Origin of the sequence: Janthinobacterium fluminis (genome assembly GCF_028595325.1) — a bacterium.
Taxonomy (GTDB): domain Bacteria; phylum Pseudomonadota; class Gammaproteobacteria; order Burkholderiales; family Burkholderiaceae_D; genus Janthinobacterium; species Janthinobacterium fluminis.
This window is the reverse complement of the sequence record NZ_JAQQXR010000009.1, coordinates 1-57,671: the sequence shown is the minus strand read 5'-3', so window position 1 is coordinate 57,671 and position 57,671 is coordinate 1. Positions and strand designations below refer to the sequence as shown.

Sequence of the window (57,671 nt, the reverse complement as noted above, 5' to 3'; positions counted from 1 at the left end):
CACCTGGATCGCCTATTTCTATGTGCTGACCTTCATCATCGGCTTCGGCGCCATCGTGCTGGTGAGCACCAATCCGGAGTTCAAGGACGCGGCCGGCAAACTGCTGGGCGGTAACAACATGGCGGCCATCCACCTGGCCAAGGCCGTCGGCGGCGACGTCTTCCTCGGCTTTATCTCGGCCGTCGCCTTCGCCACCATCCTGGCCGTGGTGGCCGGCCTGACGCTGTCCGGCGCCTCGGCCGTGTCGCACGACCTGTACGCCACCGTCTTCAAGAAGGGCAAGGCGAGCAGCGCCAGCGAACTGCGCGTCTCGCGCCTGACGACCGTCGCGCTGGGCGTCATCGCCGTGGCCCTGGGCATCCTGTTCGAGAAGCAAAACATCGCCTTCATGGTGTCGCTGGCCTTCGCCATCGCCGCCTCGGCCAACTTCCCGGTCCTGTTCATGTCGGTGCTGTGGAAGGATTGCACCACGCGCGGCGCCACCATCGGCGGCTTCCTGGGCCTGGGGACGGCGGTCGGCCTGACCCTGGTGTCGAAGTCGGTGTGGGTCGACGTTCTGGGCCACACGGATGCCTTGTTCCCGTACGCGTCACCGGCGCTGTTCTCGATGACGGCCGGTTTCGTCGGCATCTGGTTGTTCTCCATCCTCGACAAGAGCCCGCGCGCGCGCCTGGACCGGGCAGGATACGAGTCGCAGCAGATGCGCTCGGAGACGGGCATAGGCGCGGCCACGGCCGCCGCCCATTAGCAGCGGATTTTTCCGCCACCGCAAGCCACCCCGGGCAGCCCTGCCTGGGGTTTTTTTTGCGCCGGTTGCGCCTCAGCCCTGCGGCGCGCCGAGCATCTGCTCGAACGCCGACAGGCTGAGGGGTTCGCTGAAGTAATTGCCCTGCATTTCGTCGCAATCGTTCGCCTTCAGGAAATTCAGCTGGCTGCGCGTTTCCACCCCTTCCGCGATCACATTGATGTTCATATTGTGGCCGATGCCGATCATGGTTTTCGCCATCACGCCGTCCGTGTTCTGGTCGCTGATGCTCTCGATGAAGGATTTCGGTATCTTCAGGTGGTTGATCGTCAGCGTTTGCAGGCTGCTCAGGCTGGACATGCCGGCGCCGAACTCGTCTATCGTCAGCTTGATGCCCATGCGCTTGATCTGGCTGAATACGTCGCGCGTCAGTTGCGGGTTGCGCAGCAGGCAGGCTTCCTTGACCTCCAGCTCGAACAGTTCGGGCGACAGGTGGAAGTCGTTGAGCTTCTTGCCGATCAAGTCGATGTAATTCTTTTGGTTCAGCTCGCGGAACGAGACGTTCATCGACAGCGCCAGTTGGCGGAAGCCCAGCGCGCTCAGGCGCTGCAGGATGGCGCAAATCGAATCGATGACCCATTCGCCGAGCGGGACGATGAGGCCGTTTTCCTCGGCCTCGCCGATGAAGGCGGCCGGCAGCAGCACGCCTTGCTCCGGGTGGCGCCAGCGCAGCAGCGCCTCGGCGCCGACGATCTTGCCCGTTTTCAGGCAGATGCGCGGCTGAAAGACGAGGAACATCTCATTGTTGTCGATGGCGTTGCGCATGCTCGTTTCCAGCTTGTTCTTCGCCTCCGTCGTCAGCTTCATATCGGGCGAAAAGAAATGCACATCGTTGCGGCCGGCCGCCTTGGCGTGGTACATGGCCACGTCGGCCGCCTGTATCAGTTCGAGGACGCTGGCACCGTCGTGCGGGAAGATGCTGACGCCCATGCTGGTGCTGATGTCGATCTCCTTGCCGCCGACCACGGCCGTCTTGGCCATGTCGTGGCGCAGGCGCTCGATCATGCGCAAGGTGAAGCGTAGCGAGGGCTGGTTGTCGAGCACGAGGACGAACTCGTCGCCGCCCAGGCGCGCCACCGTGTCCGTGTCGCGCACCGACGATTGCAGGCGCCGCGCCACCACGCGCAGCACTTCGTCGCCGCTGTCGTGGCCGAGGGTGTCGTTGATGTCCTTGAAATTGTCCAGGTCGATCAACACGGTCGCCACCAGCGTCTTGTTGCGTTGCGCCAGGTGCAGCGCCTGGTCGAGCCGGTCCCACAGCAGGCTGCGCGTGGCCAGGCCCGTCAGCACGTCGTGGTTCAGCGCGTGTTCGAGGTGGGAGGTGCGGTGTATGCTGGCCGTGACGTCGTTGATGACGCCGATGAAATGCGTGGCCTGACCTTTTTCGTTGAGCACGGGGGTGATCGTCAAGTCGTTCCAGAACACCTCGCCGTCCTTGCGCAGGTTGCGGAAGATGACATGGCTTTCCTGGCGCGCATGGATGGCCACGCGCAGCTTGCTGCGCTCGGCCTCGTCGAGGCCGGGGGCGGCCATGAAGCGCGAGTCGCGGCCGAGCACCTCGGCCGCGCGGTAGCCGGTGATGCGCTCGAACGCCAGGTTCACGTATTCGATCAGGTTTTCCGCGCCGGCGCAGCGGGTGATGACGATGCCGTTGCCGCTGGCGTGCAGCGCCCGTTCGCGCAGGCGCAGCTGTTCCTGCTGCTTGCGCAATTTGGAGATGTCCAGCCCCATGCCGCACACATAGTAAACATGGTCGATCTGGAAGCGCGCCCCGGAAAAGAGATAGGGCGCGCTGCTGCCGTCCTTGGCCAGCAGATTCGCCTCCACCACCTGTTCGCCGTCGTGCTCGAAGACGGCCCTGATCTTGCTGCCGACGGCGCCGCGCTCCTCGTCGCTGAACATGTCGAGCACATTGTAGCGCAGCAGCTCCTCGCCGCTCAGTTGCGTCGCCTGCTCGACCCGCTTGTTCCACATGACGATGTGGCCGGCCGGATTGATCACGTAGAAGGTGCCGGCGAGGAAATCCACCATTTCCTTGAGCGGCATGCGGCCGACCAGCTCGTGCTCGGACATTTCGCCGCAGGGCGCCGCCGGCGCCAGGACGACGTTGTAGTGGAAGAAACGCCCGGCCTTGCCGAACTGCGGCATGAAGGCCAGCTTGAACGGGCAGAGTTGGCCATCGGCCATGAGCAGCTCGGCCGTCATGCTGGCGCCGTCGTCGTCGTCGCGCGCCTGCCGCAGGCGATCCTCGTAGGTTTTGCGGAGCGGCTCGGGCAGCAGGCTGGCGAAGGGGCGCAGCAGTATCTCTCTGTCGGTATAGCCGAGCAAGCGCTGGCAGGCAGCGTTCCATCCCGTGACGTTGCCTGCCGCATTCAGTGAAAATGCGGCGGATGGAAAATCTATTGTCGTCATCATGTTTCCTCGTTGGGGGGCACGAACCAGGACGTCGCGTGTGCGCCAAAACGATAGACCTGCGATACGGCAGCGGCGTTCCCGGTGGCGCACGTTTGACGGGGGCGCGCTGAGTTAAATCAGCAAGCCGGTAGCGCGGGGTAGGCAAGGGCGGCGGCGCGACTGGGCCGATGCCGGGGGCGCGGGGAAAAAATCCTAAACGGCGGAACTTGTTCCCCGTTCCGCCGGTCAAATGTCGTTCTCGGCGCCAACCAGTCGCGGCGCTGCCGACTTCACACCTTTTCCAATTGTGGGAGCACGCTATGCAGAACAAGGAATTTCAACGAACCGGGCCGCTGATGGATTTGCACAGCTACCCCGCGTGGGCGCAGGACATGATGCAGGCCACGGTGGCCGCAAAAGAAAAAGTTGTCGGCCACGAGCTGTTCGCGATGATGCGCGAGGCCAGTCTGCCCGCCGGCGCCACCTACCAATTCCTCGTCGGCGGCTGGCCCGTCATCGAGCAGTTCCCGCAATACATGGCCGTCAACCTGTGCAAAATACAATATGGCCGCTCGCCCGGCGAGAACATGGCGCGCCGCTATTTGATGCGCAACATCCGCGTTGAGCAAAACCATGCCGACCATTGGGTCGAATGGGCCAAGGCTTGCGGTATCGGCATGCGCGACCTGTTCGACAGCCAGGCGCCGGTGGAAAGCCAGGCGCTCAACCACTGGTGCTGGCACAGTTGCGAACGGGCGTCGCTGGCCACCAGCATGGCCGTCACCAATCTGGCCATCGAAGGCTCGACCGGCGAGTGGGCGACGCAGATCTGCTCGACTGACACCTACGAACAATCGTTCAGCGCCGAGCTGCGCCGGGCGGCGACGCGCTGGCTGCGTTTGCACGCCCAGTACGACGACACCCATCCGTGGGAGGCGCTGGAGATTATCTGCATGCTGATCGGCCGCCAGGCCGAGTCGAAATACGTCGACATTCTCGTGCACGGCATCTCGAATAGTTACCAATACATGAAGCTGTCGCTGGACCGCTCGCTGGCGCTGGCCGGCTGAGCGGGGTGGGGCGCCGTAGTCCGGCGGCGGAACCAACAAACGCCGGCCTTCCTCTAATGGCAGTAATGCGGGGGCGCGCGGCGCGCCGGCATCCTGTTTTCCTGTCAGATAGGAGGCATGCTATGAAAACCAATCTGCTTCTTCCGTCGCTACTGGCCCTGGCGCTGGCGGCCGCCGGCACGGCCCGGGCGGCGGTGCGCACCGACCTGATCGGTGAACCGGCGCCCTTGTCGGCCGCCACGCGCACGGTCTGGATCCAGCCGGGCACCCGCTGGGTCAACGTGACTGGCGGCGAGGTCGTCAAGTTTGTCGTCGGCGACCGGGCGTTTGCGTGGAATTTCAACGGCGCCGATCTGGTGCGCGGGTTCGACCTGAGCCAGATCGCGCCGCGCGGCATGCTGAGCCAGCCGGTGAGGGGCTATGTGGCGGCCAATCCCCTGTACGTGGATTGACGGGCGCGGCGCCAAGCGCTGACGGATACTTGAGTTCGCGCAGCTGTTTGGCGATCCGGGCGGCGGTCAACACTGCGCCGGCCGGAAAGTCGCGCAGGAAGTCAGGTGTCCCGTCTTCGAGTACGCAGCCGCGACTCAAATACGACGCCCGCTTGTCTGGTTGAGCTGGATTTTCAGGCGGTGACGGCATGGACAAGCTGGTGACCGTCTACGCGCTGGGACCGCAGATGATCACACTGCTCGGCATGCCAAACGAGCTGTTCCGGGCTGGCAAGCTGACGTCGCGTGACCTTGTTGACATGCGCAGCTGATGAAGACCGATTAAGCTCGACGCGCTGTGGGGCAGTACAATGGGGAAATGCGCACTTTTAACCAACCGCAGGGCAAGTTTACTATCTATGACCCTGGCTATGTGCGTGTCGCGGCTGACGTGTCAACGCCAGCGCGTGCTGCAGCGGTAACGTTTGAAGAGACAATTCGACGCGATAGCAACGAGACAGGTGCTTTCTTTCGGCCAAACGGGGCGATGATAACGAAACGCTCGGGCCAGCCAGATCAGGTCAGGTTTCCGTCCGCCGATCTTGTTGGCACGGCGGGCGGACTGTTTACGCATAACCACCCATCAGGTTTGTCATTTTCATCTGCCGACGTCGAGAGTGCTGCCGGGCTCGGACTATCTGAAGTCCGCGCGGTATCCCCGGGGTACAGGCACATCATGACGCCTGTTGGAAATTGGCCCACTGAATCCGCAATACAACGGGCTTATCATATTGAAATACAGGCCGCCCAAGCGGATGTTGATAAAATGGTGAGGGCTGGCGAGTTGTCGGTTAGCTACGCAACAGTCGAAATCCATCATCGCGTGTGGGAATTGGTTTCCGCAAAGCTTGGTTTGAATTACATCCGAGAGGCATCGTAGAAAATGATCATCGATATGAAAATGCCGTCTCTTGAGGAGATATTGGCACGCTCTACCGTGCCAGAAAAACATACCACGGATGTGATTGTTGGCGTTGGCAGCTTGGTGTTTTGGAAGCGCCGCGCCGACCTCGACGGATCGGAGGGTGTGACATTTTTCGATGGTGACATGCGCGACGTGCTGGAGTCTGATGATCCGCGCATCATTGCCGCGTTGGAGCGTGAGCACGCGCATGGCTGATTTGTACTAGCTCAGACTTTACCTGACACGAACTGTCAGATGAGTTAGAGTTTTGAAGCGTCGCTATCGGCCAGAATCAGCCGCTCGACGATGTCCGCTCTGCCGCGTCTTAATCTGGTGAGCATCAAGTCCGTAACGGTTGTGTGATAATCCACGCAAAAGCCAACCAAGTGAGCGCATGACCGACCAGCAGACCAGGAACAACCATTATGTCCCGCAGTGGTATCAGCGCGGTTTCCTCGCTCCCGGTCAATCCCGACTCTTTCATCTCAACCTAGCTCCGGATCGCAATACGCTGCCTGGCGGTCGACAAGTGCCGCATCATGCGCTTCGTGAGTCGGTCACCAAGAAATGTTTCGTCGAGTACGACCTATACACTACGCATTTCGGTCCGATCATCAACGACGATGTCGAGAAGTACTTGTTTGGTGCCATCGACGACCAGGGGGCGATAGCACTCCGGGCCTTCGCGCTTGGAGATCACGCCGATGTGCACGAATCTTTCCAGGACTTCTTCGAGCACATGGCAGCGCAGAAGCTGCGCACGCCCAAGGGTTTGGACTGGATTCGCTCGTGCTACGGCGCTCTGGACCAAGTCGATCTGATGGTCGAGATGCAGGCTTTGCGCTGGATGCATTGCACTATGTGGGTCGAGGGTGTGCGGGAGATCGTCTCGGCACACGACTCGGATGTGAAGTTCATCCTGACGGACCACCCAGTGACGGTCTACAACGCGGCGGTCGATGCTACGTCTGAGCAGTGCGCCTACCCGCATGATCCGATGGTAGCGGCCGTTGGATCTCAAACAGTGTTCGCGTTGGATGCCAACACCTGCCTGATTCTCACTCACCTGGAATATGCTAAGGAGCCAGATCAACCAGACCTGACGCGGCTACGCACGAACGCCCGACACCTGGGCGTCGGCATGACGCGCACCGACGCCTTCATCCGAGACCGACGACTGAGCCGGGAAGAGGTGATCGCAATTAACCACTTGCTCAAGTCGCGGGCGAAGCGCTACATCGCAGCCGCCGACAAGACCTGGCTCTACCCGGAGCTGGAGTTCAAGGGGGCATGGGCCCAGATTGCCAAGGTGCTGCTACCTAAGGACAACCTGTGGCACTTTGGCGGGGAAATCTACGTCGGCTACAAGGACGGAACGTCTGGCTATTGGGACGAACATGGCCGTACGTCCAAGGCCCATGAATTCCTTACGCGCGAGTCCCCCCGCAAGAACATCGGGGCCAACGACTTCTGCGGATGCGGCAGTGCCTACGCGTTCAAGGACTGCTGCCAGCGGCTGCCAGCCCCAGAGCGCCCGTCGTGGGAGGTCTACGGCCTGCGCGAGCGCAACCTGATGTTCTGCAACGAGGTTAAGGGTATCCTGGGGCTGTCTGACGGAGCGTCCTGGGTGGACCTGCGCCGCAACTTGAGCGACGAGCAGGTCAAGCGTATCCATCGCGCGTTTGCGAGCTTGTGGCCCGAAGACACCGATCTGGCCTCCCTGCTACCGAAGCCTAACCCGAAAGTCCTGCGCTCGGTCTACATGGGCTTCAGCGATCCGCGCACCGTCGAGGCGACGGTGCTGGGCTGGCTGCCGTTTGTCGATGAGATTGTGCTCGTGAATCCATTCTTCCTGGGCACGCGCATGAAGCCCGAGTTCAGCCCCATCGAGTCGCCCACCGGCCACAAGATGCAGACGCTCAAGAACGTCGTGCTGCTCCTGGTGCTGGAGCCGTTTATCCGCGCCGGCCTCGTGCATCTGGTGCCCGATCCCGGCGAGGTCAGTGCCCCTCTCGGCCATCATGTCCGGGAAGTGCTCACGCGACGTACCGACGGATGGAAGCCCCCTAAGGGCGGCGGCCTGCACCGCTTCCTGAAACTCGCGGAAGAGGAAAAGCAGCGCGTCGTCTGGATGCTGCCAGAGGCGTATCAGCGGCGCTTCATTGCCGACCACATGCCAGAGGCAGACGCCGATATGACGGATCGGCTAATCGCGTACTTCAAGCGCCAAGCCGAGGCCGATCCCTACACGCTGCTGCAACCGCTTCCCGCAGGCAAGGACGGTGCGCAGAACCAGATCTTCAAGGGGCTGAGTATGGACGCGGCTCTGTATGTGGCGTCGCTGACCGGTTCGATTATCCACGTTGACACGGAGGCGCACTGGGCGCAGCTTCTGAAGGACGCTCAACCTGGTGGCGCACCGTCGCAGTCCACATGGGAGCCCGTGCGACGGGCCTTGGGCGAGATCTCGTTCCCGGTGGAACTCAACTCGCAGCGGGTGGCGGAAGGCATCGCTAGCGGCAGCCGCCTGCCGATCGGGTCGCTGCTGCGGCGGCTGGCCGAATCGGTCTCTGCCCCGGGAGGCAGGTCCGACCCCAGCGTGCTGGCCAAGCATATGCGCCAAGCGCGCGGCAAGGTCGAGCGGACGGGGAAACGCACGGGCGACAGTACCCTGATTCCCGCACGTCTTGAGCTGCACGTGCCACCGGCGGGATTTGCCCGTCACGAGGTGCAGCGATTGCTCGTAATGTTTGCCGGCGCGACCCGACCTCGGTCGATTCCGTACGCGCTGCGCTTGGTGTTCGACGAGCCTGAGGATGACAGCGGAGATACTTCAGAACAGAACGTTGCGGCTGGTGGAGCCGCCCGTTCACGCACCCGATCGCGTCGCTAAAGTCCATGCCACACCGGCAGACAACAAGACGATGGGAGGCAACCTTTTGCCTAGTTGATCGCATGACCGCTTTGAGGCAACAAGGCTGGCAACCGAACTTCCGCTTGGGGCGGAAGCTGCCGATAATACGACGCCGCGTGTCCAATCAAGTCTGAGCTAGTACAGCTGATTGCGACGCCAAGTTGTTGCTGCGTGCGCCATTGGTCTCGTCGATATGATCGGGGATAGCTATGGTGATATTCCAGCAAGCTGTGCTAGAATCTCGCCTCGCTGCCCGGATGGTGAAACTGGTAGACACCCGAGACTTAAAATCTCGTGCTCGCAAGGGCGTGCCGGTTCGATTCCGGCTCCGGGCACCAGCGAAAATAAGGCTTCCAACGATAGTATTCACTATCGCTTTAGAAATTTCAGTTCCGCAAAAACCGATTCGTTCCGCAAAATTTAAATTTGCGCATCCTATTGCTCGTCAAAATACATCTCCAGAAGCCACGATATCGTGGGTATTTAATATTGGAGTAGTGATATGAGCAATAAAAATTCTCCCTACCTCCGTTTCCATATGTCGAGTCACGGTTAGTCGTGCCAGTGTGCCGGCGTTTTGCCGGCCACACGTTTCCTCTCCAGCGGTGTTAAATGGTACGGAGCAGGCCGTCAAGAAGGCATACAAAAGTGCCGCCAAGCCCGGCTGCCGATATCTTGGCCAGCTTGGGGACGAGGTCGTTAACTGTCAGAGGCTTGAGTGCTACGGCACGGTGAATGGCGGCGGCGCCGTTGCGCCGTGCTCGCTTATCTCCTACAATGAGAATTATTCGCATTTGACCAGGTCGATGCCTTCATCGCCGTTTAACCAGCCAGGTTGCCGCCTCCCAGCCAGTAACGGAACACTTATTGCCGGAGCCGCCGCATGCCACCCCCTATCTCTTCCTCCGTCCGCTCGACGGGCAAACTGACGTTGCGTCCCGCGCTGGTCGTGCTGCACCGCTGGTTCGGGCTGGCCGCCGCGATCTTCCTGTTCATTGCCGGCGCCACCGGCGCCGTCATCTCCTGGGACCACGAGCTGGACGCCTGGCTCAATCCGCAGTTGTTCGAGGCCCGCAGCGGCCACGACGGTAAGGCGCAGATCGGCGGCCTGGAACTGGCGCGCCGCGTCGAGGCGGCCGACGCCCGCGTGCGCGTCGGCTATGTGCTGACGGCGGCCGAGCCCGGCCACACCTCGCAGTTGCAGGTCGAGGCGCGCATCGACCCGGCCACCGGCAAGCCCTATGTGCTGGGCTTTAATCAGTTGGCGCTCGACCCCGCCACCGGCCAGGTGCAGGGCCGGCGCGAGTGGGGGGCGGTATCGTTGCAGCGGGAAAACCTGCTGCCCTTCCTGTACAAGCTGCACTACACCATGCATATCCCCGATGGTTGGGGCATTGAGTTCGGCATATGGTTGATGGGGATGATCGCCGTCGTCTGGGTCGCCGATTGTGTGATCGCGCTGTACTTGTCCTTCCCCAACTGGCGCAGCTGGCGCAAGTCCTTCGCTTTTCGGTGGCGCCAGGGCGGGCACAAGCTTAATTTCGACCTGCACCGCTCCGGCGCCGTCTGGGTGTGGGGCTTGCTGTTGCTGTTGGCCGTGACGTCGGTGTCGATGAACTTGAATCGCCAGGTGATGCGCCCCGTCGTCGAGGCATTTTCCACGCTGACGCCAAACGCTTTCGACAGCCGCACGCCGCGCCCGGAGGACAAGCCGATCGAGCCGCTGCTCGGCCGCGAGCGGGTGATGCTGCTGGCCCAGGCGGAGGCGCGCCGGCGCGGCTGGACGGCGCCGGCCGGCGGCATCTTCTATTCGTCGGCGTTCGGCCTGTACGGCGTCGGCTTTTTCGAGCCGGGCAAGGACCACGGCGACGGCGGCCTGGGCAACGCCTGGCTGTATATCGACGGCATCGACGGCAGTCCGGCGGGCGCCAGCGTGCCCGGCACCGGCAGCGCCGGCGATATCTTCCTGCAGGCGCAGTTCCCGCTGCATTCGGGCCGCATCATCGGCCTGCCGGGGCGCGTGATGATTTCCGCGATGGGCGCGCTGGTGGCCATGCTCAGCGTGACCGGCGTGGTGATCTGGCTGCGCAAGCGGCGCGCGCGGATGGCGGCGGCGCAGCAGCCGGCGAGGACGCCCGCGCAGCGCGCGGCGGCCTGACGCCGGCCGCAAACCGGCGGGCTTGGCGTGGATGGGCGCGGCGCCGGCAGTGTGGCGGCGTCCGAATATGGTGTAGCATGCTGGCGGCGCGGCAGCGGCTGCCGTCCGCGCCCGTTTACCAAGGACAATCATGGATATCACAATCAACGAGGTGCTGCGCTCCTACATCGACCCGCTCACCACCAGCGAATACACGGCGCTGGAACGCAGTCTGCTGGCCGAGGGCTGCCGCGACGCGCTGGTGCTGTGGAACGATGTGCTGATCGACGGCCATAACCGCTATGCGATTTGCCGCAAGCACAATATTCCCTTCAAGACGGTGCAGAACACGGGCTTCGAGTCGCTCGACGACGTGATGCTGTGGATGATAGACAACCACCTGGCGCGGCGCAGCGTGTCCGATTTCCAGCGTGGCGTGCTGGCGTTGCGCAAGAAGGAGATCGTCGCGGCGAAGGGCGTCGCGCCGGCAGCGGCCGAGGATGGCGCCGAGCCGGCCCGCGCCGGCGTGCAGCCCCTGAGCACCCGCGAGGATATCGCCAAGGCGGCGCGCCTGAGCAGCAACCAGATCGGCCAGATCGAAAAAATCCAGAAGGCGGCCACCCCGGAGTTGGTCGAGGCGGTGCGCTCGGGGACGATTTCGATTAACGCGGCGGCCACCGTCGCCTCGCTGCCGCAGGCGGAACAGGTCGCCGCCGTGGCTGGCGGCAGGAAGCAGTTGCAGCAGGCGGCCAAGGAAATCCGCGAGCAGCGCGCGGCGACGCGCCCGCCCAGGGAGCCGAAGGAGGCGAAGGAGGGCGCCGCCCCCGACCAGGCCGCCGAGCCGAGCGAGGCCGAGCGGCTGCGCGCCGAGGTGGCGCAGTTGCGCGGGCGCGTCGCCGCGCTGCAGACGGAGAACGCCGTGCTCAACGAGCGTATTGCGGTGCTGCTCGACGGGTCCTGAATGCGCCCAAGGTCAGTGCGGCGTTATCGCCGGCAGCGAGAAGTGCAGTTGCACGCCCTCGCCGCTGTCGCTTTCCAGGCGCAGGCGCCCCTTGAAGATGGCTTGCACGAGGTTGTGCACGATCGACAGCCCCAGCCCGGAGCCGCCTTGCCCCAGTTTGGTGGTGTAGAAGGGCTCGAATACCTTGTGGTGCAGCGCGCGGGCGATGCCGTGGCCGTCGTCGCTGTAGTGTAGTTCGACGATGCCGTCCTGCAGGGCCGCGTCGAGGACGATGCGCCCGCCGCTCTTGCTGTCGAAGCCGTGGGTGATCGAGTTCATGATGATGTTGTTGATGATCTGTTCCAGGTGGCCGGGAAAGCTGTCCATCTCGATGCCTTCCGGGATGCGCAAGTCCACCGTCGCCTTGGCCCGCCGCGTCACGGCGCCCAGCGCGTTCAGGCTGTCCTGCACCGTGGCGCGCAGGTCGAAGCGGCGCCGGCGCTGGCTGGTCTGGTCGACCGACACCCGCTTGAAGCTGTCGATCAGGTCGCTGGCGCGGTTGCCGTTGCGGACGATGATGTCGCTGGCGTCGCGGCATTCGGCCAGCAGCTGGACCATGCCGGAGCGGGTCAGCCTGCCGGCGTCGACGCCGTCGGCGATGGCGCGCAACTGGTCGCCCAGCGCCGACGCGGCCAGCACCATGTTGCCGATCGGCGTGTTCAATTCGTGCGACACGCCCGCCACCAGCGCCCCCAGCGAGGCCAGCTTTTCCGATTCGATGATTTGCGCCATCGCCTGGCGCAGTTCGCGGGTGCGTTCGTCGACGCGGCTTTCCAGTTGCTCGTTGAGCTCGCGCAGCGCGTCCTCGGCGCGCTTGCGCTCGGACAGGTCGACGTGGGTGCAGATCATGCGCAGCGGCCGGCCGGCGGCGTCGCGGCTGACGATCATGCCGTTGTCGAGCACCCATTTCCAGCTGCCATCCTTGCACAGCGCGCGGTGCTCGTTCTTGTAGCGCTGCATCGCGCCGCCGAAGTAGTCGCGCATCGCCGCCTGCACGCGCGGCAGGTCGTCCGGGTGGATCAGGCGCTCGCGTCCGCTCATCGTCTGCTCGACCTCGCCGGCGGCGTAGCCGTGCATCGCCGTCCAGCATGCCGAGTACAGCACCTGGCCGCTGGGGATGTCCCAGTCCCAGACGCCGTAGCCGGCCCCTTCGAGGGCGAAGTTCCAGCGCTCCTCGCTGGCGCGCAGGGCTTCGGCGGCGCGGCGGTGCTGGCGGCGCTGCTCGGCCTCGTTGATCTCGCGCTTGACGGCCGGCGCCAGCCGCGCCAGGTCGGCCTTCATCACGTAGTCGTGCGCGCCGGCCTTCATCAGCGCCACCGCCGTCTCCTCGCCGATGTTGGCCGAGACGACGATGAAGGGCAGGTCGGCGCCGACGTCGCGCAGGTAGGCCAGCGCCGCGTTGGCGCTGAAGCCGGGCAGGTTGAAGTCGGACAGCACGACGTCCCAGGCGCGCCGCGCCAGCGCCGAGCGCAGCGCGGTTTCGCAGTCGACGCGCTCGGCGTCGACGTCGAAGTCGGCGCGGCGCAGGCAGCGCAGGATCAGTTCGGCGTCGCTGACGCAGTCTTCGACCAGCAGCACGGCAAGGGGGGTGCTCATCGCCTCACGCTCCGTTCGGGCTTTCGTTGATCACCAGCCAGTATAGGCCGAGCCGGCCGATCACGTCGGCAAACTGGTGGAAGTCGACGGGTTTGCGGATGTAGCTGTTGACGCCCAGGTCGTAGCCGGCGGCGATGTCCTGCTCCTCGCGCGAGGAGGTCAGGATCACCACCGGCACGCGGTGGCTGCGCGGGTCGGCGCGGATGCGGCGCAGCACGTCGAGTCCGCTCAAGCCGGGCAGTTTCAGGTCCAGCAGCACCAGCACGGGCAGCGTGCCGTCGCGGCCGGCGTGGACGCCCTCGGCGTACAGGTAGTCGAGGCCCTCCTGGCCGTCGTTGGCCACCACCAGCGCGTTGGTGATGTTGCTCTTCTTGAGGGCGCGCTCGGTCAGGCCGACGTCGCTGGGATTGTCCTCGATCAGCAGGATCGCTTTGGCACTCATGGCTGGTCCTTCAGGGTGAAGTAAAAGGTGGCGCCGCTGCCGATGGCGGCCTCGCCCCAGACGGCGCCGCCGTGGCGCTGGACGATGCGCTGCACCGTCGCCAGGCCGATGCCGCTGCCGGGGAATTCGCTGGCCTTGTGCAGGCGCTGGAACACGCCGAACAGTTTTTGCGCGTACAGCATGTCGAAACCGGCGCCGTTGTCGCGCACGAAGAAGGCGCGCGCGGCGGGCTGGGCGCCCGCGTCGGCGGCGCCGGCGCGGCCGACGGCGATACGCGCCGGCGCGCGCCCGGCGCTGAATTTGGCGGCGTTTTGCAGCAGGTTTTCCAGCGCCACCTCCAGCAGGCGGCAGTCGCCGCTGGCCGCCAGCCCCTCCTCGATGTCGAAGACGAAGGCGCGCTCCGGCTCGCGCTCGGCGATGCGCGCGGCGATCTGCCGCGCCATCGCCGTCAGGTCGACTTCGCGCAGTGTCATGGCCGCGCGTCCCAGGCGCGAGAAGTGCAGCATGTCGTCGATCAGCCGGCCCATGCGCTGCGATTCGCCGCGCACCCGGTCCAGGTACTGGCGGCCGGTGGCGTCGAGCCGCTCGCCGTAGTCTTCCTGCAGGGCCAGGCTCCAGCCGTCGATGCCGCGCAGCGGGCTGCGCAGGTCGTGCGAGACGGAGTACGAGAACGCCTCCAACTCCTTGTTGGCCAGCTCCAGCTGGGCGGTGCGCTCGCGCACCTGGGCTTCCATGCCGGCGTTGGCGGCGCGCAGCGCCGCGCGCGCCTGCTCGGTCTGCGCCAGCATGGTTTGCACGGCGTCCTCGGCGTTGCGGCGGGCGCTGACGTCGGTGTGCGTGCCGATCATGCGGAGGGCGCGGCCGCCGGCGTCCTTGGCCACGACCATGCCGCGCGCCATCACCCACTTCCAGCTGCCGTCCTTGCAGCGCATGCGCTGCTCGATGCTGTAGGTGTCGGTCAAGCCGGCGAAATTGGCGTCCAGCAGCACCTGCGCGCGGCGCAGGTCGTCCGGGTGGCACAGCGTCGTGTAGGTGTCGAGGTGGTTGGCCAGTTCCTCGTCGCGGTAGCCGAGCATCTCCTTCCAGCGCGGCGAGTAGATGACGGCGCCGCTGGGGATGTCGAAGTCCCAGACGCCGTCGCCGGCGCCCTCGAGCGCGAACTTCCAGCGGAACTCGCTTTCCTGCAGGCCGCGCAGGGTCTGGTCGAGGCGCGCGCGCATGCCGTTCAGCGCCGCCACCATATGGTCCAGCTCGTCGCCGGCGCCGCCGCGCCGCCGCAGCGCCAGCGCGTCCTCGGCCGGCCCGGCGAACAGCCGGTCCGAATACGCGGCGATGCGTTTCAGGTGGCGCCCCAGCAGGTACTGGAACAGCACCAGGATGAACAGCGAGACGAGGAAGGTTTTGGCGGTTTGCGTGACGAGGATGACGATCACCTTCTCGCGCAGGCGCCGGTAGACGCCGTCCAGGCTGGCGACCAGGCGCACCTTGCCGATGTAGACGGCTTGCCCGCGGTGCGTGAAGCGCAGCGGGAATTCGCGGCTGAGGATGGCGCCGGCGCCCGGCTGGCCCGCTTTGGCGACGAGCTGGCCCACCTCCGAGCGCACTTCGGCGTATTGCAGGTCGGGCAGGCGCATCACGCCCTGCAGTTGCAGCTGCAAGTCGTTGTTGCTGGTAATCCACAAACTCGATGCCAGGCTGGCCGCGTAACTGGCTTCGACCTGGCCGAGCTGGGCCGCGATGTCCCTGACGTCGCGGCGGTATTCGAGGGCCAGTTGGAAGGCCGTCGACAGCAGGGTCACAAGCGAACTGAACAAAAGAATCAGGATGGCGAAGCGGCGCCCCAGGTGGCTGCGCGCCAGTTCGCCTAACCACGGGGGCGGCAGCGCGCGCACGGCCCGCCCCTATTGCGCGTAGCGGCGCATCACGGCGGCGACGATGCGCCCGTGCGTGCCGTCGCGCTTCATGGCGCGCAGCGCCTCGGCCAGCCGCGGCGCCAGCGCGGCGTGGCGTTTGTGCAGGTAGAGGAACCAGTCGCCTTCGACCAGGGCCGGCTGCATCATGGCGATGCCCTGCAAGTCCATACTCTTGATGAAGTGCAGGCCCTCGAATTTTTCGATGACGGCGACATCGATGCGGCCCAGGTCGAGCATGGCGAAGAGCTGGCGCCCCGTTTCCAGCTTGAGCAGCGAGCGGCTGCCGACGATCGTGCGTTCGAGGATTTTCCAGCCGGTCAGGATGCCGACGTCGTAGGGGCGCAGACTGGCCGTCCCGGCCACGGCGAACGGCGCCTTGCGGCTGAAGGCCACCATCTGGTAATACAACACCGGCTCCGGCACGCGCACCAGGTTGGGGTAGGCTTGCTCGATGCCGAACACGCGCGAGACGTCGCCGTCGTCGATGCCGCTGTTGGCGTTGAGCAGGCCGCGCTCGGCCGAGGCGCTCTGGATTTCGACTGCGACGCCGACGCGCCGGAACAGCTCGGCGTACAGCAGGTCCAGCAGGCCGTCGCCGGCGGGCGCCGTGATGGGGGCGGTGAAGGCGGAGTTGAGCACCAGCGGCGGCGCGGACCGGGCCGGCGCCGCCGCCAGCAGCACGCTCAACAGGAAGAGTAAGGTTTTCATGGTCCGCCCCCGACATGCAACAAATCTTGCATTACAACACCCACTCTCCACTGATTTGCGGAGCGTGTCAACAGCGGAAAACGGCGCGGACGGGAAGGTGAATCAAACGCTCAGATTGCCATATCGTTACATTTGCAAGGCCGGAAACGGCCGGCGTAGGCCGGCCTTTGCCTCAGATCGCCGCCAGCGCCGTCGCCAGATCGTGGCGCAGGTCGTCGAGGTCCTCGATGCCGACCGACAGGCGCACCAGCGCGTCGCCGATGCCCAGCGCGGCCCGCTGCGGCGCCGGGATCGAGGCGTGCGTCATCAGGGCCGGGTGCTCGATCAGGCTTTCGACGCCGCCCAGGCTTTCGGCCAGCGCGAACACCTCGCAGCGTTCCAGGAAGCGGCGCGCGCCCGCCAGGTCGGTGGCCAGTTCGACGGAGATGATGCCGCCGAAGCCGTCCATCTGGCGCCTGGCCAGCGCGTGCTGCGGGTGCGAGGCCAGGCCGGGGTAGTGCACGCGCTTGACCAGCGGCTGGCTTTCCAGCCACTGCGCCAGCGCCAGCGCGCTGGCGCAATGGCGTTGCATGCGGATCGCCAGCGTCTTCACGCCGCGCAGCGCGAGGAAGCTGTCGAAGGGGCCGGCGATGGCGCCCACCGAGTTCTGCAGGAAGGCCAGTTGCTCGCGCCAGTCGGCCTGGCGGGTTTCGGCGCCGACGACGGCGATGCCGCCGATGATGTCGGAGTGGCCGTTCAGGTACTTGGTGGTCGAGTGGACGACGATGTCGAAGCCCGCCTCCAGCGGCCGCTGCACGATCGGGCTGGCGAAGGTGTTGTCGGCCACGGCGATGATGCCGCGCTCGCGGCAGATGGCGGCGATGGCGCGCAGGTCGGCCAGTTTCAGCATCGGGTTGGTCGGCGTTTCCACCCAGACCATGCGCGTCTCCGGGCGGATCGCCGCCAGCAGGCTCTCCGGCTTGGTCAAGTCGACATAGCTGAAGTCGAGCCCGGCGCTGCGCCGGCGCACGCGCTCGAACAGGCGGTAGCTGCCGCCATACATGTCGTCGCCGGCGATGATGTGGGCGCCGGCGTCGGCCAGTTCCAGCACCGTCGCGATGGCCGCCAGGCCGGAGGCGAAGGCGAAGCCCTGGGCGCCGCCTTCGAGGTCGGCGACGCAGCGCTCCAGCGCCCAGCGCGTCGGGTTGTGCGAGCGGCCGTAGTCGAGGCCCTTGTGCACGCCGGGGCTGTCCTGCACATAGGTCGAGGTGGCGTAGATCGGCGGCATGATGGCGCCGGTCGTCGGGTCGGGCGACTGGCCGGCGTGGATCACGCGGGTGGCCAGATGGGCCTTGCGGGCGGCGGGGGTGTTTTTCTGGCTCAAGATAATGTCCTGCGTAAGTGGTTGAGAAGGTCGAAGCGGGTGATCAGGCCGTAGAAGCGCCAGTCGTCGGCGACGACGGCCGTCAGGCCGCGCGCCAGCGTCGCCCGCAGGGCCGCCAGGCCGGCGTCCGGGCGCAGCGTTTCCAGCTGGCGCGTCATCGTCTCGCCGACCAGGCCGGTGAAGCGTTCGGGCTGCTGCGCCACCTGCAGCAGCAGGTCGGACTCGTCGATGATGCCGGCCAGGCGGGCGCCGTCGAGCACGGGCAGTTGCGCCAGGTCGGCGCCGCGCATGCGGTTGAAGGCCGTCAGCAGCGTGTCGGACGGCGCCACGCTGACGACGTCGCCGGCGTCGAAGCGGCGGCCGATCAGGTCGCGCAGGTCGCCCAGCGGCGGGCGCTGCAGCAGGCCCTGGTCGAACATCCAGCCGTCGTTGTAGACCTTGGACAGGTAGCGCGCGCCGGTGTCGCAGACGAAGGTGACGACGCGCTTCGGCGTGGTTTGCTCGCGGCAGTAGCGCAGCGCCGCCGCCAGCAGCGTGCCGCTCGACGAGCCGCCCAGGATGCCCTCGGCGCGCAGCAGGGCGCGGGCGCTGTCGAAGCTGTCCTGGTCGCTGACCGTGTAGGTCTTGCGCACGCCGCTGAAGTCGGCGATGGCCGGGATGAAGTCCTCGCCTATGCCTTCGACGGCCCAGGCGCCGCTGGTGGCGGCAAGCCGGCCCGTGTCGACGTATTCGCTGAGGATGGAGCCTTGCGGGTCGGCCAGCACGAATTCCAGGGCCGGCTGGACCTGGCGGAAGTAGTTGCTCAGGCCGGTCAGCGTGCCGGACGAGCCGACGCCGACGACGATGGCGTCGACGGCGTGGCCGCTTTGCCGCCAGATTTCCGGCGCCGTCGTCGTTTCGTGGGCGCGCGGATTGGCCGGGTTGTTAAACTGGTCGGCGAGGAAGGCGTCCGGCAGTTCGCGCGCCAGGCGCGCCGCGTAGTCCTGGTAGTACTCGGGGTGGCCCTTGGCGACGTCGGAGCGGGTGCTGCGCACCTCGGCGCCGAGCGCCTTCAGGTGCAGCACTTTTTCCGCCGACATCTTGTCGGGCACCACCAGCAGCACGCGGTAGCCCTTCAGGCGGCCCACCAGCGCCAGGCCGAGGCCGGTGTTGCCGGCCGTCGCCTCGACGATGATGCCGCCCGGGCGCAGCCGGCCGTCGGCCTCGGCCGCCTCGATGATGGACAGGCCGACGCGGTCCTTGATCGAGCCGCCGGGGTTCTGCGACTCCAGTTTCAGGAACAATTGGCACAGGCCGGTGTCTATCCTGGTGACCTCGACCAGCGGCGTGTTGCCGATGAGGCCGAATAGGGCCGGGGTGGGGGGTGTGTTCATACGGATTGCTCCTGAAGCGGAAAGGGCGCATGGTAGGCCGGGCGGCGCGGCGGCGGAAGGAATGTTTCCGCGCTTGCATATGCGGATTTTGCAAGGGGCCGGGATGGGACCGCCGCGCCGGCAACCGGTTTTTTGGCGGCGGCGGCGCGCCGGGATTTATAATCGCCGTCTTTGGGATTTACTGGCAGAAGGTCGGCAGTGGCAAAACTATATTTCAGGTATTCGGCGATGAACGCCGGCAAATCGACGGCTTTGTTGCAGGTCGCCCACAACTACGAGGAGCAGGGCCAGACGGTGCTGCTGTACACGGCGGCCATCGACAGCCGTTACGGCGTCGGCCAGGTGACGTCGCGCCTGGGGCCGCAGCGCGAGGTGGCCGTGTTCGACGCCGCCACCGATTTCCTCGCCGCCATCCCGAAGGTGGCCTGCGTGCTGGTGGACGAGGCGCAGTTCCTCAGCGCGGCGCAGGTGCGGCAGTTGCACCAACTGGCCCAGGTCAAGGGCGTGCCCGTCATTTGCTACGGCTTGCGCAGCGACTTCATGGGCGAGCCTTTCCCCGGTTCGGCCTATCTGCTGGCGCTGGCCGACGACCTGGAGGAACTCAAGAACATCTGCAGCTGCGGCAAGAAGGCGACGATGAACATCCGCGTCGACGCGGACGGCAAGCGCCTCAGGCAGGGCGAGCAGATCAGCATCGGCGGCAACGAGCGCTACCGCCAGGCTTGCGGACGCTGCTTCTACACCGGCTAGGCGATGCCGGCGCCAACCGCCATGCTGTCCGCCTGTACGGCGCTGGCGCCAGCCTGGGTTTGCCAGCAGCGCGAGATGCTGCTCTACCTGGCGCCGTCGCTGCTGCTGGCGCTGCTGATCCGCGCGCTGTCGGCGCGCCACCCGTTTTTCTTCCTGTTCACGCTGGCCGGCACGCTGTGCCACGAACTGGCGCATTTCGGCGTCGGCTTGCTGACGCTGGCCCGGCCGACCGCGTTCACCGTCGTGCCGCGCCGCGTCGGCCAAGGCTGGGAGCTCGGCTCGGTGCTGCTGACCCGCGTCCGCTGGTACAACGCGGCGCCGGCGGCGCTGGCGCCGTTCCTGGTACTGGCGCTGCCGTTTTGGGTGGCGGCCTGGCGCACCCGGCCCGGCTGGTCCTTCGAAACGCTGGACCTGATGCTGGCTTTTGCCGTGGCGCCGCAATTCCTGGCCTGCTGGCCGTCGGCGGCGGACTGGCGCATCGCCGCGCGCTCCTGGCCCTGTCTGCTCATCGCCGGGCTGGCCGGCGCGGCCCTGCGCCATGTCCGGCCGGAGCTGTTGCCGGCGCTGTGGCGTTTCTGAGCGCGGCGGCGCCCGCTCAGGCGTTTTCGGTGGCGCGCTTGCGCAGCGGCTGGGCGGCGGCGCTGGGCCGGCCCTTGGGCTGGTAGCTCACCATGCCGCCGGCCCAGTCGCGCGCATAGGTCCGCAGCGGATGCGCCGAGCGCGCCGGGGCGGGGCGCCGCAGCGAGGCGAACTCTGCAGTAATGCCCGCCGCATCGGCGTCGAAGTCGGCCAGGCGCACGAATCCCTGGGTGCCGTCGTCGCGATGCTCGAGCGTGAACCAGGCCAGCGCCGTCACCTCATAGACATTGATGGAGCCGCTGGGCATGCCCGGACAGGGCTTCATCGGCAGCGCCGCCTTGTGCATCGAGACGATGGCGGCGTTGCCGACGAGCTCGGCAAGCTGGGCGCGCATCGCCGCCACGCTGCTCGGCCGGGATTCCGGGTAGCCCTGGATGGCGCCGTCGAACTTGAATATCTTGATGTTGGACATGTTCTGTCCCCCTTCATAGAACGCATGCGTGTAGAGCGAAATATTCGCTATTGAGCCACTATTCTGCGCGCATTTTCGCCTTATATTCTCTCCAAAACGCACAGTATTTCACTGCGGCGGCGCCTCTCCGGACGGGGCGAAAAAAAAGCGGGTTCAGTGTAGGAACTGAACCCGCCCGGATTGGTCTAAAGCCGCTTAGCTGCCGATGCGGCCGCCGTCGTTTTTAGTGATGACGATGGTGGCCGAGCGCGGCCGCTTGCCGGCGCCGTAACCGGCGTTGCTTGGCCACTGGCTCAGGTATTTGCTCGGGTCGGCGATGTTGGCCTGGTTCGTGCCCTCGCCCGGGTGCTGGATGTTGACGAACAGCGCCTTGCCGTCCGGCGTTTCGCAAATGCCCGTGATTTCGCTGTCGATGGGGCCGACCAGGAAGCGTTTCAGCGTGTCCGGCGTGGCGGCCTTGCCGACGAAGGTGTCGACCACCAGCGGGGCGCCGGCGTTGGTCGGATAGCTCAGCGTCACTTTCTTGCCGTCGCCGACCTGGCCCGGCAGGCCGGCCAGCATCATGCAATTGGTGACGTCGGTGTAGGCGCCGTCGTCGGTCTGGATCCAGCAGATGCCGGTCGACGGGCTGAACGCCAGGCCGTCCGGGCTGGAGAAGTCCTGGTCCGAGGTCAGGCTCGACAGGTTGACCTTGCCGGCGTCGGCGCCCGACTCGGCGCCGAACAGGTAGACGTCCCAGCTGAAGACGAGGGCGGCGGCGCCGCCGCTGCCTTCCTTGACGCGCAGGATGTGGCCGTTTGGATTGCCGTTCTGCGCGCTGTTGCCCTTCATGTCCGTGTAGGCGCGCGGGTTGGCGCTGTCCGGCGCCAGTTGCGAGGAGCCGCTGGCGTTGACGTTGCGGTTGCTGTTATTGGTCAGCGAGAAGTAGACCTCGCCGTTGGCCGGGTTCACCGAGCACCATTCCGGGCGGTCCATCTTGGTGGCGCCGACGGCGTCGCCGGCGAGGCGGGCGTTGACCAGCACGTCGGCCTGGTCGGCGAAGGTGTAGCCGGCGTAGGCGGCGATCAGCGGGTTGCCGATCGACAGCTCAATCCAGGAACCGCTGCCGTCGGCGGTGAACTTGGCAACGTAGAGCTTGCCCTTGTCGAGGTATTTGTCGCCGGTGGCCAGCATGTCGGCCGGATTGGCGTCGGCGGCGTTCCACAAGGCCGTCGAGACGAATTTGTAGATGTACTCGTTGCGCGAGTCGTCGCCCATGTAGACGGCCAGCGGCTGGCCGGCGACCAGTTTGCCGAAGGCGGCGCTTTCGTGGGCGTAGCGGCCCAGCGCGGTGCGCTTCTTGGCGGCCTTGCCCTTGTTGTAGGGATCGGCTTCGAGGATGTAACCCATGCCGTTCATTTCATTGCGGTAGTCGTCGCTGCCGTCCGTCGAGGCGCCCAGCTTGCTGTTATTCCAGCGCGCGTACTTGTCGTCGCTGCCGCCGCTTTCCCAGCCGTGGCGCGATGCGGCGCCCTGGCTGCGGCCATAGCGTTTCAGCGAGGCGACGCTCTTGTCGTTGCCGCGCGCCGCATCGTCGGTCTTGGCGCGGGTGAAGTAGCCGGACCAGTTTTCTTCGCCGCTGACGAAGCTGCCCCATGGCGTCTTGCCCGTGCCGCAGTTGTTCAGCGTGCCGCGGGTGGTCGTGCCCGTCTTCGAGAACTTGGTCACCAGCAAGGCGTTGCCGCTGACCGGGCCGGAAATTTCGCAGGGGGTCAGGCAGGTCAGGCGGCGGTTGAAGGCGGAATCCTTGACGTATTCCCATTTGCCGCCAGTCTTGCGCACTTCGACGAAGGAGACGCCGTGCAGCGCCGTTTCCTTGTCGATTTCGGCGGCCGGGCGCGGCAACGTGTTGCTGCCGCCGTCGGTGTGGATGAAGAACGAGGACAGGGCCTGGTTCGTCGTCGCTTCGTGGTTCACGCCCAGCAGGCCGCGCTCGACGCTGGTGGTGGATGGCTTGCCGTCGGCGCTCAGGCCGAAGAATTCCATGCCGTCATGGTGGTCGCCGGCGCGGTTTTCGTAGTCGCTGTCGCTGCCGTCGTTCTTGAAGGCCGGGGTCGCGGCCGACAGCGGATCGCCCAGCGCGTAGAGGATGCTGGCGGTGTAGCCGGCCGGCACGGTGACGACGTCGCTGAGGTTTTTCGCCACGGCCGTGAAGCCCAGCAGTTTTTCCGGAGGCTGCGGGACGACCACGGGCGGCGTCGGGCTGACCGGGCTGTCGCTGCTGCTGCCGCCGCAGGCGCTCAGGCCAAGCGAGCCGAGCATGACGCTGGCGGCCGACGCCGCGCCGCCGCGCAGCAGGTTGCGCCGGCTGACGCGCTGGTCGAGGATCGCGCTGAAATGGTCGTTCGGGGTGTCGTTGTAGCCAATGTCGTCTGGGTCGATGCTGGCTGGTGCGCGGTCTTTGTTGTTCATGAGCTTTTCTGTTGAAGGGTGGGGGAACGAACCGGCGCCATTCTAGCGAGCAAAAATGACAGGATTATGACTTGGGCAAGGGCTGCGGCCAGCCGGCTTCGCGCCCATCCAACAGGCAGGCAATGTTTCATTTTGTAAGTGTTGCGACGCGCATCTTCAGCGGCGCTTAAGCTTGTTCGATGAAACTGCTGGGCGGGGGGCTTGCGCCCTGCTGTATCCTGTAGAATATTATGTCCACGTCTCAATTGCGGGCACTGTTTTCATGGCGGCCGCGGCGATGCCGCGCCGCCGGTAAATCGCATATCACTTTTCGGAGAAGCCGATGAAGAAACAAATCATGCTGGTCGTCCTGGCGGTGGCAATGTCAGCGCAAGCCGGCGCGGCCCAGTCGGAAAAGATCGCGGCGCCGCAGATGAAACCGCTGGCGCAGCAAACCCAGGCCGCGCTGTGGGCCTCGCGCGTGCTGTCGCGCTACCACTACAAAACCACGCCGCTCGACGATGCGATGTCGGAAAAGATCTTCGACCGCTACTTCAAGTCGCTCGACGCTGAAAAATTGTTCTTCGTGCAGGCCGACATCGACCAGTTCGCCGCCGTGCGCGGCAAGCTCGACGACGCCATCGCCGGCGAAAACCTGGGCGCGCCGTTCGCCATCTACAATATGTACCAGCAGCGCTTCGACGAGCGCATCGGTTATGCGCGCGAGCTGCTCAAGAGTAAATTCGACTTCAGCGCCGACGAAAGCTACCAGTACGACCGCGAAAAGGCCGCCTGGCCGAAGAGCGACGACGAGGTGCGCGAACTGTGGCGCAAGCGCGTCAAGAACGACTGGCTGCGCCTGAAGCTGGCCGGCAAGGAAGACAAGGCGATCCGCGACACGCTCGACAAGCGCTATGAAAATTACCTGAGCCGCTCGCGCAAGCTCAACAGCGAAGACGTGTTCCAGATTTTCATGAACGCCTACGCGATGTCGATCGAGCCGCACACCAACTACCTGGGACCGCGGGCGTCGGAGAATTTCGACATCGCCATGCGCCTGTCGCTCGAAGGCATAGGCGCCGTGCTGCAAACGCGCGACGAATACACGGTGATCCGCGAAATCGTGCCGGGCAGCCCGGCCGGCCTGTCGGGCAAGCTCAAGGTGGGCGACCGCATCGTCGGTGTCGGCCAGGGCGAGCATGGGCCGTTTACCGAAGTGCTGGGTTGGCGCATAGACGACGTTGTCACGCAAATCCGCGGCGCCAAGGATTCCGTGGTGCGGCTCGACGTGTTGCCGGCCGACGCAGGCCCGGACGCCAAGCACGCGACCGTCTCGCTGGTGCGCAAGAAAATCAGCATGGAAGAGCAGGCGGCGAAGAAATCCGTCATCGAAGTCAAGGACAACGGCGTCAAGCGCCGCGTCGGCGTGATTTCCCTGCCGACCTTCTACCAGGACTTCGAGGCGCGCCGGCGTGGCGACAAGGACTTCAAGAGCGCCGCGCGCGACGTCGCGCGCTTGCTCGGCGAGCTGAAAAAGGACAAGGTCGAGAATGTGCTGATCGACTTGCGCAACAACGGCGGCGGCTCGCTGAACGAGGCCGTCGAGCTGACCGGCCTGTTCATCGACCGCGGTCCGGTGGTGCAGCAGCGCAACGCCACCGGCAAGGTCGACATTGAAAGCGACACCAACCCCGGCCTGGTCTGGGACGGCCCCGTCGGGGTGCTGATCAACCGCGGTTCGGCATCGGCGTCGGAAATCTTCGCCGCCGCGCTGCAAGACTACGGCCGCGGCCTGATCATCGGCGAGGCCAGCTTCGGCAAGGGCACGGTGCAGCAACTGATCAATCTGGACACCTTCGGCGGTGGCGACAAGGCCCGCTACGGCGAGCTGAAGATGACGATCGCGCAATTTTTCCGCATCAACGGCGGCACCACCCAGTTGCGCGGCGTCACGCCCGACATCAAGCTGCCGGCCATGTCCGACAGCGACAGCTTCGGCGAGTCCAGCTACGACAATGCGCTGCCGTGGACGTCGATCAAACCGGCGCTGTTCGTGCCGGCCGGCGACCTGAAGGACATCGTGACGCTGCTCGACCGCAAGCACGAGGCGCGCGTGGCCAAGGACAAGGACTTCCAGTACCTGCAGGAAGACATCGCCCTGGTGAGCAAACAGCGCAAGGAAAACCTGATCTCGCTCAACGAAACCGTGCGCCGCAAGGAGCGCGACAGCCAGGAAGCGCGCGCCAAGCTGCGCGAAAAGCGCCTGCTGGTGGCCGCCGCCGGCAACGGCAGCGACGACCTGGTCGTGCTGCCCGATCCGAAAGAGGCGCTGAACAAGGCGCTGGGCAAGAAAACCGCGTCGAAGGCGGCTAGGCAGGTTGCGGCGGTGCGGGGCGCGCTGCGCACCGACGACGGGCTGCAGGGCGACGAACGGGCGCTGACGGCCGAACTGGATGCGGAAAAAGCGGCGAAGAACGCCAAGGACGTGCTGCTCAACGAAGCCGTGCGCATCCTCGCGGACGAAGTCGGCCTGATCAAGACCGACACCCGGCTGGCGTCGCGCGTGCTGCCCTACATGCCGGAGCCGGCGAAATAAGCGTGCCGCAAGGCCAAAAAAGCTGCCCTCGCAAGAAGGCAGCTTTTTTTTCGCCGCCACTATGTTGCCCCCTAGGGGGGAGGTCTAGACATGGCGGTTTAGCAACAATGGGGTCAGGTCTAGACATGGCGGTTTACCGCCTCGCAAGTGCTTAGCGACACTGCTGTGGGGCATGAAACCGCCATGTCTAGACCTGACCCCATTGTTGGGGATTGTCATTTTCGCCGTTTGCCTTTAGGATGGGGCAGGCGCGCTCATCGCGCCACGTCGCTCGGACGGTTCCGGGCGCTTACGTAGAGATATTTGATGACTCCATCCCCAACTCCGCGCCGCTTTTCGCGCATCGATCGCTTGCCCCCTTATGTGTTTAATATCACCGCCGAATTGAAGATGGCGGCGCGCCGCCGCGGCGAAGATATTATCGATATGTCGATGGGTAATCCGGACGGCGCCACGCCGGCACATATCGTCGATAAGCTCGTCGAGACGGCTAAACGCCCCGATACCCACGGTTATTCGGCGTCGAAGGGTATTCCGCGCCTGCGCCGCGCCATCGCGCACTGGTATAAGAAGCGTTATGACGTGGATTTCGATCCGGACGCCGAGGCCATCGTCACGATAGGCTCGAAGGAGGGCCTGGCCCATCTGATGCTGGCCACGCTGGACCGCGGCGATACGGTGCTGGTGCCGAACCCCAGTTATCCTATCCATATCTGGGGCGCGGTGATCGCCGGCGCCGATATCCGCTCGGTGCGCATGGGCCCCGGCGTGGATTTTTTCGCCGAGCTGGAGCGGGCCATCCGCGAGAGTTATCCTAAGCCGAAGATGATGGTGCTGGGCTTTCCGTCGAATCCGACGGCGCAGTGCGTCGAGTTGGAGTTCTTCGAGCGCGTCGTCGCGCTGGCGAAGCAGCACGATATCCTCGTCGTCCATGATTTGGCCTACGCCGATATTACTTTCGATGGCTGGCAGGCGCCGTCCATCATGCAGGTGCCGGGCGCGCGCGATGTCGCCGTCGAGTTCTTTACGCTGTCGAAGAGCTATAACATGGCCGGCTGGCGCATCGGTTTCATGGTCGGTAACCGCGAGCTGGTGGCGGCGCTGGCGCGCATTAAGAGTTACCACGATTACGGCAGTTTCACGCCGGTGCAGGTGGCGGCGATCGCCGCGCTGGAGGGCGATCAGGCTTGCGTCAGCGATATTTGCGCGCAGTACCAGAGCCGCCGCGATGTGCTCGTCAAAGGTTTGCTGGAGGCCGGCTGGCCCGTCGAGAAGCCGAAGGCGTCGATGTATATCTGGGCGCATATTCCCGAGGCGTACCGCCATCTCGGTTCCTTGGAGTTTTCCAAGCGCCTGCTGGCCGAGGCCAAGGTGTGCGTGTCGCCCGGCATCGGTTTTGGCGAGTATGGCGATGAGTATGTGCGTTTCGCCTTGATCGAGAACGAGGCGCGCATCCGCCAGGGCTTGCGCGGTATTAAGGCGATGTTGCGCGACAAGACGCCCGCCAAGCCGGCCGACGCCTAAATTGGCAGGATTCGGCATATCTTTGTCATTTGCGCCAGTGCCCGGCTAGCCTAGAATGGCTGGGTGCTGGCGCCATTCGGCGGCCGCGCGCAAACCAGGAGATGGAGCATGCTGGAATTGAGGCCGAACTGTGAACATTGCAATAAGGATTTGCCGCCCGCCGCGCCGGATGCGCGCATTTGCACGTATGAGTGCACGTTTTGCGCGTCCTGCGTCGACGGTTTGTTGCAGAATGTATGCCCGAATTGCGGCGGCGGTTTTGTCGCGCGGCCGGTCCGGCCGGCACGCAACTGGAAGGGCGACAATTATCTGGGAAACGATCCGGCTTCCGCCCAACGCAAGCATAGGCCCGTGGATGCCGCCGCCCATGCGCAATTTGCCGCCCAATTGCGTGCGATAGCGCCCGAGCGGCGTTAAGGGCCTCGCCTGCGCTGGGCGCATCGATCGTCCGTAAACCATGCTGCACGGCAACAGTTATAAGCTGTAGTGATTCCGGACATCATATATATAAAGTGGATTTGTATTCGGGGCGGCGGCATAATTCTCCTGTCTCCTCTATTCTCCTCCAAGAAAATAGATTCAGCCCGCTCCCGCAGCGGGCTTTTTTTTGTCCGGAATTTGGCGCCGCAATAGGGATTAAAAGTTTATTCTCAATTGTTGCATTGCGTATAACTGTATTTTTGCGCGCGGATAAAATGGATCGCGGCCGGCTCAACACATCCAGGCATCTGCGCTTTTAAAAAAGAGCATGTCAAGATTGTTTTGCGTCGCCGGCAGCTTTTGTAGAGATATGCGATTTCCCTATTGCTGTCATCATAGATATAAAGTGGATTTGCAGGTGGCGGCGCGGCATACTGCGTCTGTCTCCTCTATTCTCCTCCAAGAAAATAGATTCAACCCGCCTCCTTGGCGGGTTTTTTTTGCCTTGCCTGATGTTGTTTAACCAATGTTTATCGGTTAAGCTGCCGTTTCTTTAAATTAACAGCAAGGCTAGCCCCCATGTCTCTCACTTCCACCCGGCTGGCGCTGGTCGCCGTGGCCCTACTTGGCGCCGGCGCCGGTTTTGTCTATCTGCAGTCTGGTTCCAGCCATGCCTTGGCCGTGCCGGGGGGCAAGCCGGTCGGGCCGGCCACGGTGGTTGACTGGCCGGCGCGCGTGTCCACGCTGGCCGGTGACGGCGTCGTCGGCGCGCAGGACGGGCCGGCGGGCCAGGCTCGCTTTGCCGATCCCTTCGGGCTGGCCATCGACGCGGCGGGCAACGCCTATGTTGCCGAGGGCGGCGACAACAACCGCATCCGCAAGCTGGGTGCCGACGGCGTCGTGGCGACGCTGGCTGGCGGGCGCGAGGGTTATGCCGACGGCGTGGGCGCGGCGGCGGCCTTCCATACACCGTCCGGCGTCGCGCTCGACGCCGCCGGCAATCTGTATGTGGCCGACACCGGCAACCACGCGATCCGCAAAGTGGCGCCGGACGGCACGGTGACGACGCTGGCGGGCGGCGGCGGCGCCGGTTTCCGCGACGGCAGGGGGCGCGCGGCGCAGTTCAACGGCCCCCTCGGCGTCGCCGTCGGTCCGGACGGCGCCGTGTATGTGGCCGACGCCTACAATGACAGCATACGGCGCGTGGCGCCGGACGGCCAGGTCAGCACGGTGGCCGGCAACGGCCAGCCGGGGGAGGGCGATGGCGCGGCCCTGGCTGCCCAGTTCGATACGCCGTGCGCGCTGGCCGTGGACGCGGCCGGCCAGATATTTATTGCCGACACGGGTAATGATGCGATTCGCAAGCTGGGGCGGGATGGCTTGGTGAGCACGCTGGTGCGGGCGACGCCGGGCGAGCGTGACGGGGTGCCGCGCCGGCCGATGGGGCTGGCGCTGGCGCACGACGGTTTCTTGTATGTGAGCAGCGGGGTGTACGGGCGCGTGCTGCAGTTGTCGCCGGAGGGGCAGTTGCTGGCGCTGAAGGACATCGACCGGCCCGCGTCGCCGGGCAATGGCGACGGCTCGGTGCGCTTGTCGCAGGCGCGCGGCATCGCCTTGGCCCGCGACGGCGCGCTGTATGTCGCCGACGCCGGCACGGCGCAGTTGCGGCGTCTGGCCGCCGCCGCGCCCGGCACGGCGGCGCCGGCGCTCAAGCCGCGGGCCGTGGCGCCAGCGCCGGCGACGCCAATGCTGTGGCCGCTCAAGCCGCAGGACCGGCCGCACGAGGTGGTCGGTTTGATGGGCGAGGTGCGCGGCAATTTCAGCGGCGAGAGCCGCGACCATTTTCACAGCGGCCTGGATATTCAGGCCGGCGTCGGCACGCCGGTGCTGGCGATTGCCGCGGGCAAGGTCAGCCATCCGCTGGCGAACTGGGGCTATGGTGAATTGAACGAGGGCTTCAGCATCGACGGCCTGTCCTATATCCATATGCGGGTGGGCCGCGGCGCGCAGGACCGGCCGTTCGACGCCCGCTTCTGTGTGCTCAACGACGCCGCCGGCAAGCCGGAGCGGGTGCGGGTGCAGCGCGGCGCCCGTTTCAAGGTCGGCGACACCGTCGGCAGCGTCAACCGCATGGCCCATGTCCACCTCGATTACCGGCGCGACGGCGGCGAGGTGAATCCCCTGAGCCTGTCTTTCGCCGGCCTGCGCGACACGGTGGCGCCGCACATCGCCGACATCGCGCTGTACGACGCGGCCGGGCAGAAGTTGGTGGCGCGGCGCGGCGCGCCATTGCGGCTGGCGCGCGCGCTGCAGCAGGTGCGCATCGTCGTCGACGCCTACGACCAGATGGACGGCAACCAGGCGCGCCGCCGCCTCGGCCTGTACAAGCTGGGCTACCAGTTGCTGCGCGCCGACGGCAGCCCGGCGCCCGGCTTCGAGCAACCCGTCGTCACCCAGGTCTACGACCGCCTGCCGGCCAGCCGCGACGCCGTCAAGCTGGTCTACGCGGCCAGCAGCGGCATCACCGTGCACGGCAACGCGACGACGCGCTTCCTGTATGACGTCAACAACACCTTGGCGGACGGCCGGGTCGGCCCCGGCGCGTGGCACATCGCCGCGCTGGCGCCGGGCCGGTATGTGCTGCGGATTCTGGCGGCCGACTACGCCGGCAACGTGGCGCTGGCCGGGCGCGACCTGGCGTTGGCCATCGAGTAAGCTTCTCGGCCCGGTCCACGACGTTGCGATGCGACAACCGTTAGTCAAAAAAACTTGACTACCGGCAACGTCTCAACAATACTGGACCCGGGCAATCTTGCTGAAAGGCAAGGACGCAAAGCCTCCGGCCTAACATCCATCGCGGATCATGGTAGCGGGGTTACCGATGCCGGAGCAAGACGCTCCGCAGCGACCGCGCAGCCCTTTGTTTACGAAGCGACAAAGGAGATCCAATATGCACACAACGCACCCCCTCGCCCCTTTCTCCGCCGCCTGAAGCGCCGCCGCGCTTGAGTTGTCTATTCCTATCAATCGAGCAGTGGAGAAACCGCGATGAACAAGCATCACCCGCATCAACCTTCCAATGACAAACGCGGCGGCCGCGCCGGCGTCTATGTTCTTGCCGGCGCCGTGGCTGTTCTTGCCGGCGCAGGCGTGCTGGCGCTGGCCGGCCCGGCCGAGCCGGCGGGCGCCGCCGCGCCGCTGGCTGCGGCGCCAACCGCGCCGGCCGCCGCGCCGCCGCGCGCCGGCCTTGCAGCGACGCAGGCACTGTCGCCATTTGCCGCGCCGGACGCCGCCGCGCCGGCCCGGCAAGAGGCGCAGGCCGGCGTGGAATCGGCGCAGGCGCTGGCGCTGCGCAAGGCGACCCTGGCCGTCTATGAAAAAATGGAAATGCCGGCCGACTTCGTGCCAGTCAGCGCCGCAGGCTCAACCGACAACGCGCCGTTCGCGCGCATCCAGCTGGCCGAGTTCTCGTCCGGCCAGCGTGCCATCGACCTGCTGGGCGCCGACCTGGCTCCCGTCGCCAGCTGGTATGGCATGACGACGCAGGCGCTGAGCCAATTGCTGCTCACGGACCCCAGCGTGCATCTGGACCGCAAAGGCCGCATCGTCCACATCGACGAAGGCAGCGGCGCGACGGCCGCCGGCGCCATCGCCGGCGCGACGGCCACGGGCACGACGACGGCGACGCCGTTTCCGCTCGATCAGACCTTCAAGCTGCACACCAGGCCCGACTCCACCCGCGTGCTCTTCCTGGACTTCAACGGCCAAGGCAACTACCCCGCGTTCTCGCTCGACGGCGTGCCCGCGACCTTCAGCGACGCCGAGCGCCTGCTGATCCAGAAAGTGTGGCAGCGCGTGGCCGAAGACTACGCGGCGTTCGACGTCGACGTCACCACCGAGGCGCCGGCCGTCACGTTGGGCAAGATCGGCGCGACCGTGCTGATCACGCCGCAATCGAGCGGGGCGGGCGGCTATGCCTACCTGAATTCCTTCGCCAAATTCGCCGCCAACGCGGCGCCGGCGTTTTGCTTCCCGAATAACCTGGCCAATAGTGAAAAGCCGATCGGCGAATGCGTCGCCCACGAGGCCGGCCACACGCTGGGCCTGCAGCACCAGGGCAGCGCCGCCGGCGCCTATTACGGCGGGCAGGGCGACGGCGTCACCGGCTGGGCGCCCATCATGGGCGTGAGCTACTACAAGAACCTGACGCAGTGGTCGAAGGGTGAGTACAGCGGCGCCAACAACAAGGAAGATGCCTATGCGGTGATGGCGCGTCAAGGTCTCAAGCCGCGCGCCGACGACCACGGCAACACCCTGGCAACGGCGACGGCGCTGCTGGGCAAGAGCGCCAATGGCCTGTCCAATCTGAGCGCCGCCGGCGTCATCGAGGCGCCGGGCGACACCGATATGTTCAGCTTCGTGGCCGGCGCCGGCGCGCTGAATCTGAAGGCGACTGCGGCCGCGCTGGGCGCCAACGTCGATATCGCGCTGCAACTGTTCGACGCCAGCGGCAAACTGCTGGCCAGCGCGAACCCGACGGCCGAGCTGAACGCCAGCCTCAGCGTCAATCTGGCGCAGGCCGGCACCTATTACCTGAGCGTCAAAGGGGCCGGCTACGGCGAGCCGCTGAAGACCGGTTACAGCAACTATGGCAGCATTGGCCAGTACAGCATCGCCGGCACGGCGGCGCTGGTGGTCTTCGCGCCGCCGGTGGCCGCACCCAAGGCCAGCGTCAGCGCCGGTAAGGCGGCCTTGGCGGTGAGCTTCAGCGGCGCCGCCTCGACGGCCAGCGGCGCGCAGATCGCGTCCTACCAGTGGAGCTTCGGCGACGGCACGGCGGGCGCCAGCGGCGTCAACGCCAGCCACAGTTACACGAAAGTGGGCACCTTCGAGGCCGTGCTGAAGGTGACCGATTCACGCGGGCAGAGCGCCAGCAAGGGCATGAACATCGTCGTGACCGCCAAGTAGGAAGGTTCCGGCGCATCGCCGCATCGGGGTCGGCCCCGGTCTGTTGCCCGCTTCAGGGAACAGACCGGGGCCGACCCCGATGTTTTTTTGTTTACGTCATTCGCGCGGTTTTTTTTGCGGTACAATCCTTGTGAACGGTCGTGCTTTTTTGGATGGCAATAAAAAAAGGAGACAGCATGGATTTGAACTATACCGCCGAGGATGCGGCGTTCCGCGATACGGTGCGCGCCTTCCTCGATGCCAATTTGCCGGCGCAGTTGCAGCAAAAGGTGCGCCGGCATTTGCGTTTGTCGAAAGACGATATCGTGCGCTGGCACCGGATTGTCGCCGGCCAGGGTTGGGCCGCGCCAGGCTGGCCGGTCGAGTACGGCGGCACCGGCTGGAACGCGGTGCAGCGGCATATATGGGAAGATGAATGCGCCCGCGCCGGCACGCCGCCCATCCTGCCCTTCGGCATCAATATGGTGGCGCCGGTCATCATGGCGTTCGGCAACGACGCGCAGAAGGCGTATTATTTGCCGCGCATTCTCAGTTGCGAGGATTGGTGGTGCCAGGGTTACTCCGAGCCGGGCGCCGGCTCCGACCTGGCCTCGCTGAAGACGACGGCCGAGCGCGACGGCGACGTCTATGTCGTCAACGGCCAGAAGACCTGGACCACGCTGGGCCAGCACGCCGACATGATTTTCTGCCTGGTGCGCACCGATGGCGGCGTGCGCAAGCAGGAGGGCATCTCTTTCCTGTTGATCGATATGCGCACGCCGGGCATCACCGTGCGGCCGATCATCATGCTCGACGAGGACCATGAGGTCAATGAGGTGTTCTTCGATAATGTCAGGGTGCCGGTGCAGAATCTGGTGGGCCAGGAGAACCGCGGCTGGACTTACGCCAAGTATTTGCTCGGACACGAGCGCACCGGCATCGCCGCCGTCGGCCGCTCGCGCCGCGAGCTGCTGTTGTTGAAGGAGCTGGCGATGGCGCGGCCGAAGCACGGCAAGCCGCTGCTCGACGATCCGCTGTTCGCCGCCAAGGTGGCCACGCTGGAAATCGAGTTGATGGCGCTGGAGATGACGGTGTTGCGCGTGATCGCCGGGGAGGACAAGGGGCCGGGGCCGCAGGCGTCGATGCTGAAGGTGCGCGGCTCGGAGATCCAGCAGCAGCTCACCGAGCTGATGCTGGAGGCGGCCGGCCCGCAGGGGCTGCCTTTCGATCCGGCGTATCTGCACGGCGCCGCCGCGCACAGCGCCGCCGGCGACGATGCCGCCGCGCCGCTGGCCGCCTATTACTTCAATTACCGCAAGACCTCGATTTACGGCGGCTCGAACGAGATTCAGAAAAATATCATTACCCAGATGATTCTGGGCCTGTGAGGGGACGACATGGATTTCACTTTCACGCAAGAGCAACAGCAATTCGCCGACGCGCTGCGCCGCTGGGTCGATAAGGATTACGCCTTCGAGGCGCGCCGGCAGATCATCCATTCCGCCGCCGGCGTCAGCGAGGCCGCCTGGGCCACGCTGGCCGAGCTGGGCATGACGGCGCTGCCGGTGCCGGAGGCGCAGGGCGGCTTCAGCGGCAGCGCCGTCGACATGCTGCTGGTGATGCAGGAGCTGGGCCGCGGCCTCGTCGTCGAGCCCTACCTGGCGACGGTGCTGGGCGCCGAGTTCCTGCGCCTGGCCGGCGGCCACGCGGCCTTGCTGGAGCGGGTCGCCGGCGGCACGCTGAAGCTGGCCTGCGCGCTGGGCGAGCGCCAGGCCGGCCACGAGCTGTTCGACATCGCCACCCGCGCCACGCCGGACGGCGCCGGCTATCGCCTCGACGGCACGAAGAGCGTCGTCGTCCACGGCGCCCAGGCCGGCGCCCTGATCGTCTCGGCGCGCAGCGGCGGCGGCCAGCGCGACACGGCCGGCATTTCGCTGTTCGTCGTGCCGGCCGACGCGCCCGGCGTCGGCGTGCGCGACTACCGCACGATCGACGGCCAGCGCGCCGCCACCGTGACGTTCTCCGGCGTGGCGCTGCCGGCGGCCAGCCTGCTCGGCGGCGCCGGCGCCGGCTGGGACATCCTCGACGCGGCGGCCGACTACGGCGCCACGCTGCTGTGCGCCGAGGCCGTCGGCGCGATGGATGCGCTGTTCGCCGTGACGCTGGAGTACCTGAAGACGCGCACGCAGTTCGGCGCGCCGATCGGCAAGTTCCAGGCGCTGCAGCACCGCATGGCCGACATGTTCATCCACCTGGAGCAGGCCCGTTCGATGGCGCTGCTGGCCGCCGTCAAGGTGGCCTCGGACGATGCGGTGGAGCGCCGCCGCGTCGTGTCGGCGGCCAAGGCGCGCGTCGGCCAGGCGCTGAAGTTCGTCGGCCAGCAGGCCGTGCAGCTGCACGGCGGCATGGGCGTGACCGACGAGCTGCCAGCCGCCCACCACTTCAAGCGCCTGACGGCGATCGAGCTGACCCTGGGCGACGCCGACCACCATCTGCAGCGTTTCATCGCCCAGCCGGGCTTTCAACAGGGCGCCTGAAGGCGCGGAAAACCACACATGACCAGTCAACGCCACATGTATTTCGAGGATTTCTTTGTCGGCCAGCAGATCGACGTCGGCAGCCGCCTCGTGACGGAGGAGGAGATCATCGCCTTCGCCAGCCAGTTCGACCCGCAGCCTTTCCACATCGACCACGAGGCGGCGGCGCAGTCGATCTTCGGCGGCGTCATCGCCAGCGGCTGGCACACCTGCAGCATGATGATGCGCATGGTCGTTGACGGCGTGCTGGGGGCGTCGTCGAGCATGGGTTCGCCCGGCCTCGACTGCGTGCGCTGGATCAAGCCGGTGCGCGCCGGCGACACCCTCAGCGTCGCCTACATCACCAAGGAAGTGCGGCCGTCGACGTCCAAGCCGGACCGCGGCGTCGTCGTCTCGCTGTGGCAGGCCAGCAACCAGCACGGCGAAGTGGTCGCCACGGTCGAGGGCATGGGCATGTTCCGCCGCCGTCCCGAGGCGGAGGCCGGCCGTGCGTGAGATCGCCGACCTGGCTGAAACCAGGGCCCTGGTCGGGCAGGAGGTGGCCTTGTCGGACTGGGTCGAGATCACGCAACAGCGCATCGACACCTTCGCCGACGCCACCAACGACCACCAGTGGATACACGTCGACGCGGAACGCTGCCGGCGCGAATCGCCTTACGGCACGACGGTCGCGCACGGCTTCCTGACGCTGGCAATGGTGCCGGCGATGTTGCAGAACGCGCTGCGCCTGGTCGACGTCGGCATGGCCATCAACTACGGCTTGAACAAGGTGCGCTTTCCGGCGCCGGTGCCGGTCGGCAGCCGCCTGCGCGCGCGCCTGACGATACTGGCGGTGCAGGACCTGGCCGACGGCGCGCAAATCGACTGGGGCGTGGCGATCGAGCGCGAGGGCGGCGACAAGCCCGTTTGCGTGGCCGAATTCCTGATGCGCCGCTATCCCTGAGCAAGGCCGGCGGCGCCGGGCATGCCTTGACTTCCGCCGCCTTGGCTTTGCGCCAGTCGGCGGCGCCGCCCGGCCGTCTTGCTACACTGGGCCATGGCCACGCCCCGCGACGATTACGACACGCCCTGGAAAGATGCCGTGACGCGGTATTTCCCCGCGTTCATGGCATTCTATTTTCCGCAGGCCCACGCGGAGATCGACTGGTCCCGCGGCCATGTTTTTCTTGAGCAGGAACTGGCCCAGGTGGCGCGCGACGCCGCGCTGGGCAAGCGCCTGGCCGACAAACTGGTGCGGCTGACCTTGCGCGACGGCAGTGCGCAATGGCTGTTGCTGCATCTGGAGGTGCAGGGGCGGCGCGACCCGGGCTTCGCCGAGCGCATGTTCGTCTACAACTACCGCATTTTCGACCACTACCGCCAGCCCGTCGCCAGTCTGGCGCTGCTGGCCGACGACAGCGCCGGCTGGCGGCCCGATGGCTACGCCTACCAGCGGCTCGGCTGCCGGATGGGCATCACGTTTCCCGTCGTCAAACTGAGCGACTTCGCCGGCCGCCTCGAACAGTTGCCGGACGACCCCAATCCCTTCGCGCTGCTCACCGCGGCCCACCTGTCGGCGCGCCAAACCAAAGGCGATACGCAGCGGCGCGCCGCCGAGAAGTGGCGCTTGCTCACACTACTGCTTCAGCGCCAATGGGACAGGCAGGCTATCATTGATTTGTTGATGGTGATCGACTGGATGATGCGCCTGCCCATGCCGCTGGAGCGGCAGCTCAGGCAGCGCATCGGGGAAATGGAAAGGAGCCGCGTTATGCCTTACATCTCATCGTTTGAACGCATTGCCCGGGACGACGGCCGCAAGCAAGGACGTCAGGAGGGGCGCCAGGAAGGACATCGGGAAGGGCATCAGGAAGGCTTGCGCGAAGGGCAATTGCTGCTCTTGACGCAGTTGTTGAAGCGGCGCTTCGGCGCCTTGCCGGCGCCGATAGAGCAACGCCTTGCGCAAGGTACGGCGGCGCAGTTGCTTGCATGGTCCGACGCCTTTGTCGGCGCCGCGACGCTGGAAGAGGTGTTCAAGGCTTGAGCGGTTTTACTCGGCGATAGGGTGGCGGATCACGGTTTTCCAGTTCTTCGGGTCGGCTCTGCGGATGTCGCTCAGGTAGATTTCGTGGTGTTTGCCGGAACGTTGGCGGCCGCCGTCGGCGATGAACTGGTGCAGCCGCTCTATGGTCGGCCCTTCCTCGGAAAACGGCCCGATGTGCATGGTTTGCGCCACCTTGCCTTCGTTCAGCGCTGCGAAACGCACCTCGACCAGGGCGGCGGGATTTTTCTTCTTTTTCAGCGCGGCGCTGGCTTCCTCGACCAGCGCGGCGCTGATGAAGGGCGGCTGCATGATCATCAATGTCCACTTCCAGTTGCTTTTGTCGAGCGTGGTGAAGCTGGCCATGTCATCGGCCCACCACAGCCCCTCCAGCGGCATGACGGCGTAGTCGATCGCCTGCGGCCCTTTTTTCAGCATGAATTTCAGTGTGTAGGAAAGCCCGTACAGGGCCTCGACCGCCGGCGCGTAGCCGGGCGAGGTGTTGGGGTCGCCCGCGCCGTCGATCATCAGATAGGACAATTCGGGCACGTCGACCTCGACGATTTGCCCCACCGGCGGCTGGTACAGATGTTTAAGCTGCTTCTTGAAGTCAATTTTTTGCATGGTGTTCCTGTGGGTGGCAAGATGGAAACGGTTCTTGATTGTTCATTCGTTCAGCAGCCTGGCCAGCACCTTTTCCATGTCAACGCCGTAGAACTCCCGGTTCGCCAGATAGGGTGTGGAGCAGGGAACGGCCAGGGTGTCGCCGTTTTTCATGCCGAGCCTGACTTCATGGCGTGCGGCGCAGGCTGCGGCCATCGCGGGCAGCGCCTGCGCGTCGCCAAATACGGGCAGCGTTTCGATCCGCCGCACGTCGGCGTCGCTGCGCATGGTTTTGCAGACACTCATGCCATCGAGCAGGACGCCATCGCGCATCGGGGTCATGCTGCTGCGGCCGGCGCAATCTTCCGCCATCAGCTTGCCCAGGGCCTTGAGCATCATCGCGTCGCGCTGCTCCCCGGTGGCCGGGCGCGCCGTCGCCAGGCCGCTGGTTCGCAGCAGCGCGCGCCACTGCGCATCCATCGGTGCATCCGCGCCCAGCAATTGCGGCAACCAGCGGGCCTGGCATTGCGGGGCGCCGGCGCATTCGAGCGCGTGGCCGAAGTCCGGTGTCTTGCCCTGCCTGAGCGCCTTGTAGAAGTCGTTGACGCGCGCCAGCGCGCTGCCTTTGCCCTGGCGCGCGGCCAGGGCGTACACGTAGGCGGGCAGGCCGCAATGGTATTCGAGGCGGTTGGCGCCGATGGCGCGGGGCGACAGGGCACGCCAGCTTTTCCCTTCGGTGTAGAGCATGCACTGAGCCAGCGCGTTGTCGAGGTCCCCGGCCGCCTGCTCGGGCGTCAACCAGCCCTGTTGCAGCGAGCTTATCCAGCGCAGGAATTCGCCGCCGCCCTCGTGGATCAGGCGGCTGTCGGGATAGCCGTCGACGGCGTCGCGCATCTGGAAACGGTGGCTGAATTCATGCGCCGTCAGCAGCGTCAGTTGGCGCCGTTCGTCCGGACCGGGCTGGTCCGGCCAGTTGTAGAGGGTCAGCAGCAGCACGTCGCTGGCGCTGCCGCCCACCCGCGGGCCACCCGGCTCGCTGGCCCAGGTGGCGGCCAGAATGGGCGGGCGGTACACGGCGTCCGGCATGGCCGCGCGCAGAAAGGACACGGTGCCGTCCGCCACTGTGCGGATCTGGGCGACGGTCTCGGCGGAGAGGCGGGCATCGAAGTGGCGCAGGGGGCCGGACCCCGGCGCCAGCGGCACGCGCAGCAGCAGGGCCGCCGTATCGCCGCCCGCCTCGGCGGCTGCGGCGCCCTGGTGGGCGCGGCCGGCGCTGGCGATGCCTGGCGCCAGGAAGCGGTAGGCGACCTCACCGCAGCCGTCGCCGAGCGCGTAGTTGCTGGTGTGGACGTAGATGCCGCCGTCGATAGGCAGGGCGCCGGGGTAGCCGGTGAAGGCGGCGCTGGCCGGCACGCGGAAGCGCAGCGCCGGGCAGGCGTCCCCGCTGCGGCTGAGCGTGTCGCCGCTAGCCGCGCCGCAGTCGTCGAGCGCCTGCCAACTGGCGCGCCATTGGCCGTCCCTGCCGTTTTTCAGGAAGGGCAGTTCGCGGCACTGTGGCGGCAGCGTGTAACTGATCTCCAGCGCGTCGGGCGCCGACAGGCGAATCCGCACGTCAACGGCCGCCGCGTGCGCCGCCAGGGGCAACAAGGCCAGGCCGGCGGTTTGCCAGAGTGTGGGGATGAGGCGCATGCGGCTGACTTGTTCTGACTTGTTAAATTGCGAAGCATGTGATGCTAGCATAAATGCAAACATTCCGACCGCCGCGAACGGCCTTTTATTCGCCGTCGCGGGCGCAGTAGCGGTCGCGCCCGCCGGCTTTGGCGCGGTACAGGCGCGCGTCGGCGGCGCGTATCAGCGCGGCCGCCTCGCCGTCGGCTTCCGGCAGCATGGCGGCCACGCCGAGGCTGACCGTGACATGGGCCGCGGCCGTCGAGTTGGCGTGGGCGACGCCCAGCCGGCGCACGGCGTCGAGCATGCGTCCGGCCACGACGGCGGCGCCGTCGGCGTCGATCTGCGGCAGCAGAATGATGAATTCCTCGCCGCCGTAGCGCGCCAGCAGGTCGGGCGGACGGGCCAGGCAGGCGTTCAGCGCCGCGCCTACCTGTTGCAGGCAGAGGTCGCCGGCCAGGTGGCCGTAGCGGTCGTTGTATTCCTTGAAATGGTCGATGTCGACCATGATGACGGCCAGCGGCTGGCCGGTGCGCTGGCAGCGCCGCCATTCGCTGTCGAGGCTGGCGTTGAAGCTGCGCCGGTTCGCCACGCCGGTCAGGGCGTCGGTCAGCGACAGCGCGCGCAGGGCGTCGGCCTGGCGTTTGATGGTCAGCTGGCTGCGCACGCGCGCCCGCACCACCGCCGCGTTGAACGGTTTGCTGATGAAGTCGACGGCGCCGGCCTCCAGCGCGCGGGTTTCGTCTTCCGGGGCGTTGAGCGCGGTGACGAAGATGACGGGGATGCCGCACAGTTCGGGCGCGCCGCGCAGGGCCGCGCAGACGGCGTAACCGTCCATGCCGGGCATGACGGCGTCCAGCAGGATCAGGTCGGGCCGTTGCGCGCGGGCCAGGGCGAGGGCCTTGGCGCCGTCGAGCGCGAACAGCAGTTCGTGGTCGTCGCACAGCAGCTGCTGCAGCACCCGCACGTTTTCCATCGCGTCGTCGACGATGAGGATGCGGCCATTTTCGGCCAGGTCGGTCCAGCTCATGTGCTTTCCTTGCGTTGCAACAGTGCCAGCAGCAGCGTTTCCGCGCCGGCGAAGTCGAGTGTGTCGATGGCCTCGGCCAAGGCCGCCGCGGCGTTGCGGTCGGCCCGTTCCAGCGCCGGCTGAAGGGCATGGCATTGCGCCAGCGCCTTCAGATTGTGTTGCTGCACCAGGACCAGCAGTGCGGCCAGCGCCGCCTTCAAGTCGTCCGCCCCGGTCGCGGCGCGCGGCGGCGGCAGTGGCGCCGCGCGGGCCGCCGCGGTCACCACGGCCAGCGCCTGTTCGAGGGTGTCGAGCGTCGCCGCCAGCGCGGCCGTGTCGCCGCCGCGCAGGGCGGCCTCGGCGCGCGCGCTGTGCGCGGCCACGGCGTGCGCCCCCAGGTTGGCGGCGACGCCGCGCACGCGGTGCAGCAACTGGGCCGCCAGTTCGGGCTGGCCGTCGGCCAGCAGGCCGCGCACCTTGGCCGGCGCGTCGCCCTGCGCCTGTGCGAAGCGCTTGAGCAGGGCGACCAGGGCGGCGGCGTCGCCGCCGAAGCGCGGCAGGGCGGTGTCGAGGTCGATGCCGGCGATGGCCGGCGCGGCGCGCGGCGCCAGCGCCGTCAGCGTGGCGATCAGTTCGTCGACGTCGATCGGCTTGGCGAGGTGGGCGTCCATGCCGATGGCCAGCGCGCGGCGGCGGTCCTCGGCCATCGCGTTGGCGCTCATCGCCACCACCGGCAGCGCGACTAGCCCCATGGCGCGGATCGCCACGGTGGCGTCGTAGCCGTTCATGACGGGCATTTGCAGGTCCATCAGCACGACGTCGAACTGCCCGGCCGCGCGCGCCAGCAGGTCGACGGCGAGGCTGCCGTTGGCGGCGATGGTGACGCTGGCGCCGCATTGCCGCAGGATGAAGTGGGCCACTTCCTGGTTGATTTCGTGATCCTCGACCAGCAGCACGCGCAGCCCGGCCAGGCGGCCGGCCAGCGGCTTGGGCGGGGCGGCCGGCGCCGGCACGGCCCGGCCGACGGCGGCCTCGACGGCGGCCCGGAGCGGCGTCGGCAGCACCGGTTTGCCCAGCACGCCGGCCAGGCCGAGGCTGGCGGCGGACTGCTCCAGCGCGGCGCCGGCGTGCCCGGGCGCCAGCAGCAGCACCGGCGGCAGCGGCAGTTGCGGCGCGGCGCGCGCCGCCGCCAGCATCGCCGCGCCGTCCATGCCGGGCATGGCGCCGTCGAGCAGCAGCAGGTCGGGGCGGCGCCCCTCGCGGGCGCAGCGCCGCAGCAGCGCCAGGCCGGCGGCGCCGCCGTCGGCCGTCCACACTTGCCAGCCGAAGGCGGCGCAAGCCTCGGCCAGCGCGGCGCGGGCGCTGGCGTTGTCGTCGACGACGAGGACGAACAGCGGCACCGCGGCGGCGGGCGCGGCGGCGCCGCTGGGCAGGCCGAAGGGGCAGGAGAAACGGAAGTCGGAACCTTTGCCCGGCGCGCTGTCGACGACGATCGCGCCACCCATCAGGCCGGCCACGCGGCGGCAGATCGCCAGGCCCAGGCCGGTGCCGCCGTATTTGCGGCTGGTGCTGTTGTCGCCCTGCGTGAAGGCGTCGAAGATGCGCGCCTGCTGCTCGGCGCTGATGCCGATGCCGCTGTCGCGCACGGAAAATGCCAGGGCCACGCCGGCGCCGTCGCGGCGCGCCAGGCGCACCGACAGCAGCACCTCGCCGCGCTCGGTGAACTTGACGGCGTTGCCGACCAGGTTCAGCAGGATTTGCTGCAGGCGCATGGCGTCGCCGAGCAGTTGCGCCGGCACGTCGGCGGCGATGGCGAAGACCGGCTCCACGCCCTTGGCCCAGGCGTTGCCGGCGGCCAGCACGGCGACGCTGTTGAGCACCTGTTCGAGGCTGAACGGCGCCGTTTCCAGCGTCAACTGGCCCGCCTCGATCTTCGAGAAGTCGAGCACGTCGTTGACGACGGCCAGCAGGGCCTGCGTGGCCATCTGGATCTTCGCCACGTGGCCGCGTTCGCGGCGCGCCAGCGGCGCCTCCTCCAGCAGCCGCGCCAGGCCGATGATGGCGTTCATCGGCGTGCGGATTTCATGGCTCATATTGGCCAGGAAGGCGCCCTTGGCGTCGCTGGCCGCCTCGGCCTTGTCGCGCGCCCGCACCAGTTCTTCGTTGAGTTCGCGCAGGCGCTGGCCGCTGCGCTTGAGCTCGGACACGTCGGAGGCCAGCACAAAGAAGCCGCGCACCGCGCCATGTTCGTCGAGGTCGGGGATGAAATTGGTCCAGACGTGGCGCAGCGCGCCGTCGCGCCACAGCAGGTCTTGCTCGAAGCGCTGGGCGCGCCCGGCCAGCACGCCGTCGACCTGGGCGGCGCAGGCGGCGAAGCGCTCGGCGCCCAGCAGCTCGGGCAGGGCGCGCCCGTCCAGCGCGGCGCTGTCGCTGCCCAGCCAGTCGGCGTAGAGGCGGTTGGCGAAGCGGCAGCGCAGCGCCGCGTCCCAGTAGGACACCATGCCGGGCAGCTTGTCCGTGACGGCGCGGATGAAGCGCTCGCTCTGCCGCAGGCGCTCGGTGGTGGCGCGCAAGACTTCCTCGGCGCGCTTGCGCTCGGTTAAGTCGATCGACACGCCCAGCACATGGGTGGCGGCGCCGCTGTCGTTGCGCAGCACCACCTTGCGCGTGGCGAAATAACGCTTGTCGCCGCCGACGGCGGCAATGGCTTCCTCCTCCATTTCGACCATATTGCCGGTGGCGAGCACGTGGCGGTCGCTGGCGACGAAGGCGTCGGCGCGCTCCGCCGTGAAGCACTCGTGGTCGGTCTTGCCGAGTATGTCCTCGCGCAACTGGCCCAGCGTCAGCTCGCCGTGGGGGTTGAACATTTCATAGCGCAACTGGTCGGCGCTCTTGACGAAGATCATCGCCGGGATGTTCTCGACTATGGATTTGAGCAGTTGCTTGGAGGCGCGGAAGGCGGCCTCGGTGCGCTGGCGCTCGCGGATGTCTTGCGCCAGCGCGCGGATGGCGGCGGCGGCCGCCGCCGTCTCGCGCAAGCCGGTGGCGGCCGGGGGCGGCGCGCCCGCCGCCAGCGCCTCGGCCAGCCCCGTCAGCGCCGTCAGCGCGGCGCGGATGCGCCGGCCCAGCAGCCAGGCCAGCGCGAAGCCGGCCGCCAGCAGCAGCGCGACGGCGGCCGACAGGCCGGCCACGGAGGACAGCACGGCGGCCAGCACCTGGGCCTGCGGCGTGGCGATGGCGACGGTCCAGCCGCTGGCGGCCGAACGGCTGATGCTGGCGTAGACGGGGGTGCCGTCGGGCAGGGTGGTGCGCACGACGCCGTTGCCGCCCGCGCGCATGTGGGCGCGCACCTCCGGCGCGCCGGGCTGGCCGACGAAGCTGTGGGCCGACTGCGTGCGGGCGACGACGGTGCCGTTGGCGTCCAGCAGGCAGACCAGTTGGTGCGCCGGCAAATGCTGCTCGGTCAGCAGGCGGCCCAGGCGCTCCGGGCGCAGCGCGACGGTCAGCGAGTAGACCACCTTGCCCTCGCGCAGCACCGGCACGTCGAGCGCCAGCAGCGGCACCTTCGACACGGAGCCGATGAACAGGTTCGAGCGCACGCTGCGGGCGTGCGCGAACACGGGGCGCAGCCGCTCGCGGTTGGCGTAGTGGGGAAAGGGCTGGCCCGGCGCCAGCGTCGTGTTGACGAACTGGCGGCCGGAGGCGTCGCTGAGGACGAAGCCGAAGCCGGGGAACTGCGGCCGCAGCAGCGCGGCGGCCTGGACCTCGAAGGCGGCGAAATCGCCGTTGCGCAGCGACGGCGAGCCGGCCAGGGCCAGCGCGGCCGTTTCGATGTTGCCGAAGTCGCGCTCGACGGCGGCGCTCAGCGCCCGCGCCGTTTGCAGCGCGTCGTTGTTGATCTGCTCGCGTTCGCGCTGGTAAAAGTGCTGCACCAGCACGCAAAAGCCGAGGGCGGCCGGCACGGTGCAGGCCAGCAGCAATTGCGCGATCTTGCTGCGGATGGAGGGCAGGGTACTGCTTGAATCGTCTTGCACATCGAAGCCTTGAAGCGTCCGCGCTGCCGGTGGCGCGCGGTCGGATTGAAGTTTAGGCAAGAGTTTAGCCGACTGCGGCCAGACAAGATAGGGGCGTTGTGCGGATGCCGGCAAATACCGGCGCCGCGGGCGCCCGGCCGCGCCGGCGCGCGGCGCGGCCGGGGCGCCGGTTTAGCGCGGCGCCGGCGCGGTGGCGCCGTGGTATTTGGCCAGTTCCAGCTTGGCGATGGCGTTGCGGTGCACCTCGTCCGGGCCGTCGGCCAGGCGCAGCGTGCGGTTGCCGGCCCATTGCGCCGCCAGCGGAAAGTCGTCCGACACGCCGGCCGCGCCGTGCGCCTGGATGGCCCAGTCCAGCACCTGCTGGGCGACGTTCGGCGCCAGCACCTTGATCATGGCGATCTCCGCCTGCGCCTGTTTGTTGCCGACCGTGTCCATCAGCGCCGCCGTCTTCAAGGTCAGCAGGCGCGCCGTGTCGATCTGGATGCGCGCCTCGGCGATGCGCTCGCGCCACACGCCCTGTTCGGACAGCTTGCGGCCGAAGGCGACGCGGCTCTGCAGGCGCAGGCACATCAGCTCCAGCGCCCGCTCGGCCACGCCGACGGTGCGCATGCAGTGGTGGATGCGGCCCGGCCCCAGCCGGCCCTGGGCGATCTCGAAGCCGCGGCCCTCGCCCAGCAGCAGGTTGGCGGCCGGCACGCGCACCCGCTCGAAGACGATTTCGCAGTGGCCGTGCGGCGCGTCGTCGTAGCCGAACACGGGCAGCGGCCGGACGATCGTGATGCCGGGCGTGTCGGCCGGCACCAGCAGCATCGACTGCTGCTGGTGGCGCGCCGCGGCGAAATCGGTCTTGCCCATCGTGATGAAGATCTTGCAGCGCGGGTCGCCGGCGCCGGAGATCCACCACTTGCGCCCGCTGACGACATAGTCGTCGCCGTCGCGCTCGATGCGGGTTTCGATGTTGGTGGCGTCCGACGAGGCCACGCCCGGCTCCGTCATGGCGAAGGCGGAGCGGAACTCGCCGCGCAGCAGCGGCTCCAGCCAGGTGCGCTGCTGCTGCTCGCTGCCGTAGCGCGCCAGCGTTTCCATATTGCCCGTGTCCGGCGCCGAGCAGTTGAACACCTCCGGCGCCCAGGCGACCCGGCCCATGATTTCGCACAGGGGCGCGTAATCGAGGTTGGACAAGCCCTCGGGGGCGCGCGCCGAGCGCGGCAGGAACAAATTCCACAGGCCCTGTTCGCGCGCCAGGGGCTTGAGCCGCTCGATCAATTCGGTGGGTATCCAGCGGTTGCCCTGCTCCGTGCCGTTGCGGTCGACCTCCAGCTTGAATGCCTGCTCGTTCGGGTAAATGTGCGCGTCCATGAATTGCAGCAGTTTCTGCCGCAGGGCCTGGCAACGCTCGGAATAATCGAAATTCATCAGTTTTCCCCTTCGTTAAATTGGTTTGCCGCAGGCGTAGGCCCAGCCCAGCTCGGCCATCGGCCGCGCCATCCTGCCCGATTCCAGCGCCTGGGCGCTGGCGGCCGTGCCGTCGACATAGCGTTTCATGATGCCTTGCATGATGCTGGCCAGGCGGAACATATTGAAGGCCAGATAGAAATTGAAATCCTCCAGACGGATCGTCTTGCCGGTGCGCTCGGCGTAGCGGCGGATGTACTGTTGCTGCGTGGGGATGCCCAGGGCCGCCAGGTCGAGGCCGGCGATGCCGCGGAACTGGCCAGGCGCGATGTGCCAGCTCATGCAATGGTAGGAAAAGTCGGCGAAGGGGTGGCCCAGCGTCGACAATTCCCAATCGAGCACGGCGAGCACGCGCGGCTCTGTCGGGTGGAAGATGATGTTGTCGAGGCGGAAGTCGCCGTGCACGATGCTGCTGTCCTCGCCGGGCGGGATGTGCGCCGGCAGCCAGGCCATCAATTGCTGCATGGCCTCGATGTCCTCGGTGGCGGAAGCCTGGTACTGGCGGCTCCAGCGCTCGATCTGGCGCTGGAAGTAATTGCCCGGTTTGCCGAAGTCGGCCAGTCCCAGGGCCGCGTAGTCGAGCGTGTGCAACTGCGCGATCACGCGGTTGAGCTCATCGTAGATGGCGGCCCGGTCGGCCGGCGTCATGCCGGGCAGGCTCTGGTCCCACAGCACGCGGCCGTCGACGAACTCCATGATGTAGAAGGCGCGCCCGATGACGGCCTCGTCGAGGCACAGCGCATACTGGCGCGGGACGGGGAAGCCGGCCTTGTTGAGCGCGTCCATGACGCGGAACTCGCGCTCGATGGCGTGCGCGGACGGCAGCAGCTTGGCGGCCGGGCCGGGCTTGGTGCGCAGCACATAATGGCGCTCGCCGGTGCTGAGCTTGAAGGTTGGGTTGGACTGGCCGCCCTTGAACTGGAGCACGGTGGGCGTGCCGCCGGGGTAGCCGGCCACATGCTGCCGTAAAAAGGCGGCCAGCGCCGCGCTATCGAACCGTTGTCGTTCCGACACGGGCTTGGTGCCCATGAATTCTTCAAACATTGCGCCTCCCGCGGGCTGCCGCCCAGTGATCGAGAGCCTATTCTACCCCTAAAAAACGCACGCTCGTACTATTTGTTGTAAAAAAAACTGGGGACAGGTTGCGCTTTCCGGGCCGGCGCTTGCCGGGGGAAATCGTGCCCTGTCCCCAGCCGTGTCAGAAGAAGACGGCGGTGCGGGTGATGATGGCGCCGGTGTTGCCGTAGGGCGCCTTGGCGCGCACGGAGCCGGTTGTCGCGACGCCGTCGTCGAGCTTACTGTCTATCTGTTCGGCGAAACCTTCCGGCAGGTTGTCGAAGCGGATGCCGTTGCCCGAGCGCCCGCCCACTTCGTCGTTGTAGAGGTAGACGGCGCCGCCCTGGGCGCTGGTCATGAATTGCGTGCTGCCGTTGTAGGAGCCGGTGATGAAGCCGCCCAGCGCCAGGTGCTGGGGCGCCAGCGCGAATTCGCGCGGCTGGCCGTCGCCGATCTGGCCGTCGCCATTGCCGTTGCCGGCCGTCGTGGGGACGTGGGTGCTGGCCTGGATGTCGTCGCCGGGCAGGGCGCGGAATTTGTCCTGGTAGGCATTGACGGCGGCCGACAGCGCGTTCGATTGCTGGATGATGTTTTTGACCTTGGCGCTGTCAATCAGGCCCTGGCCCTTCAGCACGCCGCCCAGCAGCAGGCCGATGATGACCAGCACGATGGCGATTTCGACCAGGGTGAAGCCTTGCTGTTGCCGGCGTGGGGCGCGCATATTGATTCCTTTATAATCTTGCAATATGTATTGCAACAATTGCACAAGTCATCTGCAATTTTAAATCAAATCCCGTGGCTAGGGGGGCACGGTTGTATCTTTTTGGCGGGCGGCCATCGCCTCCAGGCGGGCCGCCAGAAAAGCGAGCTCGTGCGGGTCGCCGATCTGGCCGCTTTGCAGCAGCGCGCCGATCAATGCCCGTGCACTGTCGAGCTCGTTCATGTCCTCGGCGATGAACGCTTCCAGCTCGCGCGCCCAGGCCGGCGCTGCGGCGCCCGCCTGCAGGCGGACGGCGCGGGCGTAGCGGCGCGCCAGCGGCAGGTCGTGCAGGCGGTGGCGCGCCAGCAGCGCCGCATGGGCCAGCCACGGCCAGCGCCGCCGCGGGTCGTCGGCGTAGCGCCGCTCGACGAAGGCGAGCATGCGCCGCACCTGCGCCGGGTCGGCCGCCGCGCTGTACACCTGGCTGGCCGCCAGCAGCGGATACTGGCCGCGCGGGTCGAGCGCCAGCGCGGCGTCCAGCCAGTCTTCCAGACGGGCGTAGTCGAGCTGGCGCCAGCTCAGGCTCAAGCCGTCCTGGTCGTCGTAGGCTTGCAGGTACAGCATCAGCGCCTTCGACAGGGCCTCCGGCTCGCCCAGCGCGGCCAGGCGCAGCGCCGCCAGGGCCGGCGCCGGCGGCAGCGCGCGCGCCTGCGGCGGCGCCGCCGCGCGGCCGTGATGCCAGGCCAGTTGCAGGGCCAGCGCCACGGCCAGCGCCCAGCGCACGCCTGCCGGCACGGCGGCGATCGGGCGGATGTCCATCAGACGCTCTTGCGGTACAGGTCGAACAGCGCGGCGCACGCCAGCAGGCCGACATACACGGCCGTCTGCGCGGCGATGGCGAGCAGGGCGGCGGCGTCGCCCGTGTCGTAGAGCAGCCATTCGCTGCGGGTGTAGGTGTGCAGCGCCGGCAGCACGGCGGCGACGACGTCGAGGCCGGCGCTGATGGCTTGCTGGGCCGCCGAGTGGGCGCCGGCGCGGCCGTGGCCCAGCAGTTGCAGGGCGCCGATGGCGCGCGCCAGCAGGTAGAAGCCGGCCGCGCCGGCCAGCGCCGGCAGCACCTGGTTGAAGCTGAGCGCGCACAGCAGGCTGAAGGCGGCGACGATCCACAGTTCGCACAGCAGCGACAGGCCCCACAGCGCGGCCTGGGCCGGCGCCGCGACGCAGGCGGCCAGGGCGCCGAACAGCAGCGCCGGCAGCAGCGCCAGCGCGGCGTAGCCGGCCAGCTTGCCGCCCAGGTAGGCGGCGCGCGGCAGGGGCAGGGCCAGCAGCAGCTCCAGCCCCTTGTCGTTGGCCTCGCGCACCATGCTGGTGACGACGAAGGCGGCGATCAGGAACACGCCGGCCAGGCGCAGCACGGCCGCCAGCAGGGCCGCCTGCACTTGCCGGCTTTCCGTCAGCGCCAGTTCATGGAGGAAGCCGCTCAGGCCGACGGCGCCCAGGGCCGCCAGCAACAGCAGCCAGAGCAGGCGGTTGCGCAGCGCCTCGCGCAGCGTGTAGGCGGCAATCGTCAGGGTCGCGGCCAGCATCTTATTGCGGCAGGCGCTGGGCCGCCACCATGCGGTTGAGCAGGATGTTGGGCGAAAGCCAGACGACGATGTCGTCGAATTCGCCGCCGGCCGCGCCGCGGTCCTCGCTGAGGGCGCGGCTGACGAAGGTGGTGGCGTTGCCGGCGTTGATGCGCTCGTCGGCGTTGCCGGCCGGGGCGGCGGGCAGGCGCCCGCCCTGCTCGGTGCCGGCGCCGTAGCCGTTCTTGCCGTGCGACAGGATCAGCGCGGGAATGTCCTTGCTGGCCGTGGCCAGCGCCGGCCGGCCGGCGCCGTCGCGCGTCATCACGCTGATGTCGCGCGGCGTGTTCAGCGAGAAGCGCGTGCCGCTGTCGCTGAAGGCCGGCGTGACGCTGTACAGGAACAGGTGGTTCCAGGCATCGCTCTTGGCCAGGCCCAGCGTCGCCCACGGCAGGTAGCCGAGGCGCTTTTCGTTGGCGCAGCGCTGCTGGCGCCGGTCTTCCAGGCCGTTCGTCGCCGACACGGCCGGGCAGGGCAGGTAGCCGTTGCGCACCGCGTAGCCGATCAGCGACTCGCGCGCCTCCTCGAGCGCCTTGTTGGTCTCGCTGACCTTGCGCTGTTCGATCTGCATCGCCAGCGGCGTGATCAGGCCGCCTATCATGAAGCCGACGACGACGAGGACGATGGCCATCTCGACGAGGCTGAAACCTTTTTCCGTGGTGTGCATGGTGCTCATGGCAGAGTGTGCGCCGCCGTCATGCGCTCGTAGAGGAGCGTCAGCGGCACCCAGGCGGCCAGGTCGTCGAACTCGCCGCCGGGCTGGCGCGGGTCGGCGCCGGCGGCGCGGGCGATGAAATGGGTGCTGGCCTTGTCGTTGGCCTGCTCGTCGATGTTGCCGCTGGCCTTGTTGGCCTGGGCCACGCCGGCGACGCCGGTGCCGAGGTTGTTCTTGCCGCTGGAATAGACGACGAAGGGCAGGCATTGGATGCTCAGCCCGCATTCCTGCTGGCCGCCCAGATAGTAGAAGCGGCCGTCCGGGCTGCGCGCGCGCACCGTCTTGGTGGCCACGGCGCTGCGGCTCTGGATGGGCGCGACGGTGAATTCCGGCGTGACGCTGTAGCGCAGCAGCTTGCCCCAGCTGTCGGCGCCGCCGACGCCCAGCGTGACCCAGGGCAGGAAGCCGCTGCAGCCGCCTTCGTCGACGCAGGCGTCGGGCCGTTCGCGCCCGTCGACGGCCGAGCGGGCCGGCCGCGGCAGCCTGCCGTGGCTGGTCGCGTAGCCGACCAGGGCGTCGCTGGCCTCGGCCAGCGCCAGCAGCGCGCGGCGTTCGCGCGCGCCCTGCTGGCCGTTCTTGCCCAGCGCGCTGATGAGCAGCGTCGCCACGCCCAGGCCGACGACGCTGAGCAGTATCAGCAGGGCGGCGCCGCGCTGGCGCCGCAGTGGGATTTTAGCGGCCATGCAGATCCCTGACGCTGGCCTCGCCCGGCGTGTAGCTCTGGCCCGGCTTGAGGATCACGGTGCGCCCCGACGACAGCGGCAGCGACAGGGTGGCGTCGTCGAGCCGGTTGTGCGGTTCCGTTTGCGGCATCTGGTTCAGCCAGACGGTGGACTTGCCGCTGCTGCGGCGCACCACGCCGTTGAGTTCGGTGGGCAGCGGCGGCGGCGGGGGCGGCGGCGGCGCCGCGGCGGCCGCGACGGCCGGCGCCGCCGCGTCCGTCGCCGCGGCGCCGGCCTGGCCGTCGCGTTTGGCGTTCAGTTCGGCGCGCTCGGCCGGCGAGGCGAACAGGCGGCCCAGCTCGGCCGCGCCGGCCGGCGCCGCCAGGCACAGGGCCAGCAGCAGGGCGCGCGCGCTCACCGCTCGCTCCCGGGCGCGGCCGAGCCCAGCGTCAGCCAGTACAGCGTGCAGTCGGCCGCCAGCGATGGCGCGACGGCGGCGTTGGGCGCGCCGGCGCCGCGCTTGATCGAGCAATCCTGGATCGTGTAATAGCTGCGCTGGCGCAGGTCGTGCAGGAAGTCGAACAAGTCCATTTCGTGCAGCAAGTCCATATGCAAGTCCATGCGGCTGCCGCGCAGGCGGTAGGCGCCCAGCGCCGCCTGGCCTTCCAGCTTGAACGCCTGCTGGGCGTCGATCTCGTAGCTGATCGGCAGCAGCTTGCGCCGCTCCTGGATCTGGCGGATGGCGTCGACCCATTCGAGGCGGCGCTCCTCGCCCAGCAAGCCCTTGTCGCGCAGGGCGATGAACTGCGGCTGGTAGTCGCGGATTTCCAGCTTCTCGTTCTCGACATGGTTGAACTGGTCGAAGGCGATGTTGCGCGCCTGCTGGGCGCGTATCATCGCGTCGCTTTGCGAGTTCAGATACCAGGTGCTGAGCACCACCAGCAGGCTGCCCAGCACCAGGGTGAAGGCGAACAGCAGCAGCGGCAGGCGGATCAGCGCCAGCTCGCCCATCCAGAACGGCAGCGCGACGGCCGCCGCGGGCCGTCTGGCGGCGCCCGGCGCGCCGGCCGGCGGCAGGGAGGAGGGATGGGCGCTCATGGTATCCAGCTCAGGTTCATGGTGAATTTGGCCTTGCTGTCGGGCGCCGCCGTGGCGGTCTTGCCGGTCAGCTTGACGGTGGGGCGCACGTCCAGCGGGGTCTGCTCCAGCACCACCGTCAGGCGCGGCTGGCGCGCCAGTGCCGCCGTGAAGCGCTGGATGCTGGCCAGCGCCGCGCGGTAGTCGTTTTGCGCCAGGCGCACCTCGGCCTCGACGTGCAAGTCCTGCGGCGGCTTGGCCGGCAGGCCGATCAGCAGCGCCGAGACGGGCACGGCCGGCGCGTTGTCGGCGCGCGGCTGGGCCGAGCCGGCGCGGTTGTCGGGCAGGCGCACCTTCCAGTCCAGCTGCACGAGGCTGATGTCGGGCGCCTGGTCGAGCGCCGCGCTGAGCATCGTCAGCATGGCCTGCGGCCCCGGCGCCCGGGTCGACACCAGCCGCTCGATCTGCACGGCCGCCTTCATATTGGCCGTCTTCTCGACCTGCGGCGGCAGCGAGGCCATGATGTCGCGGTAGCGCCGCTCGTAGGACTGGGCCTCGGCGCGCAGCCGCGCGCCGCTGCGGCTGGCGTCGACGATGCCCCAGCCGTTCACGCCCAGCCACAGCAGGAAATACACGCCCATCACGGCGCTGCCGGCGTACAGGCCGAGGCGGGCGCGCCACAACTGGTAATAGCAGGCTTGCGGGCCGAGCGCGTAATGGCTGGGCGGGCGGCGCCGCGCCAGCAGCGCCAGCAGCAGCGGGTCGGCCAGCGCGGGCGCGTCGGCCAGGCTGAGCTTGGCGCTGGCGCGCTCCATCGCGACGAAGTGGAACACCGTCTCGCGGCCGTCGCGGCACAGGGCCTGCAGGGCGGCCACGCGGGCCGCCGGCGCCAGCACGACGGCGTTCAGCACCTCGCCCCGTTCCAGCATGCGCGTGCTGGTGAGGAACTGGCGGGTCTTGTCCGTTTCGGCGGCGATGGCGGCGGCGGCGCCGTCGCGGTCGGCGGCCAGCGTCAGCCGGCTGAAGCGCAGCTGGCCGTCGTGGAAGTAGCTCTGGCGCAGGCCGCCGGACTGGTAGGTCACCAGCAGCGTGTGGCGGTGCTGCAGGGCCAGCGCGTGCACCAGGCCGGCGCTGAGCAGGCTGCTCGAATAAATGCCGGCCAGCGGCGTTTTCATGCGCGCCAGGGCCTCGACCCAGGGTTGCAGGATGGACGGGTTGGTCAGCGCGCAGAACAGCACCTGGTCGTCGCGCCGGCCGGCCTCGTCGCGCCCCTGCACGGTGGCGCTGCGGTAGGGCGTGTCGCGGTACAACTGCAGCAGGCGGCGCTGGCGCAGCCCGCGCCCGCTGCGCCCGCCGACGTGGGGCAGCAGGTGGCGCTGGAAGTCTTCCTCGATGAGGTCGGTCAACAGATAGGCCGGCACCTGGCCGCGCCCGTCCAGGTAGTGGGCGAAGGCCTCGGCGCCGGCGGCGTCGGCGGCGAAGCACTGCGGCGCCGACAACTGCCCCTTGCGCCATGCATAGGCGCACAACTGCTCGCTGGTCAGATAGAATAATTGGATGCTGAACAAGGGCGGCCTCAGGTTTTGATCTTGCTGATCGTATCGTAGATCGGTCCCAGCACCGACAGCATGATCCAGCCCAGCAGCAGGCCGAGGATCACCGTCATGGCCGGCTCTATCATCGCCTGCACCTTCTCGATCATGTCCTTCACCTCGCGGTTGTAGAAATAGCTGACGTTGCGCAGCGCGCCGTCGAGCGAGCCGGTGGCTTCGCCGACCTTGAGCATGCGGATCACCAGCGGCGGGAAAATGCCGGTGTGCTGGAAGGCGGCCGTCACGCCGTGGCCCTCGGCGATCAGTTGCGCGGCGCGGCGCAGGCCGGCGGCGACGACGCGGTTGCCGACGATGCCCTCGGACAGGCGGATGCAGTCGAGTATGGTGATGCCGGAGGCGTACATCAGCGCGAAGAAGGTGGCGAAGCGGGCCAGGATGATCTTGTGCTGCACGGGGCCGACCATCCACAGGCGCAGCTTCAGGCCGTCGAAGGCGAAGCGCGCCGCCTCGCTGCGGCGCAGCCAGGCGCGCACGCCGAACCAGGCCGCCACGGGCAGCGCCAGCAGCACATACCAGTAGTTGATGAAGACGCCCGAGACGACGATCAGCGCCCGCGTGTGGAAGGGCAGTTCGCCGCCCATGTTGCGGATGAAGGCGGTCAGCTGCGGCACCAGGTAGATCATCAGGAAGAAGGTGACGGCCGTGACGACGAGGCCGACGACGAGCGGGTACATGATGATCTTCTTGCTCTGCGCGGCCAGCTCGTCCTGCCATTTCAGGCTGTCCGACAGGTTCTTGAACACTTCGGCGATCTTGCCGCTGTGTTCGCCGGCGGTGATCAGGCTGGTGAAGGTGTTGTCGAAGATGTCGGGGTGGACGGCCAGCGCGGCCGACAGGCTCAGGCCGCCCTCGATGGCCTCGATCAGCTCCGTGACCACTTCGCGCAGGCGCGGGTGGTCCATGCCGTCGCGCAAATCGTTCAAGCCCTCCAGGATGGGCACGCCGGCGCCCGTCAACTGCTCCATGTGGAAGCAGAAGTTGATCAGATCGGCGCGGCGCACGACGCGCTTGCCCAGCAGGACCAGCTCCTGGCTGCTGGCCTTGAAGTCGATCAAGTCCAGCTGCATGCGGTGCAGGCGCAGCTCCAGGTCCGGCACATTGCTCGCGTCCATCACCCCCGGCACCAGCTGGCCGGCCGTGTCCATCGCGCGGTAGGCGTATTGGGGCATCAGGCCAACCTGTCGGTGAAGTCGAGCACGCGCGCCACCTCGTCGAGCGTGGTGGCGCCCTCGCGCACGCGGCGCACGCCGTCGTCGGCCAGGGTGTGGAAGCCGGCCGCCGCGGCGGCGTTCTTCAGCTCGCGCGAGGAGGCGCGCCGCGCCACCAGCTCGTCGAGTTCGGAGGTCATTTTCAGCAGCTCGGTGAGCGCCATGCGCCCCTTGTAACCCTGGTGGGCGCAGCGCTCGCAGCCGACGGCGCGGTACAGCGTGACGTCGGCGCCGTCGTCCAGGCCCAGCAGGCGCCGCTCCAGCGCCGTCGCGGCGGCCGGCGCGCGGCAGTGCGGGCACAGGCGCCGCACCAGGCGCTGGGCGACGATGCCGATGATGTTGCCGGCCATGATGTCGGGCAGGATGCCGATGTCGAGCAGGCGGGCGACGGCGCCGATGGCCGAATTGGTGTGCAGCGTCGTGTACACCTGGTGCCCCGTCATGGCCGCCGAAAACGCCATCTCGGCCGTCTCGCGGTCGCGCACCTCGCCGACCAGGATGATGTCCGGGTCTTGCCGCATCATCGAGCGGATGCCGTCGGCGAAACCCATCTTCGCCGACTCGTTCACCGAGGTCTGGCGTATCATCGTCATCGGGTACTCGACCGGGTCTTCCAGCGTCATGATGTTGACGCTCTCGGTGTTGATGTGGTTGAGGATGGAGTACAGCGTCGTCGTCTTGCCGCTGCCGGTGGGGCCGGTGACGAGGATCACGCCGTCGGGGCGGGCGATCATCAGCTTCAGCAAGTTCAGCTCGCGCTCGGCCAGGCCCAGGCCGTCGAGGGGGACGATGCCCTTCTGGCGGTCGAGCACGCGCAGCACGAAGTTCTCGCCGTGGGTGGTCGGCTGGGCCGAGGCGCGGAAGTCGATCTGCCGGCCGGAGAACTTGATCGAGATGCGCCCGTCCTGCGGCGCGCGCGACTCGGCGATGTTCATATTGCTGACCACCTTCAGGCGCACCACCATGGCCGGCCAGTACGATTTGTGCAGGCTGCGGATCTGCCGCAGGATGCCGTCGATGCGGTAGCGGATGCGCAGGAAGGATTGCTCGGGCTCGAAGTGGATGTCGGAGGCGCCGTTCTGCACGGCGTCGGCCAGCAGCGCGTCGATCAGCCGCACCATCGGCTGGCTGTACTCGTCGGTGGGCGCGCCCATGCTCTGGTAGTTCACTTCGCCCGTCTCGATTTCCAGCAGGATGCCGTCGATCGACAGCTCGAAGCCGTAGTACTGGTCGATGGCGCGGGAAATGTCGGAATCGTTGACCAGCAGCGGCGTGATGCTGATGCCCTTGACCAGCATGGCGCTGATCTGGTCGAGGGCGACGATGTTGCTGGTGTCGGCCATCGCCAGGATCAGGTTGTCCTTGTCGCGCTCGTAGACGATGGGGAAGACGCGGTAGCGCTTGGCCACCTCCTTGGGAATCAGCTTGAGGGCGATGGCGTCCACCACCAGGCTGCTCAAGTCGGCGCTTTGCTGGTGCAGGTTTTCGCTGAGCGCCTCGCGCACGGTGGCCTCGGTGACGAAGCCGAGCGTGATCAGCAGCCGGCCCAGCGGCTCCGGCGTGCGTTTTTGCTCGATCAGCGCGATGCGCAACTGGTCCTCGCTGATGACGCCTTTCTGGATCAGCAGCTTGCCGAGCGGGAGTTTTGCCTGTTCTGCCATGGTGCCTTAATTGCTCGTGGGGGTGCCCGGCTGGGCGGCGCCGCCCAGCTCGCGCATGCGGCGGCGCACGCCGGCGCGGTCGAAGCCGCCGGGGCTGTTCTGCGCCAGCGCCAGCGCGCGCTGGTAATACGTCAGCGCCAGCTTGCCCTGGTTCAGCCGGTCCAGGCCGACGGCCAGGTTGAAGGCGTAGTCGGCGTTGTCGGGCGTGGCGCCGTAGGCGCGGAAGAACATCTGCTGGGCCTCGTTCCAGCGGCTCTGCTTCGCGTACAGGTTGCCCAGCGCGAACAGCACCGGCCCGGCGTCGGGCGCGCGCTGCAGGATGGCCTTCAGGCGCGACTCCGTCTGCACCTGGTCGCCCTGGCGCAGCGCGACCAGGCCGGCCAGCGCCTCGCCGTCGTTCGGGTCCATGTCGAGCAGGCGCAGATAATGGGCGCCGGCCTGCGCGCCCTGGCCGTCGCGCAGGGCCACGGCGGCCAGGCCGAGCAGGGCGTCGCGGTTGCCCGGCTCCTGCTGCAGCACGGCCTGGTACTGCTGGCGCGCGGCGTCCGTGTCGCCGCCCGTGAACGCCTGGTAGGCGCCCGCCAGCGTCGGGTTGAGCCGGGCCGGCGCCTCGCTGCGCAGCACCTTGATGTCGGGGTTGTCGGCCGCCACCACCGGCGGCAGCAATTCGGCCGGCGGCGCCGGCGCAGCCTGGGCCTGGGCTTGCGCCGCCTGCGCCTGGGCTTGTGCCTGCGCCTGGGCTTGCGCTTGTGCCCGCAATTCCTGCTGGTCCGGGCCGTCGTGTGGCGGCGTCGCGGCCGCGGCGGCGTCGGCCGATGGGTCGGATGGCGGCGCCACCACCAGCGGCGTGGGCGGCGCCGCGCCGGGCGCGTCGCTCAGCGGCATCGGCACCATCGGCAGGTCGGCGCCGGCGCCGCTGCTGCTGGCCTTCCAGTACCACAGGCCGAAGCCGGCGACGAGCAAGGTCAAGGTCGCGGCGAGGACGATCAGCCGCACCGTGGCCGGATCGACGGCGATATGGGCGTGCGGCGGCGGCTTGGCGGGCGCGCGCGGGCGCGGCTGCGGGCCGGTGCGCGCGCGCGCCTGCTCCTGCTGCGGCTCGGCCGGCGGCGCCTCCGCCTGGGGCGGCGCGGGCGCCGGCGCGGCGGCGTCGGCCAGCCGCGCCAGGCTCAGGCCGTCGGCCGGCTCCAGCGCCAGCCC

General features: G+C 67.3%; 47 protein-coding genes, 1 tRNA gene and 1 riboswitch (1 of these 49 running past the window's edge). Of the genes, 22 read left to right on the top strand and 26 right to left on the bottom strand.

Annotated features, from left to right (window positions below; genetic code table 11):
- Nucleotides 1-748, top strand: partial view of a cation acetate symporter gene (locus tag OIK44_RS20200; RefSeq protein WP_273673376.1) — the final stretch only. Its footprint begins 917 nt before the window's first position; 748 of the gene's 1,665 nt are visible here — the last part of the coding sequence; its start codon lies beyond the left edge, outside the window; the stop codon is at nt 746-748.
- A 72-nt stretch (nt 749-820) separates the two neighbouring features.
- Here the strand turns inward: OIK44_RS20200 and OIK44_RS20195 are convergent, their stop codons facing one another.
- The gene (locus OIK44_RS20195; protein ID WP_273673375.1) at nt 821-3,220 is read right to left on the bottom strand and encodes a sensor domain-containing protein; all 2,400 of its coding nucleotides are present in this window, start codon (nt 3,218-3,220) and stop codon (nt 821-823) included.
- Nucleotides 3,221-3,519: 299 nt separating this feature from the next.
- Here OIK44_RS20195 and OIK44_RS20190 point away from each other — a divergent pair, with 299 nt between their 5' ends.
- The 9 genes from OIK44_RS20190 (at nt 3,520) to OIK44_RS20150 (ending at nt 11,676) form a co-directional block, all read left to right on the top strand.
- Complete coding sequence (locus OIK44_RS20190; protein WP_273673372.1) at nt 3,520-4,269, top strand: iron-containing redox enzyme family protein; 750 nt, start codon at nt 3,520-3,522, stop codon at nt 4,267-4,269.
- A 122-nt stretch (nt 4,270-4,391) separates the two neighbouring features.
- Entirely contained in the window at nt 4,392-4,721 is a 330-nt protein-coding gene (locus OIK44_RS20185; RefSeq protein WP_273673369.1) for a CzcE family metal-binding protein, read from the top strand.
- 188 nt (nt 4,722-4,909) lie between these two features.
- Nucleotides 4,910-5,032: a hypothetical protein gene (locus tag OIK44_RS20180; protein WP_273673368.1), complete on the top strand. Its 123-nt coding sequence runs from the start codon at nt 4,910-4,912 to the stop codon at nt 5,030-5,032.
- 47 nt (nt 5,033-5,079) lie between these two features.
- Complete coding sequence (locus OIK44_RS20175; protein ID WP_273673367.1) at nt 5,080-5,640, top strand: hypothetical protein; 561 nt, start codon at nt 5,080-5,082, stop codon at nt 5,638-5,640.
- 3 nt (nt 5,641-5,643) lie between these two features.
- Nucleotides 5,644-5,880: a hypothetical protein gene (locus tag OIK44_RS20170; RefSeq protein ID WP_273673366.1), complete on the top strand. Its 237-nt coding sequence runs from the start codon at nt 5,644-5,646 to the stop codon at nt 5,878-5,880.
- A gap of 178 nt (nt 5,881-6,058) precedes the next feature.
- On the top strand, nt 6,059-8,557 hold the full coding sequence (locus tag OIK44_RS20165; protein WP_273673365.1) for a DUF4238 domain-containing protein: 2,499 nt from the start codon (nt 6,059-6,061) through the stop codon (nt 8,555-8,557).
- A gap of 272 nt (nt 8,558-8,829) precedes the next feature.
- Nucleotides 8,830-8,916 (top strand) — tRNA-Leu (locus OIK44_RS20160).
- 593 nt (nt 8,917-9,509) lie between these two features.
- Nucleotides 9,510-10,736, top strand: coding sequence for a PepSY-associated TM helix domain-containing protein (locus OIK44_RS20155; protein WP_273673576.1), 1,227 nt, complete (start codon nt 9,510-9,512; stop codon nt 10,734-10,736).
- A gap of 130 nt (nt 10,737-10,866) precedes the next feature.
- On the top strand, nt 10,867-11,676 hold the full coding sequence (locus OIK44_RS20150; protein WP_273673364.1) for a hypothetical protein: 810 nt from the start codon (nt 10,867-10,869) through the stop codon (nt 11,674-11,676).
- Between the two features lie 12 nt (nt 11,677-11,688).
- Here OIK44_RS20150 and OIK44_RS20145 read toward each other — a convergent pair whose 3' ends face one another.
- The 6 genes from OIK44_RS20145 to OIK44_RS20120 all read right to left on the bottom strand — a co-directional run bounded on the left by OIK44_RS20145 (nt 11,689) and on the right by OIK44_RS20120 (nt 19,110).
- Entirely contained in the window at nt 11,689-13,311 is a 1,623-nt protein-coding gene (locus OIK44_RS20145; RefSeq protein WP_273673363.1) for a hybrid sensor histidine kinase/response regulator, read from the bottom strand.
- Nucleotides 13,312-13,315: 4 nt separating this feature from the next.
- The gene (locus OIK44_RS20140; protein WP_273673362.1) at nt 13,316-13,753 is read right to left on the bottom strand and encodes a response regulator; all 438 of its coding nucleotides are present in this window, start codon (nt 13,751-13,753) and stop codon (nt 13,316-13,318) included.
- Nucleotides 13,750-15,645 (bottom strand): PAS domain-containing protein, encoded by a 1,896-nt coding sequence (locus tag OIK44_RS20135; protein WP_273673360.1) that lies wholly within the window; start codon nt 15,643-15,645, stop codon nt 13,750-13,752. Before OIK44_RS20135 ends, OIK44_RS20140 begins: the two co-directional genes overlap by 4 nt.
- A gap of 9 nt (nt 15,646-15,654) precedes the next feature.
- Complete coding sequence (locus tag OIK44_RS20130; protein WP_273673359.1) at nt 15,655-16,374, bottom strand: substrate-binding periplasmic protein; 720 nt, start codon at nt 16,372-16,374, stop codon at nt 15,655-15,657.
- Nucleotides 16,375-16,546: 172 nt separating this feature from the next.
- Nucleotides 16,547-17,737, bottom strand: a complete 1,191-nt coding sequence (locus OIK44_RS20125) for a trans-sulfuration enzyme family protein (protein ID WP_273673357.1) — start codon at nt 17,735-17,737, stop codon at nt 16,547-16,549.
- Entirely contained in the window at nt 17,734-19,110 is a 1,377-nt protein-coding gene (locus OIK44_RS20120) for a cystathionine beta-synthase (protein ID WP_273673356.1), read from the bottom strand. Before OIK44_RS20120 ends, OIK44_RS20125 begins: the two co-directional genes overlap by 4 nt.
- 198 nt (nt 19,111-19,308) lie before the next feature.
- On the opposite strand from OIK44_RS20120, the gene OIK44_RS20115 reads away from it, so the two are divergent.
- Together OIK44_RS20115 and OIK44_RS20110 are read left to right on the top strand one after the other, a co-directional pair.
- Nucleotides 19,309-19,860 (top strand): thymidine kinase, encoded by a 552-nt coding sequence (locus OIK44_RS20115; protein ID WP_273673355.1) that lies wholly within the window; start codon nt 19,309-19,311, stop codon nt 19,858-19,860.
- Between the two features lie 3 nt (nt 19,861-19,863).
- Nucleotides 19,864-20,439, top strand: coding sequence for a hypothetical protein (locus OIK44_RS20110; protein WP_273673354.1), 576 nt, complete (start codon nt 19,864-19,866; stop codon nt 20,437-20,439).
- 16 nt (nt 20,440-20,455) lie between these two features.
- Here the strand turns inward: OIK44_RS20110 and OIK44_RS20105 are convergent, their stop codons facing one another.
- The gene (locus OIK44_RS20105) at nt 20,456-20,911 is read right to left on the bottom strand and encodes a hypothetical protein (protein ID WP_273673352.1); all 456 of its coding nucleotides are present in this window, start codon (nt 20,909-20,911) and stop codon (nt 20,456-20,458) included.
- Nucleotides 20,912-21,106: 195 nt separating this feature from the next.
- A complete protein-coding gene (locus tag OIK44_RS20100; protein ID WP_273673350.1) occupies nt 21,107-23,362 on the bottom strand; it encodes a PhoX family protein in 2,256 nt (751 codons plus the stop codon).
- 322 nt (nt 23,363-23,684) lie between these two features.
- Between OIK44_RS20100 and OIK44_RS20095 the strand changes: the two genes are divergently transcribed.
- From OIK44_RS20095 to OIK44_RS20050, 10 genes are all read left to right on the top strand, one after another.
- Nucleotides 23,685-25,937 carry a carboxy terminal-processing peptidase gene (locus OIK44_RS20095; protein ID WP_273673349.1) on the top strand — a complete coding sequence of 751 codons (2,253 nt, stop codon included), beginning with the start codon at nt 23,685-23,687 and terminating at the stop codon, nt 25,935-25,937.
- Nucleotides 25,938-26,243: 306 nt separating this feature from the next.
- Nucleotides 26,244-27,461 (top strand): alanine transaminase, encoded by a 1,218-nt coding sequence (gene alaC, locus OIK44_RS20090; RefSeq protein WP_273673348.1) that lies wholly within the window; start codon nt 26,244-26,246, stop codon nt 27,459-27,461.
- 108 nt (nt 27,462-27,569) lie between these two features.
- Nucleotides 27,570-27,878: a DUF1272 domain-containing protein gene (locus tag OIK44_RS20085; RefSeq protein ID WP_273673347.1), complete on the top strand. Its 309-nt coding sequence runs from the start codon at nt 27,570-27,572 to the stop codon at nt 27,876-27,878.
- 582 nt (nt 27,879-28,460) lie between these two features.
- A complete protein-coding gene (locus tag OIK44_RS20080; RefSeq protein WP_273673346.1) occupies nt 28,461-30,596 on the top strand; it encodes a gluconolaconase in 2,136 nt (711 codons plus the stop codon).
- An 80-nt stretch (nt 30,597-30,676) separates the two neighbouring features.
- A riboswitch (cyclic di-GMP riboswitch) is annotated at nt 30,677-30,764 on the top strand.
- Nucleotides 30,765-30,929: 165 nt separating this feature from the next.
- Nucleotides 30,930-32,849 carry a PKD domain-containing protein gene (locus tag OIK44_RS20075; RefSeq protein WP_273673344.1) on the top strand — a complete coding sequence of 640 codons (1,920 nt, stop codon included), beginning with the start codon at nt 30,930-30,932 and terminating at the stop codon, nt 32,847-32,849.
- A gap of 176 nt (nt 32,850-33,025) precedes the next feature.
- Complete coding sequence (locus tag OIK44_RS20070; protein WP_273673342.1) at nt 33,026-34,216, top strand: acyl-CoA dehydrogenase family protein; 1,191 nt, start codon at nt 33,026-33,028, stop codon at nt 34,214-34,216.
- A gap of 9 nt (nt 34,217-34,225) precedes the next feature.
- On the top strand, nt 34,226-35,365 hold the full coding sequence (locus tag OIK44_RS20065) for an acyl-CoA dehydrogenase family protein (RefSeq protein ID WP_273673340.1): 1,140 nt from the start codon (nt 34,226-34,228) through the stop codon (nt 35,363-35,365).
- Nucleotides 35,366-35,383: 18 nt separating this feature from the next.
- Nucleotides 35,384-35,860: a MaoC family dehydratase gene (locus OIK44_RS20060; RefSeq protein ID WP_273673338.1), complete on the top strand. Its 477-nt coding sequence runs from the start codon at nt 35,384-35,386 to the stop codon at nt 35,858-35,860.
- Nucleotides 35,853-36,308, top strand: a complete 456-nt coding sequence (locus OIK44_RS20055) for a MaoC family dehydratase (protein WP_273673336.1) — start codon at nt 35,853-35,855, stop codon at nt 36,306-36,308. Before OIK44_RS20060 ends, OIK44_RS20055 begins: the two co-directional genes overlap by 8 nt.
- A 93-nt stretch (nt 36,309-36,401) precedes the next feature.
- The gene (locus OIK44_RS20050; protein WP_273673334.1) at nt 36,402-37,388 is read left to right on the top strand and encodes an RpnC/YadD family protein; all 987 of its coding nucleotides are present in this window, start codon (nt 36,402-36,404) and stop codon (nt 37,386-37,388) included.
- Between the two features lie 6 nt (nt 37,389-37,394).
- On the opposite strand, the gene OIK44_RS20045 is transcribed toward OIK44_RS20050, so the two are convergent.
- The 17 genes from OIK44_RS20045 to OIK44_RS19965 all read right to left on the bottom strand — a co-directional run.
- Complete coding sequence (locus tag OIK44_RS20045; RefSeq protein ID WP_273673332.1) at nt 37,395-38,009, bottom strand: GyrI-like domain-containing protein; 615 nt, start codon at nt 38,007-38,009, stop codon at nt 37,395-37,397.
- Between the two features lie 42 nt (nt 38,010-38,051).
- Nucleotides 38,052-39,677 (bottom strand): hypothetical protein, encoded by a 1,626-nt coding sequence (locus OIK44_RS20040; protein WP_273673331.1) that lies wholly within the window; start codon nt 39,675-39,677, stop codon nt 38,052-38,054.
- An 85-nt stretch (nt 39,678-39,762) separates the two neighbouring features.
- Nucleotides 39,763-40,686, bottom strand: coding sequence for a diguanylate cyclase domain-containing protein (locus tag OIK44_RS20035; protein WP_273673329.1), 924 nt, complete (start codon nt 40,684-40,686; stop codon nt 39,763-39,765).
- A complete protein-coding gene (locus OIK44_RS20030) occupies nt 40,683-44,699 on the bottom strand; it encodes a response regulator (protein ID WP_273673327.1) in 4,017 nt (1,338 codons plus the stop codon). Before OIK44_RS20030 ends, OIK44_RS20035 begins: the two co-directional genes overlap by 4 nt.
- Before the next feature lie 171 nt (nt 44,700-44,870).
- The gene (locus OIK44_RS20025) at nt 44,871-46,115 is read right to left on the bottom strand and encodes an acyl-CoA dehydrogenase family protein (RefSeq protein ID WP_273673326.1); all 1,245 of its coding nucleotides are present in this window, start codon (nt 46,113-46,115) and stop codon (nt 44,871-44,873) included.
- A gap of 15 nt (nt 46,116-46,130) precedes the next feature.
- Nucleotides 46,131-47,198 carry a phosphotransferase gene (locus OIK44_RS20020; RefSeq protein WP_273673324.1) on the bottom strand — a complete coding sequence of 356 codons (1,068 nt, stop codon included), beginning with the start codon at nt 47,196-47,198 and terminating at the stop codon, nt 46,131-46,133.
- 154 nt (nt 47,199-47,352) lie between these two features.
- Nucleotides 47,353-47,931, bottom strand: coding sequence for a prepilin-type N-terminal cleavage/methylation domain-containing protein (locus OIK44_RS20015; protein ID WP_273673322.1), 579 nt, complete (start codon nt 47,929-47,931; stop codon nt 47,353-47,355).
- A gap of 78 nt (nt 47,932-48,009) precedes the next feature.
- Nucleotides 48,010-48,729: a hypothetical protein gene (locus OIK44_RS20010; RefSeq protein ID WP_273673320.1), complete on the bottom strand. Its 720-nt coding sequence runs from the start codon at nt 48,727-48,729 to the stop codon at nt 48,010-48,012.
- On the bottom strand, nt 48,729-49,496 hold the full coding sequence (locus tag OIK44_RS20005) for an ABC transporter permease subunit (protein WP_273673318.1): 768 nt from the start codon (nt 49,494-49,496) through the stop codon (nt 48,729-48,731). The genes OIK44_RS20010 and OIK44_RS20005 overlap by 1 nt, the downstream gene beginning before the upstream one ends.
- Before the next feature lies 1 nt (nt 49,497).
- Nucleotides 49,498-50,211: a type II secretion system protein gene (locus OIK44_RS20000; protein ID WP_273673317.1), complete on the bottom strand. Its 714-nt coding sequence runs from the start codon at nt 50,209-50,211 to the stop codon at nt 49,498-49,500.
- Entirely contained in the window at nt 50,208-50,933 is a 726-nt protein-coding gene (locus tag OIK44_RS19995; RefSeq protein ID WP_273673316.1) for a hypothetical protein, read from the bottom strand. The genes OIK44_RS20000 and OIK44_RS19995 overlap by 4 nt, the downstream gene beginning before the upstream one ends.
- Entirely contained in the window at nt 50,923-51,330 is a 408-nt protein-coding gene (locus OIK44_RS19990) for a hypothetical protein (protein WP_273673315.1), read from the bottom strand. Before OIK44_RS19990 ends, OIK44_RS19995 begins: the two co-directional genes overlap by 11 nt.
- Entirely contained in the window at nt 51,327-52,010 is a 684-nt protein-coding gene (locus tag OIK44_RS19985) for a hypothetical protein (protein WP_273673314.1), read from the bottom strand. Before OIK44_RS19985 ends, OIK44_RS19990 begins: the two co-directional genes overlap by 4 nt.
- Complete coding sequence (locus OIK44_RS19980) at nt 52,007-53,557, bottom strand: hypothetical protein (RefSeq protein WP_273673313.1); 1,551 nt, start codon at nt 53,555-53,557, stop codon at nt 52,007-52,009. The genes OIK44_RS19985 and OIK44_RS19980 overlap by 4 nt, the downstream gene beginning before the upstream one ends.
- Before the next feature lie 8 nt (nt 53,558-53,565).
- A complete protein-coding gene (locus tag OIK44_RS19975) occupies nt 53,566-54,771 on the bottom strand; it encodes a type II secretion system F family protein (RefSeq protein WP_273673312.1) in 1,206 nt (401 codons plus the stop codon).
- Entirely contained in the window at nt 54,771-56,471 is a 1,701-nt protein-coding gene (locus OIK44_RS19970; protein ID WP_273673311.1) for a GspE/PulE family protein, read from the bottom strand. Before OIK44_RS19970 ends, OIK44_RS19975 begins: the two co-directional genes overlap by 1 nt.
- Nucleotides 56,472-56,477: 6 nt before the next feature.
- On the bottom strand, nt 56,478-57,671 hold a 1,194-nt coding region (locus OIK44_RS19965), incomplete at its 5' end, for a tetratricopeptide repeat protein (RefSeq protein ID WP_273673310.1).

What these genes read in the sequence shown, in the direction of transcription:
- OIK44_RS20195 (WP_273673375.1), bottom strand. Translation starts at nt 3,220, where the DNA reads ATGATGACGACAATAGATTTTCCATCCGCCGCATTTTCACTGAATGCG.
- OIK44_RS20190 (WP_273673372.1), top strand. Translation starts at nt 3,520, where the DNA reads ATGCAGAACAAGGAATTTCAACGAACCGGGCCGCTGATGGATTTGCAC.
- OIK44_RS20185 (WP_273673369.1), top strand. Translation starts at nt 4,392, where the DNA reads ATGAAAACCAATCTGCTTCTTCCGTCGCTACTGGCCCTGGCGCTGGCG.
- OIK44_RS20180 (WP_273673368.1), top strand. Translation starts at nt 4,910, where the DNA reads ATGGACAAGCTGGTGACCGTCTACGCGCTGGGACCGCAGATGATCACA.
- OIK44_RS20175 (WP_273673367.1), top strand. Translation starts at nt 5,080, where the DNA reads ATGCGCACTTTTAACCAACCGCAGGGCAAGTTTACTATCTATGACCCT.
- OIK44_RS20170 (WP_273673366.1), top strand. Translation starts at nt 5,644, where the DNA reads ATGATCATCGATATGAAAATGCCGTCTCTTGAGGAGATATTGGCACGC.
- OIK44_RS20165 (WP_273673365.1), top strand. Translation starts at nt 6,059, where the DNA reads ATGACCGACCAGCAGACCAGGAACAACCATTATGTCCCGCAGTGGTAT.
- OIK44_RS20150 (WP_273673364.1), top strand. Translation starts at nt 10,867, where the DNA reads ATGGATATCACAATCAACGAGGTGCTGCGCTCCTACATCGACCCGCTC.
- OIK44_RS20145 (WP_273673363.1), bottom strand. Translation starts at nt 13,311, where the DNA reads ATGAGCACCCCCCTTGCCGTGCTGCTGGTCGAAGACTGCGTCAGCGAC.
- OIK44_RS20140 (WP_273673362.1), bottom strand. Translation starts at nt 13,753, where the DNA reads ATGAGTGCCAAAGCGATCCTGCTGATCGAGGACAATCCCAGCGACGTC.
- OIK44_RS20130 (WP_273673359.1), bottom strand. Translation starts at nt 16,374, where the DNA reads ATGAAAACCTTACTCTTCCTGTTGAGCGTGCTGCTGGCGGCGGCGCCG.
- OIK44_RS20120 (WP_273673356.1), bottom strand. Translation starts at nt 19,110, where the DNA reads ATGAACACACCCCCCACCCCGGCCCTATTCGGCCTCATCGGCAACACG.
- OIK44_RS20110 (WP_273673354.1), top strand. Translation starts at nt 19,864, where the DNA reads ATGCCGGCGCCAACCGCCATGCTGTCCGCCTGTACGGCGCTGGCGCCA.
- OIK44_RS20105 (WP_273673352.1), bottom strand. Translation starts at nt 20,911, where the DNA reads ATGTCCAACATCAAGATATTCAAGTTCGACGGCGCCATCCAGGGCTAC.
- OIK44_RS20100 (WP_273673350.1), bottom strand. Translation starts at nt 23,362, where the DNA reads ATGAACAACAAAGACCGCGCACCAGCCAGCATCGACCCAGACGACATT.
- OIK44_RS20095 (WP_273673349.1), top strand. Translation starts at nt 23,685, where the DNA reads ATGAAGAAACAAATCATGCTGGTCGTCCTGGCGGTGGCAATGTCAGCG.
- alaC (WP_273673348.1), top strand. Translation starts at nt 26,244, where the DNA reads ATGACTCCATCCCCAACTCCGCGCCGCTTTTCGCGCATCGATCGCTTG.
- OIK44_RS20085 (WP_273673347.1), top strand. Translation starts at nt 27,570, where the DNA reads ATGCTGGAATTGAGGCCGAACTGTGAACATTGCAATAAGGATTTGCCG.
- OIK44_RS20080 (WP_273673346.1), top strand. Translation starts at nt 28,461, where the DNA reads ATGTCTCTCACTTCCACCCGGCTGGCGCTGGTCGCCGTGGCCCTACTT.
- OIK44_RS20075 (WP_273673344.1), top strand. Translation starts at nt 30,930, where the DNA reads ATGAACAAGCATCACCCGCATCAACCTTCCAATGACAAACGCGGCGGC.
- OIK44_RS20070 (WP_273673342.1), top strand. Translation starts at nt 33,026, where the DNA reads ATGGATTTGAACTATACCGCCGAGGATGCGGCGTTCCGCGATACGGTG.
- OIK44_RS20065 (WP_273673340.1), top strand. Translation starts at nt 34,226, where the DNA reads ATGGATTTCACTTTCACGCAAGAGCAACAGCAATTCGCCGACGCGCTG.
- OIK44_RS20060 (WP_273673338.1), top strand. Translation starts at nt 35,384, where the DNA reads ATGACCAGTCAACGCCACATGTATTTCGAGGATTTCTTTGTCGGCCAG.
- OIK44_RS20050 (WP_273673334.1), top strand. Translation starts at nt 36,402, where the DNA reads ATGGCCACGCCCCGCGACGATTACGACACGCCCTGGAAAGATGCCGTG.
- OIK44_RS20045 (WP_273673332.1), bottom strand. Translation starts at nt 38,009, where the DNA reads ATGCAAAAAATTGACTTCAAGAAGCAGCTTAAACATCTGTACCAGCCG.
- OIK44_RS20040 (WP_273673331.1), bottom strand. Translation starts at nt 39,677, where the DNA reads ATGCGCCTCATCCCCACACTCTGGCAAACCGCCGGCCTGGCCTTGTTG.
- OIK44_RS20035 (WP_273673329.1), bottom strand. Translation starts at nt 40,686, where the DNA reads ATGAGCTGGACCGACCTGGCCGAAAATGGCCGCATCCTCATCGTCGAC.
- OIK44_RS20025 (WP_273673326.1), bottom strand. Translation starts at nt 46,115, where the DNA reads ATGAATTTCGATTATTCCGAGCGTTGCCAGGCCCTGCGGCAGAAACTG.
- OIK44_RS20020 (WP_273673324.1), bottom strand. Translation starts at nt 47,198, where the DNA reads ATGTTTGAAGAATTCATGGGCACCAAGCCCGTGTCGGAACGACAACGG.
- OIK44_RS20015 (WP_273673322.1), bottom strand. Translation starts at nt 47,931, where the DNA reads ATGCGCGCCCCACGCCGGCAACAGCAAGGCTTCACCCTGGTCGAAATC.
- OIK44_RS20010 (WP_273673320.1), bottom strand. Translation starts at nt 48,729, where the DNA reads ATGGACATCCGCCCGATCGCCGCCGTGCCGGCAGGCGTGCGCTGGGCG.
- OIK44_RS20005 (WP_273673318.1), bottom strand. Translation starts at nt 49,496, where the DNA reads ATGCTGGCCGCGACCCTGACGATTGCCGCCTACACGCTGCGCGAGGCG.
- OIK44_RS20000 (WP_273673317.1), bottom strand. Translation starts at nt 50,211, where the DNA reads ATGAGCACCATGCACACCACGGAAAAAGGTTTCAGCCTCGTCGAGATG.
- OIK44_RS19995 (WP_273673316.1), bottom strand. Translation starts at nt 50,933, where the DNA reads ATGGCCGCTAAAATCCCACTGCGGCGCCAGCGCGGCGCCGCCCTGCTG.
- OIK44_RS19985 (WP_273673314.1), bottom strand. Translation starts at nt 52,010, where the DNA reads ATGAGCGCCCATCCCTCCTCCCTGCCGCCGGCCGGCGCGCCGGGCGCC.
- OIK44_RS19975 (WP_273673312.1), bottom strand. Translation starts at nt 54,771, where the DNA reads ATGCCCCAATACGCCTACCGCGCGATGGACACGGCCGGCCAGCTGGTG.
- OIK44_RS19970 (WP_273673311.1), bottom strand. Translation starts at nt 56,471, where the DNA reads ATGGCAGAACAGGCAAAACTCCCGCTCGGCAAGCTGCTGATCCAGAAA.